The following is a 57,671-nucleotide window of genomic DNA, read 5'->3' on the forward strand; positions in this document are numbered from 1 at the left end:
AGGCCCCGCCGACCGATTGCAAGCGGTCGGCGGGGCCATTGTGGCTCTTGACAGCGGATTGGGTCATATGAGCGAAAGACGCCATGCACCCGGAGCGCGCATCATGCGCAACACGATCATCGTTGCATTGGAGCAAATGGTCAGCGCCACCGCGATGCCGCAGCCCAGCGCCTCCATATGCAACACAGCGACAAAAATGATATCCAGCACCACGTTAACCAGGCAGCCAGAGGCAATGATCACGGCGGGGCCGCGCGTGTCGCCCACGGCACGCAGCAGTGCGGTTCCCATATTAAGCAGCAGTGCCGCAACCATCGCGGCAAAATAACAGCGAGCATAGGCCACGCCCTCGGCCAATAGTTCATGCGGCGTGTTCATAAGCACCAGCATGGGCTCAACGAACACTATGCCAAGAATCGAGAAAGCGATACCGCCCACCAGCGCGAGCGTCATGGCTGTATGGACCGAACGACTCAGTCGCTCATCATCGTGCTGACCAAAATACTGACCGGTAATGACCGCGCAGCCGGCGCCGGCGCCAACGCAAAAGCCAATGCAGAGCTCGGTGAGCACCATCGTAGCTTGAATGCCACCTAGCGCGAGCTTGCCGCCAAACTGACCGACGATATAGGTACCGATAAGCGTGTAGGCCTGCTGAAAAAACGAACTAAAAAAGATGGGAACGCACAGCGAAAGCAGCTGCTGCCAAATAACACCCTGCGTTACATCGATAGCCGTAGATTTCTTAGCCACACGCCCTCCCCAAAAGCGTACGTCAACCGACAAAACAGTAATTAAAGACCTAAGCTAATAGCAGCTTAGCACCGACCGACGTCGACCGAAACACCCCGAGTCAGAGCCCGGTGCAAACTATCTGCCTAGTGATACAGCCCCGGCTGGTAGTGATACTCGTTGCTCACGTGCGGGCACAGCTGCCAAAAGGCGACGGCACTCGCCGCGGCCACGTTGAGCGAATCGACCCCGTGCGCCATCGGAATGCGCACGGCTCGGTCGCAGCCCGCGATAGTCTTGGCGCCCAGGCCGGCACCCTCGGTGCCCATAAAGATCGCCAGGCGATCAACCTCCTGCAGCGCAGGATCGTCCAGCGAAACGGAGTCGTCCGTCAGCGCCATCGCAGCGCACGAAAAACCGGCTTCGTGCAGTGCCGCCAGGCCATCGTGCGGCCACACACGAGCCTCGCTGCCAATACGCGTCCACGGCACCTGAAACACCGTGCCCATGCTCACGCGGGCCGAGCGACGGTACAGCGGGTCGCAGCACGTCGGACTGACCAAAATACCGTCGACATTGAGCGCGGCGGCCGAGCGGAAAATCGCACCCACGTTCGTGTGGTCGACAATACCCTCGAGCACGCACACGCGCACCGGGCGCTCCCCCGCCGCCTCGACGACGCCACCCAAGAACTCATCAACCGGAATCTGCCGCGGGCGACGAAACGCCGCGAGCGCACCGCGCGTCACGTTAAAGCCCGTCAGCTGCTCCATGAGTTCCATGGAAGCCACGAACACAGGAACCGGACCTGCACCCTCGCGCACAACCAGGCGCTCAAACAGCGGCATCATCTGGTCGAGCCAGCGTTCGCCCAAAAGAAAGCTCACCGGCTCGTATCCGGCACGCACCGCGCGCTCAATAACCTTGGCACTCTCGGCGATAAAGATGCCCTTTTGCGGCTCTAGCACGCAGCGCAGCTCACGCTCGGTCAGTCGCACGTAGGCATCGAGCCGCTCGTCCTCGAGCGAATCAATTCGCAGAACCTCAACGGCATCAGTCATAGCAGCCTGCCCGCACCCTTCTTTACAGCACATCTATACCAAACGAGGCGACGCTAAGCGCCGCCCCATACATTCAATCAACCCGATAATACCGTTCACGCCAGACGATTTACGCCTCAACGCGACGATACGTCACGAACTCATAATCGACACCCTCGTCGCCCTCGCCCGAGGCAATCGTGGCAACACCGCCACGCCACGCAATCTCCCACGCGGGATCGGCGTCCAAGTCGGGAAAGTACGTGTCCACGACATGCACGCAGTGGTTATGCGTGACCTCGGCCTCGACGCAATACGGCAAAAACTGCCGATACACATCGCCGCCACCGAGCACCCATGCAACAGGCTCATAGGCAACCGCGGCGAGCGCTTCGTCAATGCTATGCACCACGTCGACGCCCTCGGGCGCAAAATCCTCGTCGCGCGTGAGTACGATATTGCGGCGGTTCTTGAGCGGACGCCCACCGGGAAAACTCAACAGGGTCTTGCGCCCCATAATAACCGGGCAACCTTTGGTGCACGCCACAAAATGGCGCATGTCGGCGCGATTGGACACCACCATGTCGCCCTCGCACCCAATGCCCCAATCCTCACACACGGCGACGATAGCAGATAGCTTACACGTCATGAGCACCACCTACACCGCAATGGGAATGTTCTTGACCTGCGGGCCGTGCTCATAGCCCTCGACGATCAGGTCATCGGTCGTAAACGCATAGAAGTCATGCACATCGGGGTTGAGCGTTACCTTGGGTGCCGCAAACTGCGGACGCTCGATAAGCTCGCGGACGATATCGACATGACGATCATAGATATGGGCGTCGGCGATCACGTGCAGCAGCTCACCGGGAATCATATCGACCGACTGCGCGACCATCATCAGCAAAATGGCGTACTGGCACACGTTCCAGTTGTTCGCGGCCAAAATGTCCTGGCTGCGCTGGTTGAGAATCATGTTGAGCGTCGGCTTGTCGTCCTGAGGACGCTGCGTCACGTTATAGGTCACGCTATAGGCGCACGGATAAAGGTGCATCTCGGACAGATCGCTAAACACGTACGTATTGGTCATAATGCGGCGACTATACGGCGTGTGCTTAAGGTCGTACAGCACACGGTCCATCTGGTCGAAGTCGCCCTCGGCGTAATGGCTCTTCTGACCAATCTGATAGCCGTAGGCTTTACCGATGGAACCGGTCTCATCGGCCCACTCATCCCAGATATGGCTGTTGAGATCATGCACGTTATTGGACTTCTTTTGATAGATCCACAGAATCTCGTCCATGGCAGACTTAAGCGCCGTACGACGCAGGGTGAGCGCGGGGAACTCCTCGCGCAGATCATAGCGCGCCGTGACACCAAAGTTTTTAATGGTATAGGCAGGGGTGCCGTCCTCCCACACCGGACGGACCTTTTGGCCCTCGGTGGTGGTGCCATGATCCAAGATATCGCGGCACATGGTTACAAACTGCTGATCAGCTTTGCTCATTGACCCTCCTGTCAGTCGCCTATAAGCGAGATTTATTGTAGCCCAGGCGCGCGAGTGTCGAATTGGACACTTAGTCCGGCACACGCAATGCACGGCAGCGCGGCTCCGCAAGCGGCAACGAGGCATCTTAGCCTTTTTCTGACATATGCCAGAAATGCCTTGCGCCCAACGACTAACGCGTTATCCTATTGTTGACATATGTCAGATAAGGAGTGTGCATGGCAGGAAGACGCGAAAAACTGCGCCGCGTCGGGATCATCCCCGAATACCGCGGCTTCACCCCCGATGGCCTGGCCAGCGGTGATGCCATCGACATGACCGTCGACGAGCTTGAGGTGCTGCGCCTGTGCGACCTGGAAGGTCTCAACCAAGAGGCGGTCGCCCAGCAGATGGGCATCGCCCGTGCAACGGTGGCGGCCATTTGCAGCCGCGCGCATCGCAAGGTGGCCGATGCGCTGGTCAACGGACGAGCGCTCGTCATCGAGGGCGGCAATATCGCGTACTCCCCCATCGCCTCGACGACGGCCGCATGGCCAGCAAAGGAGGTCGGCACCATGAGGGTGGCAACGACGTACGACAACGGCAACATCTTTATGCACTTTGGCCGCAGCGAGCAGTTCAAGATCTACGACATTCAGGACGGCAAGGTGCTCAACGAGCAGGTCGTGGGCACCGGCGGCACCGGCCACGGCGCCCTGGCGGGCCTGCTCGCCAACGGCGGTGTGGACACGCTCATCTGCGGCGGCATCGGCGGTGGCGCCATCAACGCGCTTGCCCAAGCCGGCATCACGGTATACGCAGGTGCCCAGGGCAGCTGCGACGCTTGCGTCGAAGCCCTTATTGCCGGCACGCTCGCACAGAACGGCGAGGCCACATGCGGCTGCCACGGCCATGACCACGGCCACGCCCACGAACACGGCGAGTCCTGCAGCTGCCACGACCATCACGAGCACGAGGGCCACGAGGGCTGTGGCTGCCACTAACGGCAAGCATCTCAACGTCAACACGCTTCCGCGCGTGCGACAACCTGCGAACGAACGGCGAAGGCCGCCTGGAATACGATCCAGGCGGCCTTCGCCATACACGACTCAATCAGTCGTTATTTCTTATTGCGCATCTGCGCTTCCATCTGGCGCAGCAGGTCCATATCGGACTTGGGGCCGCCCGTACCCAGGCCGCCCATGCCGCCCAGACCCATAGCGTCCAGGCCAGGGATATTGGGCATGCGCATCTTCTTGCCCTTCTTGCCCTTTTTGCCCTTCTTGCCGCCGGCCTGAGCCTGATTGGCCATCGTGCGCATGCGGCCCATCATCTTGTTCATCTCGCCCCACTGCTTCATAAGGCTATTGACCTCTGTGGGAGTCACGCCGGCGCCCTTGGCAATGCGGGCACGGCGCTGGCCGTTAATGATGGAAGGACGCAGACGCTCCTCCTTGGTCATCGACATGATGATGGCCTCGTTCTTGTCGAAGATGCCCTCGTCCAGGTTGCCGCCCATCTGGTTGAGCGCACGCTGGCCGCCGGGGAGCATGCCCAGGATGCCCTTCATGCCGCCCATCTTCTTGACGGCCTTCATCTGGTCGAGCATGTCATTCATGGTGAAGCCCTCGCGCAGCATGCGCTCGGCGGCCTCGAGCTGCTCGGCATCGGCGGCCTCCTGGGCCTTCTCGATAATGCCGACAACGTCGCCCATACCCAGAATGCGCTTGGCCATACGATCGGGGTAGAACGGCTCAAGCGAATCGGGTTTCTCGCCCATGCTCACGAACTTGATGGGCTTGCCGGTCACCTGGCGCACGGAAAGCGCGCCGCCGCCACGAGCGTCGCCATCGAGCTTGGAGATGATCACGCCGTCAAAGTCGGTGCGCTCGGCGAAGGTCGAGACGACGTTGACGATATCCTGGCCGGTCATGGCATCGACGACCATCAGCACCTGATCGGGCTTGACAGCCTTCTTGATATCCACGGCCTCCTGCATCATCTGCTCGTCGATCTGCAGACGACCGGCGGTATCGACGATGACCACATCGCGCAGGTGGTCGACGGCCTCCTGGATGGCACCCTTGGCAATGTCGACCGGGTGCGCGCCGTCACCGCGGAAGACTGGCACGCCGATCTCGCCACCGAGCGTGGCCAGCTGGTCGGCAGCGGCGGGACGATAGACGTCGCACGCGGCGAGCAGCGGCGAGCGGCCCTGCTTCTTGAGCAGGTAGGCCAGCTTTACGGCCGCCGTGGTCTTACCGGAGCCCTGCAGGCCCACGAGCATGATGACATTGGGAATGCGATTGCTAAAGACGAGCTTGCTCTCGGTTGAGCCAAGCATCTCGGTGAGCTCGTCGAGCACGATCTTGACGACGTTTTGCGCCGGCGACAGCGACTCCATGACCTCAGCGGTCATGCAGCGCTCCTTGGTCTTGGCGACGAACTCCTTGACGACCTTAAAGTTAACGTCGGCCTCGAGCAGTGCCATGCGAATATCGCGCATGGCCGAAGTAATATCGGCCTCGGTCAGCTTGCCCTTGCCGCGCAGGCGGTCAAATGTGTCGTTGAGGCGATCGCTCAGGGAATCAAACACTAGTCACTCCTTAATTGGACTCGCCCACCAGGGCGCGGCAGAAATCTTTGGCATTGAACTCCTGCAGGTCATCGACCTGCTCGCCCACGCCCACGCGCAGGATCGGGAGCTTGAGTTTCTCGGCCACGGCCATGGCGATACCGCCCTTAGCCGTGCCGTCGAGCTTAGTCATGATAATACCGTCCAGGCCCAGCGCCTCGTTAAACTCGAGCGCCTGGTTCAGACCGTTTTGACCCGTCGCGGCGTCGATCACAAGCACGACCGAAACCGGCATGGGACCGGCGGCCATATTGGCGGCGCGCTTACGGGTCACATTGACTACCTTGGCAAGCTCGCGCATGAGCTCAGGGCTCGTGTGCAGACGGCCGGCGGTATCGATGAGCACCAGGTCACTGCCGCGCTTATCGGCCTCGTCGAGCACGTCATAGCACACGCTCGCCGGATCGGAGCCGCGGTCACGCTTGATAACCGGTACGCCGGCACGCTGCCCCCACACATCGAGCTGCTCGATGGCGGCGGCGCGGAAGGTGTCGGCCGAACCGATCACCACGTTCTTGCCGCGGGCAGCCATGGCGCTCGCGATCTTACCGACCGTCGTGGTCTTGCCGGCACCGTTAATGCCCACAAACAGCACGCAGCTCGGCGTATCGGAAAACGGATCTCGCTCGATGGGCACAAAGTGCTGCTCAAGCTGCTCGGCCAGGGCACGGCGAAGCTGCGGAGCGGTCTTGAGGTTCTTCTTGGCCGCGGCATCGCGCAGGTCATCGGAGACCTTGATAGCGACCTCGGCGCCCATGTCACCCATGACGAGGGTGTCCTCCAGGTCCTCCCAAAAATCCTCGTCGACCTCGCCGCCAAAGTAGAAGACCTCGTTGAGGGCCTCGCGGCTGCGCTCAAGTCCGCGCGAGAGAGCATCGAAGAATCCCATTATGCATTCACGACCTTTCCGGTTTCGCGATCGAGTTTTTGCGAGACGACGCGACTGACGCCGTCGGCTTGCATCGAGACGCCGTAGAGGACGTCAGCGTCCTCCATAGTACGGCGTTGATGCGAGATAACCAAGAGCTGCGTATCGGAACGCAACACGTCGAGTGCGCCGATGAGCTTGGACAGGTTGGCGTCATCGAGTGCCGCCTCGACCTCGTCCAGCACATAGAACGGCACCGTGCGCGTGCGGTACACAGCAAAGAGCAGGGCGAGCGCCGTCAGGCTCTTCTCGCCGCCCGACATGAGCATCATCTTGGTGATGCGCTTGCCGCGCGGCTGCGCCACGACCTCGATACCCGTCTCGGCAGGATGCTCGGGATCGGTCATCTCCAGATGAGCCTGGCCGCCCGGGAAGAGCATAGCGAAGATCTCGCGGAAGTTCGCGTCGACCTTCTCAAACGTCACCAGGAAGGCCTTCCGCATCTTGCGATCAATGGCCACCGTGATCTTGGTGAGCGCCTTGCGCGCGCTCTCCAGATCGGCCAGCTGCTCCTCGATGTAGTCGGCACGGCGCTTGAGCTGCTCGTACTCCTCCATGGCAACTTGGTTAACGGGACCAAGGTTGTTGATCTGGCGCACAAGCTGGTTGAGTTCGCGCTCGGCGGCATCGCGGTCCGTGGGCGCCGGAAGCATGAGCGCTTCCTCGAGCACCGTCGTGCCATCGGCGGTAATGGCCTTGATGGCAGCCTCGACCTGCACCTCGAGCTTGCCACGCGCGACCTTGAACTCGTTTTGCGTGGCAGAGGCGGTATCGACTCGCTCCTTAGCGCGGGCAACCTCTGCCTTGGCATCCTCGATGGTCTTCTTGAGCGAAGCGGAGTCCGCCTCCTCCAGAGAGGCCTGGTCACGCAGGCGCGCTGCCCAATCCGACGCGCGTTCCAACAGGGCAGAATAGCGTTCGTGCATGGGGTCGACGCGCAGGCGCAGCAGCTCGAGCGAGCGCGAAGCCTGGCGTGTTCCGCGGATACGACGGTCGATGCCCTCAAGACGATGCTCAAGGTCGGGCACGCGGCCCTTCAGCGAACGCAGGCGCTCGCTCGTCTGAGCCAGGCGGACCTTGGCATCGGCGAGCTTACCGGCTGCCTCGGAGTCGTCACGACGCACGCGATCGAGCTCGTCGTTGGCTTCGGCAATCTGAAGAACCAGGTCGCTTGCCTGCGCACGGGCCTCGTCGCGCGAACGGGTGAGCTCGTCAACGCGCGGGCACGCAGCGCGAACAGCCTCGGCGGCCTGCTCGCGGCGCTTGGAGATGCGCACGCGCTCGACCTCGGCATTGTTGGCGCTTTGCTCCAGACGGCCGATCTCGGACAACAGGGAGCGGCGCTCGCCTTCAAGACGGGCGATCTCGCCGGCGGCATCGCCCTCAGCGGCACGCGCCTCTTCGACGGCCGCATTGGCCTCGACGACCTGATCCGACACATGCTCAAACACGGCAGCCAGATCGGGCTCAAGCCCCTCCAGCTCGCGAATGCGACGCTTACGCTCCAGAGCACCCGAGGCCTCGCCAGCATCGAGGCCCACGCGCACCAGGCCGCCACAGCTTACGCGGGCGCCATCGGGAGTCACATAGGTCACACCGTCAACGACCGGCGCCAACAGCGCGGCAGCCAAGTCATCGACCACGTAATAGCCGCCGAGCAGCGCCTCGACGACGGGTCCGTAGCCTGCGCGCACGGACAGACGATCAACCAGGCGGATACCGGCAGAGCCCTCAGCGGCGGTAGAGCCGCTCACGTCGCGCGCCACCAGCAGTGCTTCGCCCGAGGCCTTCTTTTGGTCCAGAGCCGCACGACCGGCACGCTCAAGCGCGGACGTATCGTCGAACAGAAGCGCATCGATATCGCCGGCGAGCAATTGCTCAACCAGGCCCTCAAGCTCGCGCGGGGCTTCGAGCACATCGCCCAGGCGACCCGTTACGTCATCGCCCAGCGCACCCACCAGACGGCTCACGAGCGGCGAGCTGTCGGCCATGCGCGCATCAAGCTTCTTTTGGCTGGCAAGCTCCGAGCGCACCTCGGATAACTTGTTGCGCGCCTCGCTCTCACGATTACGCAAGTCCTTCAGGGCCGCACGGGCGACCTCGGTGGCCTCACGCGCATCGACCTGAGCCTGGCGCGCCTCCTCAAGAGCGCCCTCAAGCTCCTCGGCGCGGTCGCGACGGGTCTCGAGCGAGGCCGTGACCTCCTCGAGCTGTTCATCGATCTGCTCCAGGCGCGAGGCATACATGTTGTCCTCGACCTCGGCATTGGAAAGCGAATCCTTCACCTTGGCGAGCTCGAGCGCAGCATTATCGGCAACGCGCTGCACATCGCGCTGCTCGCGCGTAAGCTGCGAAATCTGATTGTCGAGCGCAACGCGCCGCTCGTGGAGCTCGGCGGCGGCAGGACCAGCGGCGTCAACGTCCTCCTGGACCTGCATATGCGCGCCGGTCACTTCCTCGAGCTGAGCACGTGCGTCCTCGAGCTCCTCGACCACACGACGACGCTGATGCTCGGAGCTCGAAATCTGCCCGCGCATGTCGGACAGGCGCGACACCATGTTATGGCCCTTTTCCTCGAGCAGACGCATGTCTGAGTTAATGCGACCGACCACATCTTGCATATGGCGGCGTTGCTCGCCCAGATCGCCCACAAACAGGCCTTTTTCCTCGAGCATAACTTGGAGCTTCTCGAGCTCGCGCTCCTTTTCGCCCAAGCGGTACTGCGCAAGCTCAAGTTCGGCGGCGCCCTCCTTAGAGCGGCTCTCCAGGTCGTTCCACTGCGACTGCAGCGAACGAAGCTCGTCGACGGCCAGCATCTGCGTAAGTTCGTTCGCGCGCGAGGACAGCTCTTTGTACTTGCGCGCGCGATCGACCTGACGCTCCAGTGGCCGCAGCTGACGGGCGATTTCCTTATTGATGTCGCGGGCACGCGTCAGATGCTCGTCCATCGACTTAATCTTTTTGAGCGCACGCTCCTTGCGGCGCTTGTGCTTGGAGATGCCGGCGGCCTCCTCGATGAGGGCGCGGCGCTCCTCGGGGCGGCTCTGCAAAATGGCGTCGAGCTTGCCCTGGCTGATGATGGAATGCGTATCCTTGCCCAGGCCCGAATCGTGCAGGATGTCCTGAATGTCCATCAGGCGGCACGGACTCGAGTTGATGAGGTACTCGCTTTCGCCCGAGCGATACATGCGACGGGTGATGGCGACCTCGTCAAAGTCGACGGGCAACATATGGTCCGAGTTATCGAGCACCAGCGTGACCTCGGCGACACCCACCGGCTTGCGCGCCGACGAGCCCGAGAAGATGACATCCTCCATGGCCTGGCCGCGCAACTGCTTGGCGCTCTGCTCGCCCAGGACCCACAGGATGGAGTCGGAGATGTTCGATTTTCCCGAGCCGTTGGGACCGACGATGACGGTCAGGCCCGGCTCAAACGTCATATGGGCGCGGTCGGCAAACGACTTGAACCCTTTGAGCGTGAGGGACTTGAGATACACGGTTCCTCGCTTACACGTGCTTCTTATTCAGAATCACGCCGTTGGTGGTGTAACCCATGCGGTCGAGCGCTTCGAGCGCGGCGGCTCCCTCGGCTTCCTTCTTTGAGGAGCCGGAGCCGCGACCCTGACGAATACCATCGATCAACACCACGGCGGTAAAGGTGGGCGCATGCGCCGGGCCCTCGGAGCCAACGAGCTTATACGCCGGGGGCTCGTGACCGTCGGCTTGCACGCACTCCTGCAAAAACGACTTGGGGTTCGCGGGATGCTCGGCGCGCTCGGAAGCCAAATGCGGCTTAAGCGTACGATGGATAAACTCCGCTGCGGCATCCCAGCCGGCATCCAGGTACAGTGCGCCCACGAGCGACTCGTAGACGTTCTCGAGGGCCGAATGCAGGCCGCGCGCACCGGTACCGGTCTCGGAGGCACCAAAGATGATGATGTCGTCGATGCCCAGCTCGTGAGAAACCTCGGACAGCGTAGCGCCCGAGACAAGCGACACCTTCAGGCGTGTGAGCTTGCCCTCGTCAAACTCCGGATAGGACTCAAACAGGGAGCGTGCGACCACAGCGCCCAAAATGGAATCGCCCAAGAACTCAAGGCGCTCATAGCTGGCAGAAACCGGCTGGCCCTCGACTGCCGAGGGATGCGTAAGCGCCGCGCGCAGCAGCACCTTATTGTTGAACTCGTGGCCCAAGATTTCCTGGGCGCGCGTAAGTCGGTCGGATAAAGCCAAGACTTAGGCCTCCTTGGCAGCTTCGATAGCGTCGACGGCGTCGGCGACAGAGTTGAGCGAGAGAAGGGTCTCGTCATCGATCTCGAGGTTGAACTCGTCCTCGATAGCCGTAACCAGCTGCAGGCGCTCGAGCGAGTTGGCATCGAGGTCGTCAAAGGTGGTCTCATCGCTAATTTCGGCAACATCGACGCCCAGAACGTCAGCAGCGACCTCGGCGATCTTGTCGAAGATTTCGGAGCGGTCCATAGCGCTTCCTCTCATAGTGCATGAATACCAAAAGAATGGTACCGCCCGGGCGGTACCAAGACACGGTTCTGATTCTACCCCACGACGTGCGCCGCGAAGCACATAACAGCACTCTAACTCGCTCTTATAAAACGATACCGTCCATAGAGTTGGCGACATTCTCGACCAGCCCGGCGCGCACGGCTTCGGCCGCCGCAAGCGTACCGTTTTTAACAGCCTCGACCGAGGTGGCACCATGGCCGATCAGGACCACGCCGCGCAGGCCCAAAAGAATCGCGCCGCCCTTGGCGTCGCCCGAAAGCTTGGCTTTAATCTCGCGCATCTGCTTTTTAATGAGCAGCGCGGCGATCTTGGTGCCGAGCGAGGCCATAAAGGCACCCTTGAGTTCCTGCAGCAAAAACTTGGCAGCGCCCTCGGTGGCCTTGAGCGCGATGTTGCCCGACATGCCGTCGGCGACCACGACGTCAAAATTGCCCGACGTAAGATCGGTGCCCTCGCAGTTACCAACAAAGCCGGGAACGGCGGCTTTCATGGCCGGGAAGCAGGCCTTGGTAAAGTTGGAGCCCTTCTCGTCCTCGGTGCCGTTGGCAAGCAGGCCCACGCGGGGATGCTCGATGCCCAGGACGACGCGGGCATAGGCGCTACCCATCTGAGCAAAACGCACCATGTCATCGACCTCCACATCGGGGTTGGCACCCATGTCGCACAGCACCGTCAGACCGCCGGCGCGATTGGGCAACGCATTGGTGAGGCACGGACGCACCGGCTGCTTCTTGCCTTCGGCCTGATACCTAAACGGCGTCACGTAGGCGGTGGCAGCGGCGGTCATGGCACCGGTCGAGCCGGCGGAGAAGAACGCATCCGCGTTGCCCTTCTTAATGGCGCGGCAAGAAAGCACGATCGACGACTTACGCTTGGTCATCACGGCGCGAATGGGATTGTCATCCATGGCGATAACGTCAGGTGCCTCAAGGGCCTCAACACGTGCATGGGAAGCTGCAAAGGGATTGACGATTTCGGCGGGGCCAGCTGCCAAGACCTCGATATCGGAATCGGCGGCAAGCGCAGCCTCGATACCATCAAGAACAACCTGAGGTTTCTCGTCTCCGCCCACAACGTCTACACAAACGCGAACGTTACTCATATACAAGCTCCTTATACAAAAATGGCCGACTCATTGAGCCGGCCATTGTGGTTCCAGTTGGAACGGCATCGCATCCAGAGTATACAGTTACTCGGTAACGATAACCTCGCGGTCCTTGTAGAAACCGCAGCTGGGGCACACGTGGTGCGGGAGCTTAACAGCGCCGCAACGGGGGCACGTGGACTGAGCCGCAGCCGAGATCTTCATGTTGGCGGAACGACGGGTATGGGTGCGGATACGACCCTGCTTTTGTTTAGGTACGGGCATAGTGACCTTCCTTATGAACTATCCAGTGTGGCGATTACGCGCAAGTAGCGATACTACCACAGTTTTACTCGTCAAGCTTGAGATTCTTCAATGCTGCAAATGGATTTTCCGTGGCAGCGGCCCATTCGGCCTCTGCCTGGGCGGCGCAATCGCATTGCTCGACGTTGAGATTGATGCCGCAGGTGGGGCAAAGGCCGCGGCAATCGGGCTTGCACAGGACAACGAACGGCGTGTCCATGACGACCGCGTCGTTGATGGGCTCACCCAGATCGACGATGCGATCCTCGCCCAGCAACTCGTAGCCGTCTTCGTAGGCCTCGGGGTCCTCGGGCTCCTCAAAGAGGTAGAACTCCTCGATCTCGCCTGCGATATCAAACGAGGCGGGCTCTAGGCAGCGATCGCACTCGCCGGTGGCGTGGGCGCGGACCATGCCCGAGAGCAGAACGCCGGTACCGGCGTTGGTAAAGACAACGTCGTAGGCAATGCCGTCCTGCAGCTGGTACTCCTTCTCGCTAACCGTGAAGGCGGCGACATCGACCTTGCCGGTCAGCGGATAAGAGTCTCCGGGAAACTCGAGTTGCTCGGAAAGATCGACGGTTACGCTCGGGAACTCAGCCATTACCACTGACCGTTCTGCTGGGCGGCACCCTCGTTGAGCTGCTGACGGCAACGGGTGACGGTGCCGGTCAGGCTCTTAAGGTTCTCCTCAAGGTGCGTAAAGACCTGCTCTGCGTAATCCTCGGCGGCATAACGCGTCTCGCGCTCGTACTGCTGGGCACGGTCGCGAATGTCGTCGGCCTGCTGCTGGGCTAGGCGAACGATCTCCTGCTCACCGGCAATGGTGAGGGCCTGCTGCTGAGCGTCGGCAATGATGGAATCGGCCTGAGCGGCGGCGGAAGCCATAAGCTCCTCACGCTCTTTGAGGATACGGCGGGACTTCTGCCACTCCTCGGGATAGCTCATGCGGATCTCATCGAGGATGTTAAAGAAGACGTCGGCGTCGATAACCTTCATCTGGGCGTTCTTGCCGAACGGCGTCTTAGCCTCTTCGATGAGCCCCTCGAGCTCGTCGACAAGACTCACGATCCTGTCGCCAGGAAAATTCTCGCCCGGCATCCGGTCTCCTTTCATAGGTAACATATCATCGAGTTAGTTTACCACATGCCACCAGGCAATAAAAAATGTCACGAAAAGCGATGTTTGAGCGCTTCGACCACGTTGGGCGGCACAAACGTCGACACGTCGCTGCCAAGCGACGCGATCTGGCGCACCACCGAGCTCGAGATATAGCCGTACTGCGGAGCACTCATGACAAAGATAGACTCCAGCTCGTTATCCAGGCGGTAGTTGAGGTCGGCCTGCTGCAGCTCGTACTCAAAGTCGGTCATGGCGCGCAGGCCCTTAACGACGGCACCTGCCCCCTGTTCACGTGCAAAGTCGACCAGCAGGCCGGTGAAAGGCAGTACCTCGATGCCGTCCAAATCGCCGAGGGCCTCGCGGGCCAGCGCCACGCGCTCGTCGAGCATAAAGGTGGTACCCACGCCGTTTTTACCCTGCGACTCGGCCACGGCGACAATCACGCTGGGAAAGATGCGGCGGGCACGGCGAATCACATCGATATGGCCAAAGGTGATGGGGTCGAAGGTGCCCGGGACGATCACGCGGTTGATGGTGTCATTCATGGGCGTCCTCCGAAGGCGCATCCTCGTCATTTTCGTTCTCGTCACCATGGTCCTTCACGTCCTCGGCCACCCAGCGCAGCAAGTCAACCGAGGTAATGCCGTAGCGCTTCTCTCGCACGGTCTCAAAACCAGCTGGATGAGCGCCCGCATCGGTTGCGGCATGCTCAAACAGGGCAAAGGCCCCGGGCGTCAGCAGCTCCTGCTGGGAAAGATTTTGCAGCAGCTCCTCGACCGGCTCGGCGCCAAAGGCATACGGCGGATCGAGCAGGACCAGATCAAAAGGACCGCCCGGCACGCGACCGCGCGAGGCACTCGCCAGCACATCGCCGGTAACGACACGCCAACGCGAACGGTCGCGGCACAGCGACTCGACGTTCTTGGTGATCAGACGGGCGGCGTTGCGATCGATCTCGAACGTGGTGAGCGTGCGGGCGCCACGCGAGAGCATCTCGATTCCCAGGGCGCCGGAGCCGCCAAAAGCGTCCAGCACGCGGACCTCGTCCAAATCGAAGTCGAACGCCGACATGACCATGGATGCACATGCCTCGCGCACGCGATCGGTCGTGGGACGGGTGACATCGCGCCCGCGCGGCTCTTCGATCTTACGGCCGCGCCATTCACCGCCGATGATTCTCATCCTCCGCTGACCTCCTTAAAGATATGTCGATAGCGCGTGGCGACCGCGTCGCGCAAGGGACGCGTCGCCACGGAGTCAAGGTTGCAAGCATACCGCAAGAGCTCGACCGCGTCCAAATGGGCCCATTCGATAAGATCCTCGTCGGCGTCCAGGTCCACAAAGCGCAGGGTCACGCCGCCATGCTGACGGTAGCCCAGGATTTCGCCCTCATGGCGCAAGCGCAGGTCCATCTGGGCGAGCGTAAAGCCGTCTGAGGTCTTTTCGAGCGACTGGAGGCGGTCTTGTGCCGCCGACGCGCCGCCGTTGCCCTTGGAGTGCGTCATGACCAGGCAGGTGCCCGACACGCTGCCGCGGCCCACACGGCCGCGCAACTGGTGCAGGGCCGCCAAGCCAAAGCGCTCACCGTTCTCGATGACCATGACGGTGGCGTTGGGCACGTCGACGCCCACCTCGACCACCGTGGTCGAAACGAGCACGTCGATCTCACCGCGCTTGAAGGCATCGATCACGCGGTCCTTCTCCCCCGCCGGCATGCGGCCATGAAGGCGCTCGATAGTAAGCCCCGGCAACGCCAGGCGCAGCCGGTCGAGCTCGGTTGCCGTATCGTACAGCGGCACGGGGACGGTCACGCGGCCCTCATCGTCGCGGGCGATACCGGGGACATCCTCAAGCTCATCGGCCGAGTCGCTCGGCTCCACAAGCGGGCAGATCACGTAAGCCTGCTGGCCCTTTTCATGCGCCTCGCGAATGGCGCCGTAGGCCAGGTCGCGGCTCGACTCGGTGAGCACACGCGTCGTAACGCCCGCCCCCGGAACAGGCCGATGGCGGATGATGCTCGTGTCCAGATCGCCGTAGACCGAAAGCGCCAGCGTACGCGGGATGGGCGTTGCCGTCATAACGAGCAGGTCCGCACCGGGACCCTTGGCACGCAGGGCGTTACGCTGGCCTACGCCAAAGCGGTGCTGCTCGTCGATGACCACGAGCGACAGATGCTTGAACGCAACGTTATCTGAAAGCACCGCGTGGGTTCCAAAGAGGACATCGAGCTCGCCCGATTTCAGCTGCGCATGGATCTGCTCGCGCTCGGCTGCCGGCGTGGCACCCGTCAGGAGCGCCCAGGACATGCCGGCCTGCGAGAGCAAGGGGCCGGTCTTATCGGCATATTGGCGCGCCAGCACACCCGTTGGCGCCATAACGCAGGACTGGGTGCCGCTATCGGCCGCAACGGCCAGCGCGCAGGCGGCGACGGCGGTCTTGCCGGTTCCGACGTCGCCCAGCAGCAGGCGGTTCATAACGCGCCCGCCATCGCACATGTCGTGCAGGATGTCTTGGAACGCGGCCTCTTGCTCGTCGCTCAGCGAAAACGGGAGGGCCTGCTTAAGCGCGGCCAGATGCTCGCCCGCGGTGTGGGCGTAGGGAACGACGCCGACCATGCCACCGTCGTTGCGCAGACGCAGCGCCAGCTGAAGGTAGAGGCACTCCTCGTAGGCAAGCCGTGCGCGCGCGATATCGCGCTCGGCCATGCTCGATGGAAAGTGAATTGAGCGCAGCGCACGAGCATTGCTCATCAGCTGGCGCTTGACGCGTAAGCGTGCGGGAATCGGGTCGAAGGGATTGCCGACAACCTCGAGCGCGCCGCTTACGATGCGGCGCATCCACGCCTGGCTCACGCCATCGCTCACATAATGGACCGGCAGTATGGTGCCCGCGGCACGCCCATCCTCGAGCTTTTCGAAATGCGGCGAGGCCATCTGCTTAAAGCCGTAGGCAAACTCGACCTTACCCATCACGGCCAGGCGGTCTCCCTGCTTAAACTGCTGGGCGATCCAGGGCTGACGGAAAAAGGCGACCTGCAGCACGCCCGTCTCGTCCACCAGCGAGACCTCGGTCACCTGCATACGCGGGCGGGGCTGCTTTTGAACGATACGATCGACCGTGGCGACAATCGTGCACACGGTACCGATGGGAGCCATCTCGATGGACCAGGAGCGCGTAAAGTCGAGATATCGGTGAGGGATATGGAGAAGGAGGTCCCCCGCCGTCCGAATTCCCAGACGGCGAAGGGCCTCCTCACGTTTACCCGAAACATATTTGAGTCGCGCGATATCCTCGTCGAGCGCATTGCTCTGGGCAAAGCGCTCCGAGGCGCGCGGCACGGAGCACAGCTCGGACATGGGTAGATGCCTACTCGATCGAGAAGATCACGGGATAGAGCGGCTGCTCGCCACGATGAGCATCGATCTCCAGGTCGGGCTGAGCCTCCTCGATGGCGTCGACGATCTCCTGGAAGGCCTCATCGGACAGCTCCTCGCCGGCCAGAATCGTCAGTGCGTCGCCCTCCTCTTCCTCCTGCATGCGGTTGATGCAATCGAGCGTGACCTGCTTCACATCGGAGCCGACCACGTCGATGGAGCCGGCAATGATACCCATGACATCACCGGAGTGAATCGGAGAGCCGTCAGAGGCGCTGGAATCGCGCACGGCACGGGTGACCTCGCCATCGCGGACCTCGCTGATGGCGTCGACCATAGCGGCGACGGCGTCCTCGAGCTCGGAATCGGGCAGGACCGCGAACAGCGCGGAGAAGGCCTGCGGAACGGTCTTAGTGGGAACGACGGCGACTTTCTTGTCGGTGCAGGCAGAGGCAGCGGCCTCGGCAGCCATGCGGATGTTGCCGTTATTGGGCAGGATGATGACCGAGGTCGCGTTGACCTGGTCGACGGCGCCCAGCAGGTCGGCGGTCGAGGGGTTCATGGTCTGACCACCCGAGACGATCACGTCAACGCCGAGGGACTTGAGGATGTCGGCCTCGCCGGAACCGGCGGCAACGGCGACAAAGCCCAAAGCCTTGACAGGTTCGGCAGCCTTTTCCTGGTCCTCATGAATCTTGGCGGTACGGTCGTGGGCCTCCATCTCCATGTTGTGGATAAAGACCTCGTAGATCTGACCAAGCTGCAGCATGTGCTCGAGCACCAGGTTAGGCGTGTTGGAGTGCACATGGATCTTGTAGTCGGGGTAGGCACCCACGAGAAGCTCACAGTCGCCCATGGAGCCCAGGAACTTAAGGCACTCGTCCTCGTCAAACGGGGCGTCGGCCTTAAAGAGGAACTCGTTGCAGTAGCGGAACTCCGAGCCCTCCCAGTCGTCGTTGGCCTCGATCTCAACGCGACCAAGGGCCGCGTCGCGGGCAGAGCCAGCGGAATCAAACGTGGCGGAGAAATCCTCGACAACGGTGCTGCGGCCAAGAGCGGCGGCAACAAAGTTCTCCAGGAAGATGGCAAAGCCAAAGGCGCCAGAGTCGACCACGCCGTTCTCCTTCAGAACGGGCAGCAGGTCGGGCGTGCGGGCGACGGACTGGTAGGCCTCGACGACGATAGCATCGAGCGCGTCCTCGGCCGAGAACTTCTTCTTTTCGCACTCGTCGGCCTTGGTCGAAACATCTCGCAGGACCGTGAGGATCGTGCCTTCGATGGGCTTGCGGACGGCCTGGAAGGCGACCTTGACGGCGCGACGGAAGGCGAAGGCGATGTTGGCGGACGTGATGGGCTCATCGGCAGAAACGAGACCCTCGGCAACACCGCGCAGGATCTGCGAGGTGATGACGCCGGAGTTGCCGCGGGCACCCATCAGGGAGCCGTGCGTGATGGCGCCTGCGATGGCCTCCATGTCGGCATCGGCGGGAAGGGCGGAAAGCTCCTTGGTCACCGAGGCGAGCGTGAGCGACATGTTGGTACCGGTGTCGCCGTCGGGCACGGGGAAGACGTTGAGCTTGTTGATCTCCTCGGCCTTGTCGGAAACGGCAGCCGCAGCGATCGGAAAACAGGTGCGAATGGTCTTTGCAATCATGGGTATTTGAATCTCCGTTTTCGGATGCTAGTTCAGACGGCTCTTGAGCGCGTCGATGTGGATGCCGATCTTAAGGCTGGCGGGATCGATCTGGGCGATCTCCTGCAGGGTGAAGGCAACGGAGCTCGAAAGATTGTGGCAGACGGACTTCATGTTGACGCCGTTCTCGAGCACGACGTGAAGATCGACCGTAAGGCCGTTCTCGTCGGCGGAGACAAGCACGCCCTTGCGGAGGCGCTGACCGGCAAGCAGGCGCACGCTCTCGGCGCCCTGGAGCTGTTCGGCCATACCGACGACGCCATAGCACGTCATCGCGGCATAACCGGCAATATCGGCAATAACGTCGTTCGAGACGCTCAGGCTGCCGTTAATGGTCTCAGACACAAGAATCTCCTTATCTGGTGCTCGCGGCACCATGTCGTGGGAGCAATCATTGCAATATTCTACAACGAGCGCGCCGTGTTGAGGTGGTGGGTCGCGGGATTACATCCTCGACACGAAATGTTGATATGGTAACGTTCGCGAACGGCGACCGCGACATGAAAAAACCCGCCGCATAAGCGACGGGTTTTACAACCTGGCTCCCCGGGTAGGACTCGAACCTACAACAGCGCGGTTAACAGCCGCGTGCTCTACCATTGAGCTACCGAGGAATTTAAAGCCCAACGGAAAGGGCTGATAAATTCTGGCTCCCCGGGTAGGACTCGAACCTACAACAGCGCGGTTAACAGCCGCGTGCTCTACCATTGAGCTACCGAGGAATAGGTGCGTGCTCTCAAGCAACGAAGTTTATTATACGGACGAATCAGCTTAGGGCAAGAACTTTTTTGAGATTTTTTCCGACCTAGTCATTGGGGACGTCCCCAATGACCACATGAAAGCGCCCCCAAGCGGATGTGCTTGAGGGCGCTTCTTGCTTGACTAGCTTTCGATATAGTCTTTGAGCTTGCTGCTGCGGCTCGGGTGGCGGAGCTTGGCCAAGGTCTTGGACTCGATCTGACGGATGCGCTCACGCGTGACGCCAAACTCGCGGCCGACTTCCTCGAGCGTACGGGGATGTCCGTCAACAAGGCCAAAGCGCAGCTCGATAACCTTGCGCTCACGATCGGCAAGCGAGTCGAGCACCTGGGTGAGCTGCTCCTGCAGCATGGAGAAGCTGGCGGCATCGGGCGGAACGATAGCCTGGGAGTCCTCGATGAAGTCGCCCAGCTGGGAATCCTCTTCCTCGCCGATAGGGGTCTCGAGCGACACGGGCTCCTGCGAAATCTTCTGGATCTCGCGGACGCGGTCGGCACTCATGTCCATCTCGGCACCGATCTCCTCGGGGGTCGGATCGCGACCCAGGTCCTGGAGAAGCTGGCGCTGCACGCGAACGAGTTTGTTGATGGTCTCGACCATGTGCACGGGAATACGGATGGTACGGGCCTGGTCGGCGATAGCGCGCGTGATGGCCTGACGGATCCACCACGTGGCGTACGTGGAGAACTTAAAGCCCTTCTGGTAGTCGAACTTCTCGACGGCGCGGATCAGACCGAGGTTGCCCTCCTGGATCAGGTCCAAGAACAGCATGCCGCGACCGACGTAGCGCTTGGCGATGGAGACGACCAGACGCAGGTTGGCGCTGATGAGCGCCTGCTTGGCCTCGAGACCCACGTTCTCGATACGGGTCAGGCGACGTATCTCGGCGCGGGTAAGCTCGATCTCGCCCGCCTCGGCGGCCTCGAGCTTCTCGGTGGCATCGAGACCGGCCTCGATCTTCATGGCCAGATCGACCTCTTCGGAGGCGGTCAGCAGGTCGACCTTACCGATCTCCTTAAGGTACATACGAACCGGGTCACCGGTCAGCATCACCGTGGAGGCATCGATGCCGCGCACGCGCGAGCGCGAACGGGACGTACGCACGGTGCGCTTCTTCTTGCTCTTGGAAGAACCCATCTCGGCGTCGGCCTGACGGGCCATCTTAAGCTCGTGATCGTCGAGTGAACCGGAATCGTGCTCGTCGTCATCGAAATCATCGGTATCGCTATCGCTATCGTCATCTTCGACGCCCATGGGAGCGTCGTCGTTTCCGCTCGCGGAGATAATCTGGATGCCGCTGTTGCGCAGCGCGGAATACACCGCGTTGAGTTGCTCGTCAGATACATCGATATCCTTCAGGGCGACCTGAATCTCGTCCTCGGTTACCGAAGTCCTGTTTGAGCCGTTGCCCATGAGCTTTGCAACGTAGGATTCCAGCCCAGTACCCGTGCTCTCACTCTTATTTGGCACAGATTCTCCCTTCATAGTCCACAGGACTCATTACTTTAGCACACACTTACACGTCTATACCCAAAATTCAGACTGGATATAGGCGCAAATACGCTGGTTGACCACAACATCTAGGCCTGCTCGGCGCCCGCAGTCTCCAAACCGATCAAACGGAACGGATCCGCCACGCCGCCGATCGACTTTTGGAGCTCACGCTGGCGCTGAGAATCTTGCATCGCCTGCATCGTCAGCACACGGCGTGCCTCATCGTCGAGCGACCGGTCCTGGCGAAGCTTGGCCTGTGCGGCGCGCATGCGGCGCTTGATGGTGTAGAGCTCGAGGGTGTCGAGCATAAACACGATGTTCGTCTCGGTGGGGTGCTTACTCGTCGACGAAATGCGCCCGGCACTAACAAGCGACGCTGCCTCGGGACACACGGCGCGCGCCGCATCCATGCACGCCGTGGGGTCGGTGCCCGGCGGCGTCGCGAGCACGGCCCACGCGATGGACTCGTGACGCGGATCCACCCACTCGATCGAGCAGATGCGATCGGCATACGTGCGGAACAGGTCGGGGTAGCTCGTGAGCATCGTCAGCAACTCGCGCTCCCCCGCCAAAGACTTTCGCTCTAGGTCGGTCAGCACGATCGGCATCGTCGGCGACGCGGGCGCGCCCATTATATCGGCGACCGGTGCCGCGCCATCCATACCAACCGGCACATCAATCGGCGGCATATCGTCGACAGCCTCGACCGGCGCGGCCCCGTAGGCCTCGAGCGGCACATAGTCGTACGGTTCTTCCTCGACCGGTGCGGACACCGGCGGCGTCGCACCCGCGGCCCAGGCACCGCGAGACGTCCCCAGCAAACCAGACGCCCGACCGCCCGCGCTGCCCGCGCGCTCAGCTTGCGCGCGTTGACGCTCGTAGTTCTGCTCACGGCGGCGCTCGGCGTCCTCGCGCTTGGCAACATCGCGAAACACACGGCCCGAGCTCGAGCGCACCGTCTCCAGATCCAAACCCAGCAGGTCGGCAATCTGGATAAAGTACGTATCGATCATGTAGCTATCGCGCAGCGGATAGATGAGCGTCAGTGCATCCTCGAGCGCCTTGGCACGACCGCCCGGCGTGGTAATGTCGCTCGACTCCTGCAGTGAGCGGTACACAAAGTCCATGAGGGGCTCGGCGGCATCGATGCGCGCCTGCAGAGCCTCGCCACCATGCGCGGTGATGAACTCCATGGGGTCGTTGCCGTCGGGAAGCACCACGCAGCGCAGGTCCATCGAATCCTGCTCGATAAACTGAATCGCGCGGCGTGCGGCCTTTTGACCGGCGGCGTCGCCATCGAACATATATACAATGCGCTTGGCAAAGCGGGTGAGCGTCTTTACATGATGTTCCGTCAGCGCCGTGCCCAGCGTGGCGACGACGTTTTTAATCCCCGCCTCCCAGCAGGCGATACAGTCGGTATATCCCTCCACCACGATGGCGGTATCCTGCGCGACGATAAACTCCTTGGCCCAGTTAAAGCCATAGAGGTTTCGCTTTTTATGGAACACGCTCGTCTCGGCGGTGTTGAGGTACTTAGGCTGGCCGTCGCCCATAATGCGCCCGCCAAAGGCGATGTTATGACCCTGCTCGTCAAAAATGGGAAACATCACGCGGTCGTAAAAACGGTCGGCAAGCTGCCCGCGACCACGGCTCACGGCCACATTGGCGTCGATCATCTCCTGCGGGGTAAAGCCCGCCTGCGACAGATGCGACACCAGCGCATTGCGACCCGGTGCAAAGCCCAGGCAGTAGCGGCGGCAGACATCGCTGCCCATACCGCGACTGGCGAAGTACTCGCGCGGACGGCTGTCCTTACCGCGCATAAGCATGGTGTGATAGAACTGGGCGGTTTCCGCACATAGGTCGTAGATGCGGACGCGCTTGGTGCCGCGCTCGCGATAAGCGCCGGTATCGTGCAGCTCAATGCCGGCACGGTCGGCCAGGTAGCGAATCGACTCGGGAAAGCTCAGGTTCTCGCGCTTCATGATGTAGGTGAAGACGTCGCCGCCCTCGCCACAGCCAAAGCAGTGCCACACCTGCGTGGCAGGGATAATGTGAAACGACGGGGTCTTTTCGCCATGGAAGGGGCAGCAACCCCAAAACTCATGGCCGCGGGGCTTGAGCTCAACCGTTTCCTGCACGATGGCAACCAGATCGGACGCAGCGCGTACCTGGTCTTTTTCCTCATCGCTAATCACGGATGCTCACCCCCTGCTCGCCCAAATGATGACGGATATCGTCAATGTTACCCTCGACGGTCGCGATAAGCTCGTCCAACGAATCGAACAGGCGCGACGGGCGCAGCCAGCGCGTAAACGCCAGCGAAACCGAGGCGCCGTACAGGTCGCCCGCATACCCGATTAAGTTGGCCTCGAGATGAGCCGAGGCGGCATCGTCGGCATACGTCGGCGGCAAGCCCACATTGACGGCAGCAGGCCACACGGTATCATCGACCAGCACCAGACCCTCATACACGCCATCGGCTGGCACCTGAATGCCGTCGGGAACCTGCAAGTTTGCCGTGGGAAAGCCCATGCCAGAACCCTCGTGACGGCCACGAATAACACCGCCACGCACCATATACGGACGGCCGAGCAACTCAGCAGCAAGCTCCACATGGCCCTGTCCCAGCTCATAACGAATGCGGGTGGCACAAATGGCCTCACCGCCCTCGCAAAGCAGGTCGTGAGCATACACGTCAACGCCGCGCTCGGCACCCCAGGTGCGCATCTCGGCAACACCAGAAGCACCGCCACGACCCAGCCTAAAGTCACTGCCAACGCGAATCGAGCGAATGTCGACTACGCGTGACAGCAGTGCGAGAAAACCGACATGGTCGAGTGCCGCAACCTCAGGCGTAAAGGGAACGGCCACCACCGCATCGACCCCGGTTTGAGCCAAGGCATGCAGACGGTCGGCCGTCGTCATCAATTTTTGAGCGGGCGAAGGGCTCACCACAACGTCCGGGTCGGGATCGAAGGTAACCACGACCGCCTTACAGCCATGGGCACGGGCATCACGGACAAGCGCTTCGATGAGATCCTGGTGTCCACGGTGAACGCCGTCGAACACGCCAATGGCGATTGAAGCGGCACCCAAGTGCTCACACTCATCAAACGTATCGGCAGCAACGATGCGAGCCTCGTCCGACTCGCCCGCGAAAAAGACACGCGCGAGCTCGCGAGCGGACAACATCATCGAACACCGCCGATTGCCTGCGGAAACACGTGCTCCATGACAAAGCGGCCGCCCTCAATGCGGGCGATCGCCTTGAGTCCCCCATCGAGCACCAACGCAAACGGCGCCTTCAAGGAATCGAAATCGGCAAGCGCACGCTCAACGGGAATGCGTCGGCCGCAGAGCAGGTCGTCGGCAAGATTGCCCGGCAAGTCAACACGTGTGGCGCCCAGGGCCGCAATGGGATCCAGGGCAAAGCCAGCGGCGGACTCGGGAGAAAGCTCCTCCACCGCATGACAGGCGCCAATGGAAACAGCACCGGAGGCCGTGCGGCGCAGCGCGGAAATATGCGCGGCGCTCTCACAGGCACGGCCCAGGTCGCGAGCGAGCGCACGGATATAGGTGCCCTTGCTCACCGAGAACGCCACGGTCCACACACACGTATCATCCTCGCCGCCCACGGCGATCAGGTCGGCGGCATAGACCTCGACGGGGCGCGGAGGTAGGTCCACCGCATTGCCCTCGCGAGCAGACTTGTAGGCGCGAACGCCATTGACCGAGATAGCCGAAAACGCCGGCGGCACCTGCATCTGCGGGCCCAGCATAGCGGCCAAGTGCTCACGGGCATAGGCAGGATCGCGGAGCTCGTTGGTAACAGCCACTGTGCGGACCGCCTCGCCCTCCGCATCATCGGTATTGGTCTCGGCACCAAACGAGATGTCGGCGACATAGCTTTTGGTATCGAGGGTTAGCATGCCCAGCAGACGAGTAGCCTGGCCCACGCCCACCACCATGACGCCGGACGCCATGGGGTCGAGCGTACCGGCATGGCCGACGCGCCGCTCATGGAGGGCGCGTCGGCATTGCGAGACCACATCGTGGGACGTGCAGCCCACCGGCTTATCGACGGCGAGCAGCATATTCAGTTGAGAAGGCGTACGACGAGCCATGTACCATCCAAAAAGTTAAAGCTCGACGGTCACCGAAGCGGGATCCTCCCCTACCAGCTCGGCCAGCATGGGAAGTGCCACGGCGAGCGTCTCGCGAATTGTTCCGTTGTTGGAAAAGCCGGCGGCGGCATGATGCCCGCCACCGCCAAAGTTGGCAGCAATCTCGGACACATCGAGGTCGCCCTTGGAGCGCAGGTTGCCGCGCACCTTGGTATCGCCCTCAATGCCCTTTAAGAACATGCAAACCTCGACGCCCATCACCGAACGCACCACATCGACCAGGCCGTCGCACTCGTCCGAGGTGACACCGCAGGCCTCAAGGTCGCTCTGGTAGGCATAACTATACGCCACGCGCCCATGCGCGACCGTCTTGATGCGGCCCATAACGATGGACTTGAGGTGCAAAAACTCAACGCGCATGCTCTGATATACCTCGAGTGCTACACGCGCCGGATCGGCACCGTGGGCAACCAGACGCGAGGCCGCATGGAACGCGGCGGCATCGGCGTTTTGGTACTGAAAACGGCCGGTATCGGTAACCAAGCCACACAGCAGGCAGGTCGCAACGCCATCACGTGCAACAATGCCACAATTGTCCAAGAAGCGGTCGATGATCATAGCGCAGGCTGCAGCTTCAACGCGCCTCAGGCTGAGCTCGGCAAACTCCTCGCGCGCCGGATGGTGATCGAAGCACACCACATGCTTGGAGCGGCGAAGCACCTCGGCGGAATTATTGAGGCGCTCGACGACCGGCACATCCACCGAGATGAACAGGTCTGGATTGCCGGTGTACGTAGATGCCGACACCAGGCGATCGGAGCCTTCCATAAAGCGGTAGATGCGCGGAACCGGGTCATCGTCTGCCAGCAGCAGGGCAATGTCCTTATTGGGGAAAAACTTCATGAGCGAAAGGCCCAGACCCAACACGGAGCCCAAGGCATCGCCATCGGGAGAAGTATGTCCCGAAATCGCAATGGAGGACGCACCCTCGATGAGCTCGAGGATGCGTCGCTGAATATCTGCAGACTCGCACGAGGCGAGGTCGGCGGAATTAGTCATCTAAAGCTGCCTCCTGGGCGGCATCCGCTATCGGATAGCCGTCCTCGTCCTTTTCGATCGCAAGCGTGGCGGGAACGTTTTCCAGCGCACGCGTGATGCGCTCGGCCTCATCGGTCGAGCGATCGATGCGAAAATCGAGCTCGGGCGTAACACGCCAATCGAGCGAGCGAGCCAACAGGCTGCGGATACGGCCCTTAGCGCTAGCGAGCGCCTCCATGACCTCGTCGTATCGGCTCGCATCGCACGACACGTACACACGCGCGAACGAACGGTCCACCGCGACCTCGACCGCAGTCAAAGTAACCAGGTCGAGACGCGGATCGGAAACCTCAAAGAGCAGGATATAACCGAGCTTCTCGCGAAGCTGCTCGCCCAGACGGCGGGTTGCCTGCGTTTGCTTCATAGCGCTACCCCCTACTCGGTGCGGGCAACCTGGTCGATGCGGTAACCCTCGATCTGGTCGCCGGGCTTGATGTCCTGGAAGTTCTCCAGGCCAATGCCGCCCTCGGAACCGCTCTTGAGGCTCTTGGCCTCGTCCTTGTAGTGGCGCATCGAGGCGATCTTGCCGTTGAAGACCACGATACCGTCGCGCACCAGACGCACGGAATCGGTCGCGGCGATCTCGCCCTCTTCGACGCGGACACCGGCGGCGATACCGACTTTGGGCACCTTGAAGGTGTCCAGGACGGTCGCGGTACCCGTGGCGACCTCGACCTCGGTGGGCTTGAGCATGCCGATACGGGCGGCGTCGAGCTCCTCGAGGCACTTATAGATGACGTCGTAGCAACGGATCTCGACGCCCTCGCGCTCGGCAGCGGAGCGGGCCTTACCGTCGGGACGGACGCCAAAGCCGATGATGATGGCGTTAGAGGCGTCGGCCAGGACGACGTCGGTCTCGTTGATGGCGCCAACGGCGGAGTGGATCGTGTTGATGCGAACCTCGGACTGATCCATCTTGTCGAGCGAGTCCTGAAGGGCCTCGATGGAACCCTGGACGTCGGCCTTGATGATCAGGTTGAGCTCCTTGACCTCGGCGTCGGCAATGGTCTCGAAGAGGTTCTCGAGCGTGACGTGCTTGACGCGGCTCTGCTCCTCGATACGGGCCTTGAGCGAACGCTCGTCGGCAAGGGCGCGAGCCTCGCGCTCGTCCTCGAACACGCGGAACTCGTCGCCGGCGTTGGGCACGGACTGCAGGCCCAAAATCTCGACGGCGTCGGAGGGACCGGCCTCGGTGACGGCGCGACCCTTGGGGTCGAGCATAGCACGGACGCGGCCGTAGGTAAGGCCGGCGACCAGCGTATCGCCCACGTGCAGGGTACCGCGGGTTACGAGTACGGTAGCGACCGAACCGCGGCCCTTGTCAAGCTTGGCCTCGAGGACGTTGCCGGAGGCAAAGGTGTCCGGGTTGGCCTTGAGCTCGAGCACATCTGCCTGGAGCAGCACGGTCTCCAGAAGGTCGTCGATACCGATCTTCTGCTTGGCCGAGATGTTGACGAACATGTTCTGTCCGCCCCACTCCTCGGGGATGACGCCGTACTCGGTGAGCTCCTGGCGCACGCGGTCGGGGTTGGCGCCGGGCTTATCGATCTTGTTGACGGCGACGACGATGGGAACGCCGGCGGCCTTGGCGTGGTTGATCGACTCGACCGTCTGGGGCATGACGCCGTCGTCGGCGGCGACGATCAGGATGACGATGTCGGTCACCTTGGCGCCACGGGCACGCATGGCCGTAAAGGTAGCGTGACCCGGGGTATCGATGAAGGTGATCTTGCGGTCGTTGATCATGACCTGCGAAGCGCCGATGGCCTGCGTAATGCCGCCAGCCTCGCCGGCAGCAACGCCGGTGTGACGGATGGCGTCGAGCAGCGACGTCTTGCCGTGGTCGACGTGGCCCATGACGGTGACGACCGGGGCGCGCGGCTTAAGGTCGGCGGGATCGTCATAGAACGAGAAGGTGTTCTCCTCCTCGGGGGTGATGATCTTGATCTGACGGCCCAGGTCGTCGGCAACGAGCTCGACAAGGTCGTCGGACATGGACTGCGTCATGGTGAGCGGCGTACCAAGCAGGAACAGGCGCTTGATGATGTCGTTGGCCGGAACGTCGAGCGCCTCGGCAAGCTCCTGGACGGTAACGCCCTGGGAGACCTTGATGGCGTCGAGGTCCTCGGGGTTCACGCCCTGGGCCAGCGCCTCCTCTATCTTGCGCTCCTCCTGCGCCTTGGCAGCCTCGCGCTCGCGCTTCTCCTTGCGCTTCTTGCGGCGACCGGTGGACTCGCGAGAGGCCTCCTCGACGGCAGCACGAGCCTCCTCGAGCACCTTCTCGCGGCTGTACTCCTCGGCCTCGCGAGCCATGCGGCTGTAGTGGTCCTCTTCGTTGTTATGACCGCCCTTGCGCTTCTTGCCCTTGCCCTGCTTATCGGGGTTGGGGAAGTCCATGCCGGCAGCGACGTTGTTGCTGGCGTTGGTGCGATGGCTGTGCGGACGGCCCTCGGAAGCGTTGCGCTCGGAGTTGTTGTCGGAGGCGTTGCGATCGTTACGACGGCCACCGCGGCGGTCGTTGTTGCCGCCACGACGGTTACCGCGCTCGGCGGCGCGCTCGGCCTTGGCCTTGTCCTCGGCGTCCTTCTTCTCCTTGAGCACGGTCTCCTGTGCGGCAATCTGGTCGAGCAGCGAACGGAAGCGCGAACCGGAGTCGGAAGCGGGAACGGCGCGGCGCTGGGCCTCGCGGGCAGCCTCCTCCTTCTCGCGGGCAAGGCGCTCCTGCTCGGCCTTCTTCTTGGCCTCGGCCTCGGCGCGGGCAGCCTCCTCGGCTGCCTGGGCTGCGGCAAACTGGCGGCGCTCCTCCTCGCGTGCCTTCTCGGCGGCGATGCGCTCGCGCTCGGCCTCGGCGGCGCGTGCGGCCTCCTCGGCGGCAGCTGCCTGCTCCTCGGCCTGCTTGGCGGCCTCGACTTCCTGAGCGCGGGCCTCGATCACCGAGGCGAGCTGCTTGCGGACCATAGCGACATAGGCGTCCTCCAAGGTGGAGGAAGCGGACTTAGCGGGAATCTTCATATCGGCGAGATGACCCATCAGTTCCTTGGAGGTCATGCCGAACTCTTTGGCCAGGGTGGACACACGGACTTTTGCCATATGACTTCACCTACCCTTTCTGGCACCTTGGGTGCCTAGAGACTGAACGAGCGTGGGAGACGCGCCGGGACCCGCCCGGCGCAACCGCGCGCTAGATCAGGTCCTCCGCATCATCGAAGGCGTCGGTGTCGTGGACACCGCAGAAACGGGAGCCGGGACGAGCCTGGTTGCGGCACTGGATGCCGTCCTCGGACACATACTCGCAGCGGCGGACGTCCTCGTCCTCCTCGTCACCAATCAGGTCGGCGGCGGGCTCCTCGTGAACGGGAACGTTCTTAAGGATGTCGGCGGCAAGCGTCTCGGACTTGATATCGATGTGCCAGCCGGTCAGGCGCGCGGCGAGGCGGGCGTTCTGGCCCTCCTTGCCGATGGCGAGGGACAGCTGGTCGTCGGGCACGATGACGCCGGCGTAGGCCTTCTCCTCGTCGATGAGGACGCGGGTGACCTTGGCGGGCGACAGGGCGTTGGCGACGTAGACGGCAGGATCGGCATCCCACAGGATGACGTCGACGCGCTCGCCACGGAGCTCGCCCACGACAGCGCGAACACGGCTGCCCTTGGGGCCGACGCAGGCGCCCACGGGATCCAGACGGTCGTCGAGCGAGTGGACGGCAACCTTGGAGCGCTGGCCGGGCTCGCGGGCGATCGACTTGATCTGGACGGTGCCCTCATAGATCTCGGGCACCTCCTGCTCAAACAGACGACGCATGAGCTCGGGGTGGGTACGGGAGATGACAATCGGCGGACGGCTGTGCTCGCCACGAACCGGCTGCAGGTTGGAGTTGGGGTCGCGAACGTCGATGATCACGGCCTTGATGTGCTGGTTGTGCAGGTAGCGCTCGCCCATCGGACGCTCGTTGCGCTCGTTCTCGTAACGACGCTGGTCGAAGTGCGGAAGCTCGGCCTCGACGCCCTCGCGGATCTTGACGATCGTGAAGTCGGGCGTGGACTGCAGCACGGTACCGCTGATGAGGTCACCGATGCGGCCGGAGAACTCCTCGTAGATCTGCTCGCGGGCGGAGTTACGCACGATGGCGTTGATCTCGGCCTTGGCGTGCTGGGCGGCGATGCGGCTCGTGTTCTTGGGGGTGACGTCGATCTCCTCAAACTCGGTGAAGTTGCCTTCCTCGTCCATGGAATCGTCGATCGGCTCCAGGCGGTAGACGTAGATCTTGCCGGTGGTGCGGTCGATGGTCACCTTGGCACCCCACTCAAGATGCAGGATCTCGGCATAGCTCTTGGCGAGCGACTGCTCCAGGCGGTCGATCAGGTAGAGCTGGTCGATGTGCTTCTCCTGGCAAAGCTCCATCAGGGCGGACATCATGTCGGATGCTGCCATCTTACTTTCCTTCCTTCGCGGGCTTGAAGTCGTAGGTGGGCTTCAACTTGCACTTTTTAACATTAGAGAAATCGAGGGTGACTGACTCGCCGTCCTCGAGCTCGAGGGTCACGTTCGTCTCGGTGGCGGCGGCAATCTTGCCGGCGTACTTGCGACGGCCCTCGGTGGCGGTGGAGGTGAGCTCGCAGTTCTCGCCCACAAAGCGGGCAAAGTCGCACGGGCGGCGCAGCGGGCGCGCCATACCCGGGCTCGACACCTCGAGCGTATAGCTCGAAGAGATGGGATCGAGCTCCTCAATCACATCGCCGACCCACTTGGTGTTGGCCGTGACGTCGTTGAGCGAAAGGCTCTGACCCTCGGCACCCTCGATACGCACGCGCACGCAGGGGGCCTTGGTGGCACCCACGAGCTCGACGTCGACGATGTCGACATCGTGCTGGGGAGCGACGGCCTCGAGCGCGTCGATGATCGCCTGCTCGGTCTTGGTCTTGACCATTGCGGCACCTCCATCCATACAAAAAAGAAGCGGGGCCGAAACCCCACTTCTTTCAATTACAACTTCATTTGCAAGCAAACTATACCAATAGCTGCGGAAACGTGCAAGCACAGTACGAATCTGCAGGTCAGCGTGCGCACAGCTTCTCCACAAGAATAGGACAATTGGCCGAAGGCACCTAGGCAGGTACATGCAAAACGAGGGACGACCCAACCGGATCGCCCCTCGTCTTTTATGCGTCAGCTAAGCGCGCAGCGCTTACTTGACCACCAAGTTGACCAGCTTGCCGGGCACGCAGATGGCCTTGACGACCGTCTTGCCCTCGAGCCACTTGGCGACGGCGGCCTCGGCGGCAGCCTGCATCTCCTCATTAGAGGCATCGCGGGCAACGTCGACGCGGCCGCGGACCTTACCGAGCACCTGGACCACGATCTGCACCGTGTCCTCAACGGACTCGGCCAGGTCGAACTCGGGCCAGGCGGCGGTGTAGGCGTTGCCCTCGCAGCCGAGCGCCTCGTGCCACAGCTCATCGGCCCAGAACGGGCAAATGGGGGCAAGGACGCTCACGATATCCTTAGCCACGCCGTAGCACAGCGCCTTGTCGCGGGCGGTACCCTCGGTGGCGTTGAGGTAGGCGCTCGCCGCGTTGACGAGCTCCATGACGGCCGAGATGGCGGTGTTGAACTGGCCGCGATCGAAGTCCTCGGTGCACTTGGCGATGGTGCGGTGACGCTCGCGATAGAGTTTCATCGCAACCTCGTCGAGCGCGGACTTGTCGAAGGCCACGTTGGCGTCGCCAGACTGAACGAGCTGCCAAACGATACGCCAGGCGCGCTTGATGAAGCGGTTGGCGCCCTCAACGGCCTTGGGATCCCAGTCGAAGTCCTTCTCGGGCGGGGCGATAAACAGGATCGCCAAACGCATGGTGTCGGCGCCGTAAGGTTCGATGACCGAGCTCGGGGGCACGACATTGCCCTTGGACTTGGACATGGTGTCGCCGTTCTCGTCCTTGACCATGCCCTGGCACAGCAGGTTAGTGAAGGGCTCGTCCACACTCAGTAGGCCCAGGTCGCGCAGAGCCTTGGTAAAGAAGCGGCTGTAGAGCAGGTGCAGAATGGCGTGCTCGATGCCGCCGATGTAGTTATCGACGGGCATCCAACGGTCGGCGGCCTCACGGGAGAAGGGCAGCTCGGTGTTGTGCGGGTCGGTATAGCGCAGGTAGTACCAGCTGGAGCAGGTGAAGGTGTCCATGGTATCGGTCTCGCGTTTGGCCGGGCGGCCGCAGACCGGGCAGGTGGTCTCGTAGAACTCCTTGCACTCGGCGAGGGTCTCGCCGGCGCCCAGGTCCAGGTTCTCGGGCAGCGTCACCGGCAGCTGATCCTCGGGCACGGGCACGATGCCGCAGTGCTCGCAGTGGATGGCCGGGATGGGGTTGCCCCAATAGCGCTGACGGGAAATGAGCCAGTCGCGCAGACGGAACTCGACCTTGCGACGACCACAGCCCATGGCCTCGAGGTCGGCCACGATCGCAGCCTCGCCCTCGGAGTGCTTGCCGCCGCGCATTCCGGTGTACTTGCCGGACTGGACGAGCGTGCCCTCGGCAGCGTGAGCGCAATCCCAGTCGACGGTCTCGGCATGGAAGGTATCGATGGTCTCGCCGCTGGCCTCGACGGCAGCGCGATCGTCATCGTCCAGGATGATCGGCACGATCGGCAGGTCGTACTTACGGGCAAACTCAAAGTCGCGCTGGTCGCCACAGGGAACGGCCATGACGGCACCGGTACCGTAGTCGGCAACGACATAATCGGCAACCCACACGGGGACCTTCTCGCCGTTGACCGGGTTCACCACGTAGCAGCCGGTAAAGGCACCGTGCTTCTCGAGGGTGCCCTGGGCACGCTCGACGGCAGAGATATGCTTGGAGTCCTCGACGATCTTGGTGACGGCCTCCTCGTACTCCGTGCCCTCGACGAGCTCATGCAGGCCGGCGTACTCGGGAGCCAGGACAAAGAAGGAGACGCCAAAGAGCGTATCGGCACGCGTGGTGAAGACGGTGATCTTGCCCTCGTCGCCCTCGATGGGCTCGCCATCCTTGTCGCACAGGGTAAAGTCGACCTCGGCGCCCTCGGAGCGACCGATCCAGTTAGCCTGCATCTGCTTGACGCGCTCGGGCCAGCCGGGGAGCTTCTCCAGATCGTCGAGCAACTCCTGGGAGTACTCGGTGATCTTGAAGTACCACTGCTCCAGGTCGCGCTTCTCGGGCTCGGTGCCGCAGCGCCAGCACTTACCCTCGGTAACCTGCTCGTTGGCCAGAACGGTCTTGCAAGTGGGGCACCAGTTGACCGGGTTCTTCTTGCGGTAGACCAGGCCCTTTTCCCACAGCTTCTCAAAGATCCACTGACCCCAGCGGTAGTAGTCGGGGCTGCAGGTCTTGACCATGCGATCCAGATCGTAGGAGAAGCCCATGCGCTTCATCGTGGCGAGCGCCTGATCCATGTTCTTATACGTCCAGGCGGCAGCCTGCGTGTTGTGCTTGATGGCGGCGTTCTCGGCAGGAAGGCCAAAGGCGTCAAAGCCGATGGGGTGCAGGACGTCATAGCCGCGCATGCGGGCCTGACGGGCCATAGCATCGCCGATGGTATAGTTGCGCGCGTGGCCCATGTGCAGGTCGCCCGACGGATACGGGAACATCTCGAGCACATACTTCTTGGGCTTGCTGTCATCGGTGTCGACGGCAAAGAGGTTGGAGTCCTCCCAGGCCTTCATCCACTTGGACTCAATGGCCTGTGCGTCGTAGGCAGGGATCTCGTCCTTATGATCTGTGCAATCGCACATATCAGCTCCTTTGTTATCTCGGTTGGGGCGGGGCGTTCTTACCTTTGCTCGCTGCTGCGGACAGTCCTGCTCGCACGAAGAGCACATTAAGTGCTCTTCGGCTCGTGCGGAACTTGCAGCGAGCAAAGGTAAGAACGCCCCGCCACATCGTTAACTCGCATGATGATAGCAAATACGACAAGCGAGATGCCTGCGACTTGCAGGCATCTCGCTTTATCTAAATAACGTGGCTGAGAATCAACCTTTGTCTGAAACTCGTTCTAGCACGAACGGGTTTTCCAGGTGCCGCAGATTGCCGTGAAAGAGGAGCGCCGCGTACTTAGGTACGCAAGCGACGGTTTGAACGGCAAGGTGCGGTGCCTGGGAAAGCCGCTTATCGATAAGACACAGACTGCTGGGAGTCCTTCACGACTACGTCGTGGGCGCCGCCTTCGACGATGGAGGTGGAGCTGACCAGCGTTAGGCGTGCCTTTTCCTGGAGCTCGGGGATCGAGAGGGCGCCGCAGTTGCACATCGTAGACTTGACCTTGTAGAGCGTGCCGCCCACGCCGTCCTTGAGGGAACCTGCATAGGGAACGTAGGAGTCAACGCCCTCGACGAAGCTGAGCTTCGCGGCGCCGCCCAGGTCGTAGCGCTGCCAGTTACGGGCACGCGCAGAACCCTCGCCCCAGTACTCCTTCATATACTGGCCGTTCACGTTGACGCGCTCGGTCGGGCTCTCATCAAAGCGAGCGAAGTAGCGGCCCAGCATCATAAAGTCGGCACCCATGGCAAGGGCGAGCGTCATGTGGTAGTCGTAGACGATACCGCCGTCGGAGCACACGGGCACGTAGACACCGGTCTCCTCGTAGTACTCGTCGCGAGCGCGGCAGACGTCGATCAGCGCGGTGGCCTGGCCACGGCCGATACCCTTGGTCTCGCGGGTAATGCAGATGGAACCGCCGCCGATACCGACCTTGATGAAGTCGGCACCGCAGTCTGCCAGGAAGCGGAAGCCCTCGGCATCGACGACGTTACCGGCACCGACCTTAACGTCCTCGCCGTAGTTGGCGCGGATCCACTCGATGGTGCGCTTCTGCCACTCGCTGAAGCCCTCGGAGGAGTCGATGCACAGGACATCGGCGCCGGCCTCGATGAGCAGCGGCACGCGCTCGGCATAGTCGCGGGTGTTGATACCGGCGCCGACCATGTAGCGCTTGTCGCCATCGAGCAGCTCATTGGGGTTGGTCTTGTGGCTGTCGTAGTCCTTGCGGAAGACAATACCCATCAGGTGATCGTTGTCGTCGACGATCGGCAGGGCGTTGAGCTTGTTGTCCCAGATGACGTCGTTGGCAACCTTGAGGCTGATGTTCTTGTCGCCCACGATGAGCTGCTCACGCGGGGTCATGAACTCGGAGACCTTCGTCTGGTGGTCATCGCGGCTGGGGCGATAGTCACGGCTGGTGACGATGCCCAGGAGCTTACCCTTGGGAGTGCCGTCGTCGGTGACCGGCATAGTGGAGTGACCGGTCTTCTCCTTGAGCTCGATGACCTGCTCCATGGTCATGTCGGGGGTCAGCGTGGAATCGGACTGAACGAAGCCGGCCTTGTGATCCTTGACGGCCTTGACCATAGCGGCCTCGGACTCGGCGCTCTGGGAACCGTAAATGAAGGACAGGCCACCCTCGGTAGCGAGCGCGACACCCATATCGACGCCCGAGACGGACTGCATGATGGCGGAAACCATGGGGATGTTCAGGGTGATTGCCGGCTTCTCACCGCGCTTAAAGCGGGTTAGCGGCGTCTTAAGAGAGACGTTGTTGGGGATGCACTGCGAGGACGAGTAACCAGGAACCAGCAGATACTCCGAAAACGTGTGGGACTCACCGGGAAAGAACGTAGCCATGTTTCTCCTTTTTCCATGCGACCGGTCGGCTGCAGGCCTCGTAGGACCCAGCCCAACCTTGGGCGCCCAATACTGGGGAAGTATCTTAACGCACTTTGACTGCTACAATGCATGATTTAAGAAGAGCACACGAGGGTTTGACGCAGGCTTTGCGTTTGCCCAGCAAACACTTTAGCGGGGAGACGTGGAGCGTATGGAGTACAAGACGACGGCAAAGTTGGTCATTCAAGCGTGCGACAAGGATTTGCCGGGCGTGTTCGGCCACGGCTGCGTCTTGTTGCTGCAGGGCATCGCCCGCGAGCATTCGCTCAACCGCGCCGCCAAGAGCATGGGCATGGCGTATTCCAAGGCCTGGCGCATCGTGAACGAGGCCGAAGGCCAGCTGGGCTGCAAACTCATCGAGCGCGACGGAGCCCGCGGATCCACGCTCACGCCCGCCGGCAAGCGAGCCATAGCGGTCTACGAGGAACTACAGGCCGACATCAACAACGTCATCGCCAACAAAGCAAACGACCTCATCGCCAGCATCAAAGAGTAGCTAATTTGGGACGGGGCCTTTTTAGCTGGTCGGTCACCATAGATGATTATTCTGGGACGGGGATTAAAAAATCATTGTGTACCTAATGATTTTTTAATCCCCGTCCCAGAATAATCATCGAAGGGCGTTGTCTAGGGTGGCCGCTACAACCAGGGGGTTGTCGGTGCCGGCGAAGAGGCGGATAGTGTTCCCCTGTTTGCCGCTTGGGGCCGAAAGGCGCGTCGTTGCGCCGCCGGCGGGCGATGTGCGAAACTCCCCCGGCAAAGCGTCGAACAGCTCGCCCGCGCTACGCTCGATAAGGTCAAATTCAACTGCCGGACTAAAGCCGTGCTCGAGGATTCCCGTTGCAACCGCATGGTCGGGATGCGAGCTCAGTCCGGGATAGCGCACGTTGCGCACCATCTCGTTGGCGGCCAGATACTCGGCCAGCGCACGGGCGCGGTCGAAATGCGCCTGCATGCGGGCGTTAAGCGAGGAAAGCCCACGCTCCAGCACGTCGGTCTCCTCGGTAGAAAGGTCGAGTGCCAAAGCACCGCAGCCTGCAAACAATACGTGCGCGCACTCGGCAGCAGCATCCACACGATGGCGCTTGAGCTGCGAGCGCGCCACCGAAGCGGCAACCAACTTGCGCGGAGCCTTACCAGCGCACACACGGTCGAGCGCCTCAAGTGACAGCACGGCACCCAAGCGCAACGGATCGCACCCAAAGACACCAGCCACGGTGTTATCCACCACGAGCAGCGCATGAGCCTCACGCGCTGCGCGGCCTAACGCACGAAGATCGGGAACGCGCAGACCAAACCCGCCGATAGAGTTCACAAACCACCACAGGTGCGGCCCCTCGGCATCAAACGAAGCATCAAAATCCTCGGACGCGGCAGTAAACGCCGCAACCGACGGCGGGTCCACAAGCACAACATCACAGCCTTCAAAGCCGTGCGCAAACGCATCGGCAAAGTCATCGGCAAACGCAACCAAGCGGTCACCAGGACGCACAATCCCCAGCTGCGACAGCGCTGCCGGCACATGCGGGGCCGCAAGCAACCGCACCTCACGCGCACTGGCCCTCAAAGCCCAGACCTCTTCAAGCTGCTGCACGCCCATACGGCACCGTCCCTTCATAAGCAAAAACCCACGATGCGGGTGTTCCCCGCATCGTGGGCAACGGCTGCAGTATAGCGCCGATATGCGACGAAACGCCTAGATGTTGAGCGCGTGATAGTTCACGCTCGCACCCGGAGCGTCAACGGTCACGCCATAGGCCTCGGGATAGATGCGCGTCGAAAACACGAGCGCGCCATCATTCACAAACACCTCGACCGACGAGACATCGCCGACAATGCGCACGTTACGGACCTCGTCGATGGGCTCCCAGCGCACGGTACGGCCGCAGCCGGCAGAAGCGCGACCCTCATCGGTAAATCGCATCTCAAAGCGCGCGGGCAGCTCGCCATTGGCGGGCACAAACGCCAGCTTCAGCTCGCCATCAACGGTCGCGGTAAACGCGCCGTCGACACCGTCAACAACAACGTCAAAACAGGTATCGCCAGCAACCTCCAACGAGCCCTCCCCCACACGCACCGAGGCATAATGGTGCTCAATCTCGCGCGCCGGCCGCTGCAGCACCACGCCGTCGGCACCGGCTGAAAGCTCACGCGGCACCGTCATGCAGTGCTGCCAGCCGCACACCACAGTGGGGTCGTTGCCATAGGTCGGCTCATCGGGCATGCCCATCCAGCCGATCAAAATGTGGCGACCATCCTCGGACGTAAACTCCTGCGGAGCATAGAAGTCAAAACCGGCGTCCCACAGACGGAACTCGCCCAGCTCATAGGCGCCGTCACCACCGGTAATGTCGCCCGTTACAGGCATGTAGCCAGCAGCGTATACGTTGCCGCGGTCCCAACGGCCGCCCTCAAGCCCCTGGGGAGAGAAGGACAGCCACTTCGCCGGTACACCGCCATCCGCCTCAAGCTCAAGGTATCCCGGGCACTCCCACATAAAGCCAAAACGCTCGAGCGTTGACACACGGCTCTCGAGCTCCCAGCTCATCATGTCCGCCGAACCATACACCAGGATCTCGCCCACATCGCGCCCGGCACCTTCGCCGTGCATGGCGCAAAATCGACTATCGACATGCGGCCCATCCACGCGACGACGCGCGCCCAGCACCATGTGATAGCGCCCGTCCGCGTCACGCCACACCTTGGGATCGCGCACATGGCAGGTCAAATCCTCGGGATAATCCTCGGAAGCCAGCACCACACGCTTTTGGCTGAACTCCCGACCGGCAAGGCCATCAACACTCTCCACATAGACAGTATCAGCGCGGCGGCCGGTATTGACGTAGTCGTACGTCCCGTTCGAATCGGAAAGTTTAACGTTGCCCGTATAAAGTACGCGAATGCGACCGTCCTCGGCAAGCGCGGAGCCCGAATACACGCCGTGGCAATCGAACGGCTCGTCGGGCAGCAGCGGGGCGCCAACGTAGTCCCACGTCATAAGATCGCGACTCGTCGCATGGCCCCAGGCCTTAACGCCGCCCTCGACATCAAACGGCGCATACTGAAAATAGGCATGGAACACGCCACCCGCCTGGCAAAGACCGTTGGGGTCGTTGAGCCAACCCGCCGGCGGCATAATATGGAAGCGTTGGCCATACGCGCCATGACCGCACTCAGAGGCGGCGGCGTCAACAGCGGCGACCAGCTTTGCAAGGTCGCGACCAAGTGCATTAGACATATCAAAGTCCTAACGGATCGAAAGTTACAAGGCACCAGAGATCGGCACCAGATACGGGAAACGCCCGCGGGCATACAACCCGCGGGCATCCCCTCAATCAAAAGCTCTTAGGCCTGCTCGGAAGCCTTGGGCTCGTCCTTGTACAGGACAAACGAGATAGCAATGGAAACCAGCGCGGCGACCGCAAACATGATCGCGTACTGCACGGGTTGGGCCAGGCACAGCAGGATACCGAAGATACCGGTAACGCCCGTGCCGGAGGCAGCCAGCGAAGTGAGCGCGCAGACCAGGGCACCGCAACCGCCGCCGATGCAGCCGGCGATGAAGGGCTTAAAGAAGCGCAGGTTCACGCCAAAGATGGCGGGCTCGGTAATGCCCATGAAGGCGGACAGAGCCGAAGGAAGCGCCAGACCCTTGATCTTGGCATCGCGGGTCTTAAAGGCAACGGCGAGCGCGGCACCGCCCTGGGCGATGTTGGCGGCACTGGCGATGGGCAGCCAATAGGTCACGCCATACTGAGCGAGCTGGCCCAGGTCGATGGCGGTGTACATCTGGTGGATACCGGTAACGACCGTGGGGGCATAGAACAGGCCGACGATAAAGGAACCGATGCCGAAGGGCAGGGTCAGCAGGGTCTGAATCAGACCGAGGATGGCGTTCTCAGCCCAGACAAAGATGGGACCGACGGCAACGAGCGTCACGAGCACGGTCACGAACACGGAGACGAGCGGGGTCACAAAGAGGTCGAACATCTCGGGGACAACCTTGTGGAGACGCTTCTCCAAGAAAGCGAGGATGGCGCAGGCGATAACGATGGGGATCACATGGCCCTGATAGCCGACCCACTCAAAGCTGTACACACCGGGAATGACGGTGACCATGGTCTGCACGCCCTCGGAGGCAACCGTGTAGGCGCTCTGCAGCGAGGAGTTGATGAATGCACCGCCGACGACGGCGCCCAGGTACGGGTTGGCGCCAAAGGCCTTAGCCGCGGAGTAACCGATCAGGATCTGCAGAATGCCAAAGGACGTGCCCGAGACCAGGTCGGCAATCTTATAAATAAAGTTATTGGTGTCGAGAGCGATAAATCCGTTGGAGGCCATAAAGTTGAGGGCGCTCATGATGCCCAGTAGCAGGCCCGAAGCCACGATGGCGGGGATGATGGGGACAAAGACGTCGCCGAGCACCTTAATGGCACGCATAAAGATGTTCTGCTGCTGCGCCGCGGCCTCCTTGACCTCGGCCTTGGTGGCAGCCTCGACGCCACTGAGCGCAATGGACTCGTCGTAGACCTTGTTGACGGTGCCGGTGCCAAAAATAATCTGGAGCTGGCCCTGGGCCTCAAAGACGCCCTTGGCGCCGTCGACCTCCTCGATGGCCTCCTTGTTAACCTTGGAATTATCGGCGATCACCAGACGCAGACGTGTGGCGCAGTGTGCGGCCGAAACAACGTTGCCGGCGCCTCCGACGTTGTCGAGCACCTCTTGGGCTGATTTACGGTAGTCCATGACTTCCCTTTCCTCCAACGGGCGCATGTACACCCGGCCATCTTTGATACTTACACTGTAAACGATTTCAGTTTCATATGTCTGTAATCGTTTTCACTTTAGGGTGAACGGTAGGAATAGGCCGGCGAATGGTAGTTTTAAGGCAAAAACAGACGACTCAGAGGCAGGCAGACGTCCAAGGCCTAGACATTCATAAGCTGATGGCCGAGCTTGAGCGTCTTTAGACCGCTCTCCCCCTCCACGCCATCGAGCGTGTTGATCAGCATATTGGTCGCCTCGACGCCACTGGTCAGGTAGCCATAATGCACGGTGGGAATGCCGCCCGTCAGCGCGCGCAAAAACGCGTTGTCGCCAAAACCGCTTACGCGATGCATGCCCTCGCCCACGCCGCGAACCTCATCGATGGCACGAAGCGCGCCCGCCGCCATGGTATCGGTCGCGCACGCGATAAACGAAACATCGGGAGCGGCAGAAAGCAGTTCACGCGCCGCACCATAGCCCGAGTCGAGCGTAAACGAGCCCAGACGAATCAAGGCGGCATCGAGCGGGTTACCCGCGGCGCGCAAGCCGGCCTCAAAACCGCGACGGCGGTCATAACCAGCCGCGCGGTCCTCCTCGGTAACCCCAATGTAAGCGATCTTGCCGTCCACGCGACCCGCAAGCGCATGGCCCAGCTCAAAAGCGGCCTCGTAATCGTCGTGATACACGCACGCCGCGCCCTCGACATGTTGACCGATCAGCACAATGGGCACACGGCACGAGTCAATCGCGCGACGGTGTTCGTCGGTGATCATGGTTGCCACCAGCACAATGCCGTCAACCGGATGGTTTTGGAATAAATCGAGGTATTCGAGCTCGCGATCGGCCGCATTATCGGTATTGGCAAGCAGCATCTGGTAGCCACGGCGACCGAGCACCTGGCCAATGCCGGCGGTAATGCGGCTCACGGATTCCGAGTTGATCTTGGGCACGATGACGCCGATGAGCTTGGTGGAGCCGGTGCGCAGCGCGCGAGCCTGACTGGACCGCACGTATCCGGTCAGTTCAATCGCCTGCTTAATGCGCTGGGCCTTGTCCGCCGAGATATATCCGCCGTTGAGGTAGCGCGAGACGGCGGCGCTCGAAACGCCGGCCAACTCGGCCACATCTTTCATCTTTACCACGAGCACCCCTGTCATTGAAATCGCTTTCACCATAATACCCGTGAAGACGGCATCCGAACAAAATCGGCCCACCCAGGTCGAGCAAACGTCAGCGAGCGGGCAACTGCCGTGGCGAGGTGCCGCGAAAGAGGAGCGAAGCGTACTTTATGTACGCGAGCGACGGTTTGAGCGGCAGATCGCCCGGCAGATGCCCGCGCAGCGTCGAGCGGTCCGGCGTTTGTTAAAACGCCGGAACATAATTAGCCGTGGTATTCGCCGTTGTACTGGATGAGTGTGAGGTCCTCCACGCCGTCAAGCGCGCGAATAGCGTCCGCATAGGGCATGTCAACGCCGTCCGAGAAGAGCTCGACGGCCATCTCGACTTTGTCGCCGCGCATCGTCTTAGACTTGACGGTGAACTTGGTGCGCCCAAACGCGCGCACGATATCGTCGCCGGTGGTCTGGCCCGTGTAGTGGATGACCATCATGTACACGCGCGCCTTGTCCTGGTGGCTCGCAAAGCCGGCGATCATCACCACGATCACCACTGCCGTAAGCCCCACGAGCGCATACATGCCGGCGCCTGCCGTAATGCCCGTGGTAATGGCCCAAAACAGATACAGCAGGTCGAGCGGGTCCTTGACCGCCGTACGGTAGCGGACGATGGACAGAGCACCGACCATACCGAGCGAGATGACCACGTTGGTCGAGATCGCGAGCGTGACCATGCAGGTGAGCACGCACATGCCCACGAGCGTCACGGCAAAGCTACGCGAATACACCACGCCGGTAAAAAAGCGCTTGTACACGTAATAGATCAGGATGCCCATGGCGAGCGCCACGAGCAGCGAAAGGCCAATCTTGGCAGGGTCGACCTGACCGAACGCCTCCAAGACGGAGTTCTTAAAAAAGTCCCTGGTGCTCATGGTCTAAATATCCCCTCGGTTCCCAAAATCCGATTCCCAGTAATTAAATCCGCGCAGGTAGGCGGTCTTGTCATAACACAGGCAGTACTTAGAGACCGCCGTGAGTTCGGCCTCGCCCGGCGGCACCATATCGCGCACCAGCTGCGGGCAAAACTCCGTAAACTTGACCTCCATCACCAGCTTACCGAGCTCCAGGACCGGCAACGCGGGCAGCGTCACGTCAAAGATATCGAAGCTTCCCACCGCGGCACGCACATTCATGTCAAACGTAATGCGCACGGTGCCCTCGTCCATCACCCACGGCTCGCGCTCGTAGTCCACAATGGTCCGTGGGCGCATCATGTTGCAGATGCACTCGATGTAGAACTCGCGACAGAGCGGATAAGGGCTCCTCAGCAAAAAGCCGTAGTCGCCAGCCAGAATCTGCTCAAACTCGCCACGTGTGAGCGGCGCGTCCTCCTTATAGATCCAGCTACCGTACTTCTTTTTGCGCTCGAGCTTAATCACCTTGTCGCTGCCGTTATAGATGCGTACGCGATACTTTTTGCGCATGAGAATGCCGGCGTCTTTTTCCTCGTAGGCCGAGTTGCAGTAGTCGTCAAAATACAGGCTGCGAATGGTGTAACCGCCCGCCCGCGCATGTTTGTCTAGCTTAAATACAGGCGCCATGCGACAGGCAAGCGCGGCGTGCTCGCCCTCGTTAATGAGATATTTGAGCTCGTGGCGGTAACGCTCCTGCGTGGCACGCACAGGCGGTGCCGCCAGGCGCTCAAGCAGCGCGCTAGCCCTCCTCATACGTATCCTCCACGACCTTACCGCCGTCTTGCACGTAAAAACACTTCATGCCATAGTGCTTGCCGTCGTCGGTCACATAGTAGTCAAACGCATCTTGCGTAAAGCCGTCGGAGTTGGTGGCACGCACGCGCACAAAATACTGGCCGGTATCGGGCGCATCGCAGGTCACCTCGGAAAGCAGCACGTCCTCGGCCTTAAAGACCACATCGCTTATGGCATAGTCGCGCGCAAGCTCTACGGTGTAGCGAATATCGCGCGCCTCAAAGTCGTAGGACGCATCCCAGTTAATGCGCAGCTTACCGTTATCGATCTGCGGCACGCCGATGTAGAACGGCATGGGCTTTTTAAAACTCTCGCGAAAGCTCTTGTAGTTCTCCTCGATCTCGGAGGGAATCGCCGCGGCGATCTGCTCGTATTGGTCCTTGGTGACAGGCAGATTGTCGATATCGGGCGAAGCAAAGACCAGGGATTCAGTCACCTCGCGGTAGTGCTTGATCATCTTGGTCAGGCGAGTCTCGGTCAAATACGAGCGCAAGTCCTTGACGGCACGGTCGAGTTCGCTGCGGAACGACTTGCTGCGCAACGCGCGGTTAAACAGCACGTTACCCCAGTAGTTGCTTGCGCCGCGCTCCCAGCTCGCGTAGTCCGAAAACCCGGTAAGAGAAAGCTCCAGCTTACGCAGCATGCCGTCGTTATCCCAATCCAGGATATACCAGACCTTGGAGTTAAGCGGGCTGTACAGATAGCAGTTACGGTTCTGCGTATCGCAGTTGCCCGTCAGGATCTGAAACGCCAACCAATAGACCAGGTTCTCGGTATCAAAGTAGGTGTCGAGCACGTCATCGATCTTTTGCGATTCGTCGTTGAGCGCATCGAGCATCTCGATGAGCTTGGTGTGGTCCGTATCGCCCTTAATCTCGAGCATGCCTTCAAAGCTTGCCTGGTTGTAGTCGGGATCATCGGCAAGCTTAATGGTGTCCTCGTAGCGATGGAAATCAAAGCTGTTCACCTTGTACAGGTGCCCGCTCTTATCTAGGCCATGTGCCTTAAGCGCCGTCTTGTTGAGCTGCTCCACCTGCGTAAACAGGCCGTAGTCCTCAAAGGTATCGTTGGACTTTTCGGTCTGGTCGCACACCCACAGATGCACAAACTGCGTGCGCAGGCCCATCATCTGGGGAATCCCGCGGATAAGGTCATAGGCCATCTTGTTGCGAAAACGCATACCCTCGCCCATGTGCTTGTTGAGCGCAATCGCACGCTGCTGGCGCCAGGTACCTTTTCCTTTTTTGAGCTCCACCTTGTAGTTCTTCTGCGTATAACCGCTCGACGTCTGGCCACGCACCTGCACGGTGGCATTGGGCGCTTCCTCGCCATAGCCAACCTCGCCGGCAACTGGGCCCTCTTCGTCGCCCGGCTGCAGCAGGCCCATAACCTGATAGCGCGTCACACCCATGTCGGCATAGTCATACACCGAGTACGTGTTGATCTCTGCCCAGCTATGATCGGTGTTCTCGGAGCTGTTGCCGCGCGAGACCGTCAGGTACATGGTCACAATGCCCGAGTCGTCGTAGACCTCGTAAAGCTCGTCCTTATCGCGCAGGTGCTTGGTGCCGTCCGAGGACTCGGCCTTTTTAATCTTGTCCTGCTTTTTGACCTTTTTAGTCGAGGATTCGTCCTGAGACGAGCAGCCCGAAAGCAACAGCGCGCCGGCAGCCGCCTCGATCAGGCAGCGGCGAGACATCAACTTATCGATCATCAGAACCTCCCCAATGTTTTTGGAACAGGCGAACCACCATACGTTCAAACGCACTGCGCGGATCACCGCCCACGCGCTTGTCCTCGTAGCGTTGCTCAACACGGTCGAGCACCCGGTCAAGTTCGGTAAACCAGCCCGTCTTGTCAGTAGCCACAATGGGCTGCTGGCTCAGGATACGATACGGCAAGTTGGCGGTATAGGTATCGAGCCGCAGCAGCGCCACGATAAAAAACACCGCTGCACCCAACAAAAAGCCAAAGCCGTAAAACTGCTGCGGTAAGAGCAGAGAAACGGCAGTCGCCAGCCCGGCCACACCGGCAAACAGCCCCGAGGCCAGCACAGCCCCCTTGTAGTCGGTAAAGTACAGCAAGATGAGCAACACCGTATTGCCCACGGCATACAGGCCATAGCCCACGCATAACGTGCGGAAATACCCGTGCATCAGGTTGTTAAAGCCCAACGGTAGGGCCGACAGCACCGTGGTCTCGAGCGAGATGACCGCCGCCGTCACAAACAGTTGCTTGAGCGCACAAAAACGCAGTTCTCGGTTGAGCGTGGCAAGCATTTCCTCCTCGGCCACCACAATGTCGCCCACCACGCCACCGTCGTTGAACAGGCTGTAGTAGTCGCGGTAGCGCGGATAAAAGTTGACCTCGACCGAGACCACAAAGTTGACGGACGTGACCAGGATCGTCAAAAACGCGATGAGCGCCGGCACATCGTGGTAGGGCGCACCATAAAACAAGCCCTTGACCTGCACACCAATGGGACCGGCCCATATTATCACCAAGTGCGCAAAGAGGCCCAGGTTGGTAAACAAGCCCGTGAGCGCCAACGGCATAAACTGATCAAGCCACCGTAAATAGAGCCAGGGGCTGCGATCGCTCTGCGGAAAATACCGGTACAGCAGCACCACGTCCCAGGCGAGCATGACGCCGTAGCCCAGAGCAATTGATGCCAACAGGCCCTCGACCGGCGGCAGTCCCAGCGCCAGCGCGGCCAGGGCGCACAGGCACGCCACGCCAATGGCAGCCGCAAAGCTGCACAGGATACCGCGGTAATCCTTGATGGCCGTGAGGTAACTCATGCCGTTCCAGTTGACGATCATAATGTTGAACAGCCACAGGCACAGCAGCCCCTGCAGCAGCGTGGCGCCCGAGAACAGCAAAAAGACGCCGTAGAACACCGTGCCCGCAACGAGCATAATGGCGTTGGAGCCCCAAAACGAAGGTAGGATCTCATCCTCGCGCTCGGCAAAAAGCATATCGGCCAAAAAGCGCGTGACCGGCATAGAGAAAAAACTCGCGAGCGTGAGCGACGCCAGCAGCGTATAGGTCACCATGCACACCAGCAGATCTTGGTTGGCACGGCCCACACCCCACAGACCGCACAGCACCAAGATACCCACCTGGAGCAGCACGCCCAGCAGCATGGGGCCCGTACACACAATGCCGGCGTAGCCATAGGCGCGCATCGTGGCAAACAGACCCTTGCGCCTAAACAGGCGCTTGAGCTCAAAACCGATTCCGGCCACCGGCTACTCCCCCTCTCTGGACAGGTCAAACGCTTGCGCCGTCTCGTCGTACAGCGCGCGATAGTTGGCGAGCATCTGCTCGTGCAAGAAGTACGTGGCAACGCGACGCTGGCCGCGCTCCCCCATCTCAATGCGACGAGCGCGGCTTGTGCACATGCGTTCCATGGCATCGGCCAAGCCCTTGCGATACATAGGCGGCGTCACAAAACCCGCCACGCCAAAGTCGTCGCCCGGGGCGCCTTCGAGAAGCTCGCGACAGCAGCCCACCTCAGTCGTCACGCAGGGACGGCGCGCTGCAAGCGACTCCAGCACGCTGAGCGGCTGGCCCTCGGAGATACTCGTCAAAATGGTAAAGTCGAGCTTTTCCATGTACTCGACAACGTTGACGCGGCCGGTAAAAATCAGGTCGCGCACGCCCAGGGTTTCGACCAGCGCGTGGCACTCGGCGCCGTACTCCTCGTCGTCCACGCCGCCCATGATGTGCAGGCGCACCTTGGGCAGGCGCTCGTGCAGCTCAAAGAAGGCATAAATCATGGTCTTAACATCCTTTATGGGCGCCAGGCGCACCACCGCGCCAATGTCCACCCAGCCGTCATCGGGCTTTAAGGGAATGCCCTTAAAGCGATCGAACTGGATGCCGTTGGGGATGACCAGGCATTTGTCCGCATCGCAGCCCATATCAATCTGCGTCTTGCGGGCATTATGGAACAAACTCGTCACGCGGAAGGCGCGGCGGTAGATCTCCTCCGAAAGCAGGTAGAAAAAGCGAATCCAGCGGTCCTTAAACGACGGCACCACCCAATCGGCGCGAATGATCTCTTCCTCGCGCTCGCGGGTATAGATGCCATGCTCGGTCAGCAGCACCGGCGCATGGTGAACGCTTGAGCCCAGGCAGGCGAGCAGGCCACCGTAGCCGGTCGAGATGGCATGGTACACATCGGCCACCGGCACCTCACTTCCCAACAGGTAGAGCACGGGCAGCAACATGGAGCGCATGGTGTGGAATGCATCGGCAAAGGGCGTGTAGGGATACTCGGCCAGGCACACGTCGCGAAAGATATCCATAAACGTGCGGCTCTGCAAAAACGAGAGCGGATGCACGCGACGGCGGTGGAAGATATCGAACAGAACATCCCAATCCGGATTGGAGAGCGACACCAGACGGCGTAGCGCCTCGCGCTCACGGTCGTTAAAACTGGCTTCATGTTGCTCGCCCGAAAGCCGCAGGGCATCGTCCAGGAACACCTCGTGCACCTCGACCACGTTGCCGGGCAGCTCGTAGACAAACTTGCCACGGTCGGCAGCATGCGCGCCGATCACCCACAGCACAAACTCGTGCTCGGGCATGGCCGTAATGTAGCCATGCATCCAGGTAGATACGCCGCCGTGCACATAGGGGTAGCAACCCTCGAGTACCAAGCAGATTCTCATTTATCGCCACCCTCCTTGCGCTCGATCGTCACGGTCTTATCATTTGCCTTGAGCAGATACAGATTGCCCGTAAGGTGCGTCAGTTCGCCACCCGTCACCGCACCCGGCTCGCCATTATTGGCGCGGAACATGAGCCACGCCTCGTCGTGGAAATTGCCCAGGCTGAGCGTCCAGGCATCTGCACTTGTATCCACGTTCACCGTAACCGACGAAAAGCGCTGGATGGCACCGGAGCACTCCGACGCCGTCTGGTGCCGCAGATCGGGCGCCGACTTGGTAAGCCAGTCCAGGTAGTCGGTCAGGCCGCCCTTGTAGACCTCCCAGCCCTCCTTGGCTCCGCGATCGGGGTCCAAAAGGTCGTCCGGGTGCATAAAGTGCGTACTCACGTAGTGCATGTTGAGCTCGGACACGGCGGCTAGGCGCATATAGGAATCGTCGACCATGCCGCCCGAGACAATGCGCGGCTGCTCCACAATGCCATCGCTCGCCACGCCAAACTCCTGCACGTACGGCAGGTCGGTGCCATCCTCAAAATACGTACTGGCAATAGTCTTAATACGCGGAACGTCGGTGCCGATAAGCTGGCGCGCGCGGGCCGAAAGGATATTTGACGGCGGCACGTAGACCGAGCCGTGCGCGTTGGGCAGGACCTCGTCCTGAAACGCGATAAGTTCGTTGAGTGAAGCGACAAGCGTCTCTTTGTTCTTCCAGGTCTTGTAGACGTACAGCGTGCCGTAGTCGGTGTCCCAGAGCGCCAGAGGCTGATGGTTGTAGCCGTGAAAGCCCAGCTCTCCGCCCATCTGCAGCAGCATGCCGCCAAAGTAGCGGAACTGCGTGGTATCGACCTGTCGCGCGGGCTCGGTCTGGTTGACCGCGTCCTCGTAGTTTTCGATCATCACGCCGGTATAGCGAATGCCGTATTTTTGCGCGAGCTTTTGAAGATCGGGCCACCAGACCTTGGTGTAAAAATCGGCAACGGAAAGGCCGTAGTCACGCTTGATATAAGTTCCATCGCCCGAGGGCACGGGGCTAGGAAAGTCGTCCAAATAGAACACGGCGCTGTTGATGACCGGATAGGCCGTGGCATCACCCAGCAGGCTTATGGCCGAAGCATAGAACCCACGCATGACCTTGTCGTAGATGCCAATGTTGCACACCACGGTGTGACCACTGCCGCAATCGTTAGACCAAATGAGCGGCGTGCCCGTGTCACCGGTCTTTACCCATACGTGCGCCGTCTCGCGCAATGAAACCGAGAGCGAAGAATCGAAGGGGTCCGAGAGCTCGTAGCGCTCTCCTCCACCCAGCATAAAGTCCTCACTCGGCACAATGCTTTCGGCTTTTACATAGTCATATCCGGCCGATTCAATGCCAAGCTTGGAGGCAATCACTTGCAGATAGCTCGAGTTATCCGGCGGCATGGCGAGCATAAGCGAACCGCCGGCACTCACCCAACTCATAATGTCGCTCAGGTGCGTACCGAGCCCATCGAGCGACGGCATGAGCAAAATCACGCGATCGAAGGAGGTCAGCGAGGGAATGGCATCCGCACCATCCAGGGCAAGGTCCACGTCGCGGTGCGCGATCTTCATGTCGAGCAGGATCTGGTCGAACTGTTCCTTTACGTCCTCGACGCCAGCTTGATCGGAATCGGTAATGACCAGGCACGTGGGCTTTTGGCCAAAGATTGCCAAGGAGGCCGGCACCGCATCGTTGGCGGCAAGCATCCCCAGCTTATGCTGGCCCGCACTGTACTGCACGCCGGCACGCTCCACCAGCAGCACGGCGGCCATGACGATAAAAACAGCCCACACCACGAGGAGTCCCATCCAACGAAAGCGGCCTGCTCGGTCGCGGATATGTTGCGCCACACTCATCTGGCCTCCTCCCCGTCACGCCAAAACGCCAACTGTTCGCGGTTGTCGGCGCTCAAATAGACATGCTGCCTGTCAATCGCATCGATCACGCGGTGAACCTCGTCACCATCGCGGCGCATCACGGCCAGGCGCAGGCAAAGCATCCAAACCTCCTGCTCCTCGGGCACGTCGAACACCAGCTGGTCGGTCACGGCCTGCGCCTCGTCGATCTGTCCGACATCGGCCAGCGCCGTCGCGTATCGAATGCGCAGCTCAAGGGTATCCTCGCGCTCGCAGCGACGCGCAAGCAGGCGCGCGTACTGTTGGCGCTGAATCTGAGCCACGCGCCCCTCGGCCAAGCCCGAGCCCAAGTATTCACCAAGAAAATCACAGTATTCGATGAGGTTTTGCGCGCTCGGGTCCGTCTTAAAGGCGCGCTCCAGCTGCTGCAGTTTAAGGTCGGACTCCTTGGAGATCTGCGCCACCGCCGTCGCGGCATAGTGCGCCACCTCAACGTCGTCGTTAAGCTTAGCCGCCTGCAGCTGCGCCAGGTACGCGTCGGGCTCCTCGGTGAGCATGGAGAGCATAAGGCGGCGCCGGTATGCCGGGTCATTGACGATGAGCGCCTCCTCGAGCGGCACTACGCCTGCATCGTCCTCACCACTCGGTACCGACATGCTACGATGCAGGTCGTCGTTGAAGCGCAGCGACTCCAGCGCAGACTCTTTCAGCCCCTCGCCAAACACCGCGCTGCGGACCGATAGCAGAACCACCAGCAACGGGCCCCACAGCGGCACCAGCACTATCACAGCCAGCATGTGCCCGCGCACCGGCAGCAGGCCCAGTTTCATGAGCGTCCACAGCATCAGGCAAACCAGTGCATGAATCAGCAGCAAGACGGCAGCAACGACAAGCGAGATCAAGCGGCACCCCCCTCACCGTCACCGGTGCAAGAGATGTGCTGCAACAGCGCCACGATGTCCTCGCCGTCGACGGGCTCCACCGCAATATGCTTTGCGCTCAGGCGCTCGCGGATAATGGGCAGATCGCACGCCTTTGCCTGGCGCATAAGCAGGTAGAGCACGTCGCCGTCGACCAAGCCCGCCGCGTCGCTCTCGCGGATTGCCGACCCAATTGCGCCCGCAAGCTCGCCGACAGGCTCCATGCCCGGTACCACGCGCAGGAGCAAAAAACTTCCCATCTTGCTATCTGCCAGCGCCTGCGCCGCCGCAAGCTCTTGGCCAAAGGCAGCCTGCTTGAGCACGCACGTGCCGTCAACGCAGCGTTTATCCTGCGCCACCGCCTCATAGTCAAAGGCACGGCCCAACGCGCTTTCGACCAGGCCGCACAAGATGCGGAACAGGTTTTGATAATAGAGGGTCATTTGGTTTTCGGCCGCACGACGCACAAAGATCAACACGGCGGGTGCCCCGTCGCGCTCGATCGCGTATCCAAACATGGGAAGCCCCGGCGTCAGCTCGCGGTTCACCCACAGGTTCGAACGACCCCCGTCGCCCAAAAGAGGGGCAAGCTGCTCAAGCGTGAGCGAACGTGCGGCATCTTCGGCAATCGCGGGACTTGCTGCCACCAGGCGTGCAAATGCCCCGCCCGAAACATGGTAGATCGCCACCGAATCGTTCTCGAGGATCTCGCCCAAAAGCTCGCAGCACTTGCGATAGATGTCGCGTGGGTTGAGCACGTCGAGCTCCTGCGTCACGGCAAAGATCTTGCCAAAGCTGTCGTGGCGACCCACAATCTGGCGCCTGTACGCGCGCTTGTCCTCGATCGCGTCGTGGTAAAGCTGTGTGAGGAACGTATTGCGATTACGCACGAGCTCGTTTTGATCGCGCTCCGCCCTAATGGCTTCGCTGTTGCGCAGCTGCACATAGCCGCACACGGCGCCCACAACAAAGTACGCAATAAACGGCAGCCAGTTGGACGGCTCGTAAAAGAGACCCTGGAAGGTATAACCGTACTGAGTAAAGTAGCTCGCGGCCAAACCCACCGACGCCAGCAGCGCCGCAACCAGGCCAAAATCGAGCCCATACAGCGTGCCGATCAGTACCACGTACAGCAGGCGGTAGTCGAGCACGTTAAGCTGAGCAGACTGCGAAAACACCAGCTCCAGGCCCTCAAAGAGCACCCAGGCCAGCGCGGTCTCCAGGCATTTGATGGGCAGTGTCCGCCCGCGCATGCGGTCGATGGCGGCACGCAGCGGATGGCGCTTGCCCGCGAGGGTCTGCTCCCAGCGGGCGTGTATGGTCGAAAGATCGCGCAGCACGTCATAGCGCTGGAACCACCCGTAGCGCGTGCGGACGGTATCGCTCGGAGCAATGGAGACGACGGCGTCCCCGTCGTAGGTAATGTCGAGCCCCGGGAACAAGCCCTTGAGCGCCTCGCCCAGGTCTCCCACGGTGTGGGCAAAGCTATCCGGAACCTCGAGTTCCTCGAATGTGGCATCCCAGCTGTCGAAGATGCGACGCACCAGAACGGCCAGCTCCTCGGCGCAGAGGGCACCGAGCGGTGAGTCCGCCCCAGCCCTCATGACAGCAGAGCCTTGCGAGCACGCCTCGAACAGCGGGGTCAAAATCGGGTCTTCCAGCGTGGGCGAGGCGGTGTACAGATACGGCACGCGCAAGATCTTGGCCTGAATGCCGTCGCGGACCGCATAGTAGCGGCACAGGTCGTTGGCCGCACGGGCAATGATGCCCTTGCCGTTTTGCCCCGCAACGTCCACCGCACCGTCCGCTCCCATGGGACCAGTCACAAACAGCAGCTGAATCTGGCGACCCATGCAAGCTCGAAAGACGGAGCGCAGCAGCTCGATGTCGCCAACGGCCTCGGTATGCGGCGTGAGATAGGTAGAGAGGTAGACCACACGGTCGAATTCGTAAGCCTGGTCCAGGTGCTGCAGCAGCTCTTTCCAAGACGCATGGAGCGACGACCCGTCGCGGCGCGCCTCGTTGGCCGCCACGACCTGAACATGGTCACCGGGAAACGCCTTGGCACAAAAGTCGTCATCGACATACGCGGTATTGCCAACAACCAGCACTTCCACCGTGCGCTCCCCCTCCCCAAATTTAGCTTTTGCCATGGTAAACATGCGTATTGTACGCTGTCAATGTAGGCCAAAGGCAACTTTAAAGCTGTTTTAAGAACTTTTTCAGACGGGAAGCGACTCGCGCCTGAGCCAGAGAGCCCTACACGTGCCGCTGCACGGCGGAGAAAGGCGAATCCACTACCCCTCAGGCATAATTCCTGAGCAAAATCAAGCAGAGCACACGGCTTTTTGCGCCACTTTAAGACGTAATCGGGATGTGGCGAGAGGCCAAATTCGGAAGTGCGGGGAAAACCAAAGGAATGCTGACCAGACCCCCGTTTTAGGCTTCCGCGACCTGCGGTTTTGATACAAAAAAACCGCGTTGTGCTCGAAGGTTTTCGATTTTTCCCCGCACTTCTGTAATTACATCTCTGGATCGAGGGCGCAGGCAATGGTGACGACATCCACGATAGCGCCCCCCTATGCCTGATACCAAAATCGTTCCATAGGGACCCGTTTCCCAATGGGATGATTCTTCACAAAGGGCATTAAGGCGCATGAGAACATGGTAGAGGCAAGCAAGCGCGCTTCCACGTTTTCGCCCATGGTGACCACGGTATAATCCAACGAGACAAGCAACGAACGGGAAAGGCAGCGCGGATGAACCTGGGCAGCGAGAGCGAGACCGTCGAGTTCAAGAAGTCCACTGGCGAGCATAAAGAAGCACTGCAAGCCATCAGCGCCATGCTGAACAAGCACGGCCGCGGCGAGCTCTACTTCGGCGTGAAGGACAACGGCGATGTCATCGGCCAGGATGTCAGCGACGCAACGCTGCGCCAGGTGACGTCGTGGGTGTCCGACAAGATCGAGCCCGCGGTGTTCCCGACGGTCGAGTGCCTCGACGCCGATGATGGGCTGCGATACATCAAAATTGCCTTCTCAGGTGCCGACGCCCCCTACTCCGCCGACGGACGCTACTTCACCCGCGTGGGGACTTCGAACAAAGCGCTGTCGGCCTCGGAGCTGAGCGCCATGGTCGTCAAGCGTGAGCGCGCCCGTAGCCCGTGGGACTCGCTGCCGTCCGGCAGGCCCGTCTCCGACGCCGACGAGCAGGCGGTGCGTGACTTCGTCGCGCGCGGCGGCAGGGCCGGACGCGTGGGCGGCGGGTTCGCCGGCGTGGAGGACACCTTGGCAAGGCTCGACCTCGTCGCGCCCGACGGCAGCCTAAGAAACGCCGCGGTGGAGCTGTTCTGCGAGGGATCCGACACCTACCCCAGGATGAAGCTGGGGCTTCTGGGCGGCAACACCAAGGCCAAGATCCTCGACCTGCGCCGCGAGTGCGGCACCATGCTCAAGCTGCTCGACTTCGCCGAGTACTTCGTGACGTCGAACATCAGGCGCGAGTTCGTCATCGGCGAGACGGGCATGTACCGCAAGGAGATCCCCGAGATCCCGGCCGAGGCCATCCGCGAGGCGGTTGCCAACGCGCTGTGCCACCGCGACTACACCACCGGCACCGCCGTCGAGGTCAACGTGTTCATGGACACCGTCCAGATCGTGAGCCCGGGCCTGTTCCCCGAGGGCGACTCGCCGCAAGAGCACCTAGACGGTACCGCGAGCGAGTTCGGCCTCCGAAACCCCGCGATCGCGCGCACCCTGTTCCGCGCCGGCGTCATCGAGCAGTACGGCACGGGCATACCGCGCATCAAGGAGGCCTGCGAGGCAGCCGGCGTGAGGTTCCGCTTCGAGCAGACCGTCAACAGCACCGTCGTCGTCTTCGAGCGTCCTGGGTTACAGAAAGCGGCCTTCAGGAGAACCGCGGCCGACAACCGACCGCTCCTCAGCGAGCGCGAACGAGCAGCGATGGCAATTGCCGCCGCTCAGGGGAAAATCACGACCTCCGACCTCGCGCGGGAGTCCAATGTCGGTAGGAAAACGGCCTCGAAGACTCTGAAAGACCTTGCCGGGCGAGGCCTGTTGGAATGGGTAGGGAAAAGCCCGAAAGACCCGCACCAGTTCTACAGGATGCCAAGCGAAGTTTGAGGCTGCAGGTCCTAGCCGGGAAACAGGCCCATTGCGTTTGCTGCCCTCCCCCTGCTGGGCACTACTGAGTAATCTACTGGGCACTGCTGAGTAATCTACTGAGTAGTGCCCAAGCGCGAGTTGGCAAGTCCGCCGAAGCCCAGAGAAACGGCTCCGAAGAATATACTGACCGCTACTGACCGCTACTGATCGCGGCATTCGGCAGGCCCGCCGAATGCCGCGGTCTCCCGAGACTAGCAGAGCCGCCCTTATTGTTAGCGCTGCCGAAGCAAGCCCTACTTCAGCAGCAACTTGAATTTTCGTGCGATGAGCCTCCCCGGAGCCAAGAGCCTTTTGCCCTAATCACAACACCGCAATTCAAGCACCGCAGAAAACTCCATTAGCGATGAACCAGCCACTTGAAGACGTGATCAAGGTGCGGCAAGGGGTCAAATTCGGAAGTGCGGGGAAAATCGAAGAAATGCTAACCAGGCCCCAGTTTTCGCTTCCGCGAACTGCGGTTTTGGTGCTAAAAATCGCGTTGTGCTCGAAGGTTCTCGATTTTCCCCGCACTTCCGTAATTACATCCTTGGATCGAGAGTGCAGGCAACAATGACGTCATCCGCGATAGCACCCAACAGTCACGGACGTACAAAAGGCCGTTGCCGGAAGCCTCCATACAACGACTCTTCTTTGCGCGCGCCACGCTCGCAATGCTCCATTAAATGTAACTAATTGATTTGCTATATACCATTCATAATGGCACATAGCAAATCAATTAGTTACATGTGGAGGCAGAACATGAGGGAGTACGTCGAGAAGCAGCTGCACACTAGAGTCGATTGCGAGCCCAACGACGCCTCGGAAATAACGACGCAAAACTCTTTCCGAAAGTGTAGGTGAGCGAAATGGCGACTCATGCATACGATGACCTTTATTCTTATCTAGCCGCATTCAAGAACAGCTCTCTTGCCGAAATAATTGCGTACCTAGAAGAACTGGGGCAAAGGAGGTTCGACGCCTTTATTAGGGGCCTTGCACCCCTTATCCCAATCGAAAAAATCGAAAATCAATCGCTGTTCAATTTTTCTGTTGACTCCACCCTTGAAGGAGGCAAATTCCCCTGCACTGACTATGCCTGTCGAGAGCAAAACATTTACCATTTGGCAAAGTTCTCAGCATTGTATGCAGATAAAACACTGATTCATTGCCCTATAGAATCGGCATTCGAAATGGGGCACGATGATTATGTCTCAGTCGATGAACTTGCATTCGTGATCTATTTGACCATGCGAGTCGAAGACATAGTCAAAGCTGGAATACTCGGATTTTCGAGCAATTACATTCCTCTTTGCAAAGATTGCCTAGCGCGACAAATCGAAAGAGAATCAAAAGCAAAAGGATTGATATCGAGTTATTGGGATGAACTCGTACGACAATTCTGTTCCTCTACCTCGTGCACTTTAAAACAAGCACCAGATGGGAATCTGTATGTAGCGATTGAGGGAATGGATGCATATGGGTCCCATGATGAGATGGATGTCGATTTCCTGGTAATCCCGTCTGAATACGAATCGCTCTATGCAAGCCAAGGCGAAACGCGATTGGATAGAGACATGCTGGAGAAAGGCGGCATCTTGACTATCCTACTGCCATTGTTGGACGATTGCTTTCAAGCCCTCGTCAATCCCTATTTTTCGAATAGCTCGTATTTAACCACTCGTCCAGCTCAGATTGAGTTCCTCGAGTCCGCAACTTCCACCCTTTATCCTCGAAAAGATCAGACCATACCCATTCGCCGGTTATCTTGCCCCCTCCCCATTGCTGAAAATGCAACGTTGCGTAGCATCCTTGATTGCCGCATTAGAAACGAAGAGTCGTTTCTTGTGTTTAGGGATACCTTGTCCAAAGGCCTGAGCGAAAGGCCCATCGACACCTCGACATTAGCTGACCTGAAGAACGACCTAATTGAGCCCGAGCTTCACAAGATATCTTTAGTGATGAAAAACGAGCGATCCCGATTAGTCACCTCCGCAGGCATTGAAGCCGCTATCGGAATTGCGAGCTTTACATTGGGGCAATACGGAATCGCATCACCTTCTGATGCCATGGCCTTCCTCGGGGCTGCCGGCATAGGGGCCGTTGCATCTCAATCCGCAGATTTCTTGCGAGAAGCCAAGGCAAAAGAGAACCCCATGTATTTCCTCTGGAAGCTCAATAGAAACAACCGTCTGTAACCTAAGGGGCAGAACACCGCAGTCGCCGAGCATATCTCGATCATTAAATAAAGGCAGCACTAGAAAGGATGCGAATCGTGAAGAACCGATTCCCTTTACGAAT

The 57,671-nt window shown here is 60.8% G+C and carries 45 protein-coding genes and 2 tRNA genes; 4 read left to right on the forward strand and 43 right to left on the reverse strand.

Annotated features, from left to right (window positions below; genetic code table 11):
- Nucleotides 1-63: 63 nt before the first annotated feature.
- From AAA069_RS07535 to thyA, 4 genes are all read right to left on the reverse strand, one after another.
- Nucleotides 64-753: an MATE family efflux transporter gene (locus AAA069_RS07535; protein ID WP_349128002.1), complete on the reverse strand. Its 690-nt coding sequence runs from the start codon at nucleotides 751-753 to the stop codon at nucleotides 64-66.
- A gap of 125 nt (nucleotides 754-878) precedes the next feature.
- The gene (locus AAA069_RS07540) at nucleotides 879-1,793 is read right to left on the reverse strand and encodes an RNA methyltransferase (protein WP_195503179.1); all 915 of its coding nucleotides are present in this window, start codon (nucleotides 1,791-1,793) and stop codon (nucleotides 879-881) included.
- Between the two features lie 109 nt (nucleotides 1,794-1,902).
- Nucleotides 1,903-2,421 carry a dihydrofolate reductase gene (locus tag AAA069_RS07545; RefSeq protein ID WP_349128003.1) on the reverse strand — a complete coding sequence of 173 codons (519 nt, stop codon included), beginning with the start codon at nucleotides 2,419-2,421 and terminating at the stop codon, nucleotides 1,903-1,905.
- 9 nt (nucleotides 2,422-2,430) lie between these two features.
- Nucleotides 2,431-3,279, reverse strand: a complete 849-nt coding sequence (gene thyA / locus AAA069_RS07550; RefSeq protein ID WP_055309513.1) for a thymidylate synthase — start codon at nucleotides 3,277-3,279, stop codon at nucleotides 2,431-2,433.
- 218 nt (nucleotides 3,280-3,497) lie between these two features.
- On the opposite strand from thyA, the gene AAA069_RS07555 reads away from it, so the two are divergent.
- The gene (locus tag AAA069_RS07555) at nucleotides 3,498-4,262 is read left to right on the forward strand and encodes a NifB/NifX family molybdenum-iron cluster-binding protein (protein ID WP_225093514.1); all 765 of its coding nucleotides are present in this window, start codon (nucleotides 3,498-3,500) and stop codon (nucleotides 4,260-4,262) included.
- A gap of 116 nt (nucleotides 4,263-4,378) precedes the next feature.
- On the opposite strand, the gene ffh is transcribed toward AAA069_RS07555, so the two are convergent.
- The 27 genes from ffh to AAA069_RS07690 form a co-directional block, all read right to left on the reverse strand.
- On the reverse strand, nucleotides 4,379-5,854 hold the full coding sequence (ffh, locus tag AAA069_RS07560) for a signal recognition particle protein (protein WP_035138144.1): 1,476 nt from the start codon (nucleotides 5,852-5,854) through the stop codon (nucleotides 4,379-4,381).
- Nucleotides 5,855-5,864: 10 nt separating this feature from the next.
- Nucleotides 5,865-6,782: a signal recognition particle-docking protein FtsY gene (gene ftsY / locus AAA069_RS07565; RefSeq protein ID WP_195544374.1), complete on the reverse strand. Its 918-nt coding sequence runs from the start codon at nucleotides 6,780-6,782 to the stop codon at nucleotides 5,865-5,867.
- Nucleotides 6,782-10,318, reverse strand: coding sequence for a chromosome segregation protein SMC (smc, locus tag AAA069_RS07570; RefSeq protein WP_349128004.1), 3,537 nt, complete (start codon nucleotides 10,316-10,318; stop codon nucleotides 6,782-6,784). Before smc ends, ftsY begins: the two co-directional genes overlap by 1 nt.
- 10 nt (nucleotides 10,319-10,328) lie before the next feature.
- Nucleotides 10,329-11,054: a ribonuclease III gene (gene rnc, locus AAA069_RS07575; RefSeq protein ID WP_195503185.1), complete on the reverse strand. Its 726-nt coding sequence runs from the start codon at nucleotides 11,052-11,054 to the stop codon at nucleotides 10,329-10,331.
- Nucleotides 11,055-11,057: 3 nt separating this feature from the next.
- Nucleotides 11,058-11,300, reverse strand: a complete 243-nt coding sequence (locus AAA069_RS07580) for an acyl carrier protein (protein WP_006234023.1) — start codon at nucleotides 11,298-11,300, stop codon at nucleotides 11,058-11,060.
- Between the two features lie 124 nt (nucleotides 11,301-11,424).
- Complete coding sequence (plsX, locus tag AAA069_RS07585; RefSeq protein WP_238057322.1) at nucleotides 11,425-12,444, reverse strand: phosphate acyltransferase PlsX; 1,020 nt, start codon at nucleotides 12,442-12,444, stop codon at nucleotides 11,425-11,427.
- Between the two features lie 87 nt (nucleotides 12,445-12,531).
- Nucleotides 12,532-12,711 (reverse strand): 50S ribosomal protein L32, encoded by a 180-nt coding sequence (gene rpmF / locus AAA069_RS07590; RefSeq protein WP_022094017.1) that lies wholly within the window; start codon nucleotides 12,709-12,711, stop codon nucleotides 12,532-12,534.
- Nucleotides 12,712-12,775: 64 nt separating this feature from the next.
- Nucleotides 12,776-13,330: a DUF177 domain-containing protein gene (locus tag AAA069_RS07595; protein WP_349128005.1), complete on the reverse strand. Its 555-nt coding sequence runs from the start codon at nucleotides 13,328-13,330 to the stop codon at nucleotides 12,776-12,778.
- Nucleotides 13,330-13,827, reverse strand: coding sequence for a hypothetical protein (locus AAA069_RS07600; RefSeq protein ID WP_022094019.1), 498 nt, complete (start codon nucleotides 13,825-13,827; stop codon nucleotides 13,330-13,332). The genes AAA069_RS07595 and AAA069_RS07600 overlap by 1 nt, the downstream gene beginning before the upstream one ends.
- 68 nt (nucleotides 13,828-13,895) lie before the next feature.
- Complete coding sequence (coaD, locus tag AAA069_RS07605) at nucleotides 13,896-14,393, reverse strand: pantetheine-phosphate adenylyltransferase (RefSeq protein WP_118376690.1); 498 nt, start codon at nucleotides 14,391-14,393, stop codon at nucleotides 13,896-13,898.
- The gene (rsmD, locus tag AAA069_RS07610; protein WP_238057319.1) at nucleotides 14,386-15,030 is read right to left on the reverse strand and encodes a 16S rRNA (guanine(966)-N(2))-methyltransferase RsmD; all 645 of its coding nucleotides are present in this window, start codon (nucleotides 15,028-15,030) and stop codon (nucleotides 14,386-14,388) included. The genes coaD and rsmD overlap by 8 nt, the downstream gene beginning before the upstream one ends.
- Nucleotides 15,027-17,204 (reverse strand): ATP-dependent DNA helicase RecG, encoded by a 2,178-nt coding sequence (locus tag AAA069_RS07615; protein ID WP_349128006.1) that lies wholly within the window; start codon nucleotides 17,202-17,204, stop codon nucleotides 15,027-15,029. The genes rsmD and AAA069_RS07615 overlap by 4 nt, the downstream gene beginning before the upstream one ends.
- Before the next feature lie 10 nt (nucleotides 17,205-17,214).
- Nucleotides 17,215-18,876 (reverse strand): DAK2 domain-containing protein, encoded by a 1,662-nt coding sequence (locus AAA069_RS07620; protein ID WP_320677419.1) that lies wholly within the window; start codon nucleotides 18,874-18,876, stop codon nucleotides 17,215-17,217.
- 27 nt (nucleotides 18,877-18,903) lie between these two features.
- Entirely contained in the window at nucleotides 18,904-19,293 is a 390-nt protein-coding gene (locus AAA069_RS07625) for an Asp23/Gls24 family envelope stress response protein (RefSeq protein WP_187361832.1), read from the reverse strand.
- 161 nt (nucleotides 19,294-19,454) lie between these two features.
- Nucleotides 19,455-19,529 (reverse strand) — tRNA-Asn (locus AAA069_RS07630).
- A 33-nt stretch (nucleotides 19,530-19,562) separates the two neighbouring features.
- Nucleotides 19,563-19,637 (reverse strand) — tRNA-Asn (locus AAA069_RS07635).
- A 160-nt stretch (nucleotides 19,638-19,797) separates the two neighbouring features.
- A complete protein-coding gene (gene rpoD, locus AAA069_RS07640) occupies nucleotides 19,798-21,144 on the reverse strand; it encodes an RNA polymerase sigma factor RpoD (protein WP_271736307.1) in 1,347 nt (448 codons plus the stop codon).
- Between the two features lie 110 nt (nucleotides 21,145-21,254).
- Nucleotides 21,255-23,369: a DNA primase gene (dnaG, locus tag AAA069_RS07645; RefSeq protein WP_271736309.1), complete on the reverse strand. Its 2,115-nt coding sequence runs from the start codon at nucleotides 23,367-23,369 to the stop codon at nucleotides 21,255-21,257.
- Entirely contained in the window at nucleotides 23,362-24,369 is a 1,008-nt protein-coding gene (gene ribF, locus AAA069_RS07650; RefSeq protein WP_349128007.1) for a riboflavin biosynthesis protein RibF, read from the reverse strand. Before ribF ends, dnaG begins: the two co-directional genes overlap by 8 nt.
- The gene (gene truB, locus AAA069_RS07655; protein ID WP_349128008.1) at nucleotides 24,366-25,298 is read right to left on the reverse strand and encodes a tRNA pseudouridine(55) synthase TruB; all 933 of its coding nucleotides are present in this window, start codon (nucleotides 25,296-25,298) and stop codon (nucleotides 24,366-24,368) included. The genes ribF and truB overlap by 4 nt, the downstream gene beginning before the upstream one ends.
- 15 nt (nucleotides 25,299-25,313) lie before the next feature.
- A complete protein-coding gene (locus AAA069_RS07660) occupies nucleotides 25,314-26,357 on the reverse strand; it encodes a DHH family phosphoesterase (RefSeq protein WP_349128009.1) in 1,044 nt (347 codons plus the stop codon).
- On the reverse strand, nucleotides 26,350-26,760 hold the full coding sequence (gene rbfA / locus AAA069_RS07665) for a 30S ribosome-binding factor RbfA (protein WP_006234038.1): 411 nt from the start codon (nucleotides 26,758-26,760) through the stop codon (nucleotides 26,350-26,352). The genes AAA069_RS07660 and rbfA overlap by 8 nt, the downstream gene beginning before the upstream one ends.
- Nucleotides 26,761-26,771: 11 nt before the next feature.
- Nucleotides 26,772-29,486: a translation initiation factor IF-2 gene (gene infB, locus AAA069_RS07670; protein WP_349128010.1), complete on the reverse strand. Its 2,715-nt coding sequence runs from the start codon at nucleotides 29,484-29,486 to the stop codon at nucleotides 26,772-26,774.
- A 91-nt stretch (nucleotides 29,487-29,577) separates the two neighbouring features.
- Nucleotides 29,578-30,825, reverse strand: a complete 1,248-nt coding sequence (gene nusA, locus AAA069_RS07675; protein ID WP_006234042.1) for a transcription termination factor NusA — start codon at nucleotides 30,823-30,825, stop codon at nucleotides 29,578-29,580.
- Nucleotide 30,826: 1 nt separating this feature from the next.
- On the reverse strand, nucleotides 30,827-31,321 hold the full coding sequence (rimP, locus tag AAA069_RS07680) for a ribosome maturation factor RimP (RefSeq protein ID WP_349128011.1): 495 nt from the start codon (nucleotides 31,319-31,321) through the stop codon (nucleotides 30,827-30,829).
- Nucleotides 31,322-31,579: 258 nt separating this feature from the next.
- The gene (gene leuS, locus AAA069_RS07685) at nucleotides 31,580-34,156 is read right to left on the reverse strand and encodes a leucine--tRNA ligase (protein ID WP_349128012.1); all 2,577 of its coding nucleotides are present in this window, start codon (nucleotides 34,154-34,156) and stop codon (nucleotides 31,580-31,582) included.
- A 373-nt stretch (nucleotides 34,157-34,529) separates the two neighbouring features.
- A complete protein-coding gene (locus tag AAA069_RS07690; RefSeq protein ID WP_055251158.1) occupies nucleotides 34,530-36,041 on the reverse strand; it encodes an IMP dehydrogenase in 1,512 nt (503 codons plus the stop codon).
- A 193-nt stretch (nucleotides 36,042-36,234) separates the two neighbouring features.
- Here AAA069_RS07690 and AAA069_RS07695 point away from each other — a divergent pair, with 193 nt between their 5' ends.
- Nucleotides 36,235-36,579, forward strand: coding sequence for a LysR family transcriptional regulator (locus tag AAA069_RS07695; protein ID WP_349128013.1), 345 nt, complete (start codon nucleotides 36,235-36,237; stop codon nucleotides 36,577-36,579).
- A gap of 114 nt (nucleotides 36,580-36,693) precedes the next feature.
- On the opposite strand, the gene AAA069_RS07700 is transcribed toward AAA069_RS07695, so the two are convergent.
- The 12 genes from AAA069_RS07700 to AAA069_RS07755 all read right to left on the reverse strand — a co-directional run bounded on the left by AAA069_RS07700 (nucleotide 36,694) and on the right by AAA069_RS07755 (nucleotide 53,363).
- Entirely contained in the window at nucleotides 36,694-37,683 is a 990-nt protein-coding gene (locus tag AAA069_RS07700; RefSeq protein ID WP_349128014.1) for a PLP-dependent transferase, read from the reverse strand.
- A 96-nt stretch (nucleotides 37,684-37,779) separates the two neighbouring features.
- Complete coding sequence (locus tag AAA069_RS07705; protein WP_349128015.1) at nucleotides 37,780-39,321, reverse strand: glycoside hydrolase family 32 protein; 1,542 nt, start codon at nucleotides 39,319-39,321, stop codon at nucleotides 37,780-37,782.
- Between the two features lie 107 nt (nucleotides 39,322-39,428).
- A complete protein-coding gene (locus AAA069_RS07710; protein ID WP_349128016.1) occupies nucleotides 39,429-40,829 on the reverse strand; it encodes a PTS transporter subunit EIIC in 1,401 nt (466 codons plus the stop codon).
- A gap of 182 nt (nucleotides 40,830-41,011) precedes the next feature.
- Entirely contained in the window at nucleotides 41,012-41,983 is a 972-nt protein-coding gene (locus tag AAA069_RS07715; RefSeq protein WP_343001461.1) for a LacI family DNA-binding transcriptional regulator, read from the reverse strand.
- A 248-nt stretch (nucleotides 41,984-42,231) separates the two neighbouring features.
- Entirely contained in the window at nucleotides 42,232-42,897 is a 666-nt protein-coding gene (locus tag AAA069_RS07720) for a DUF4956 domain-containing protein (RefSeq protein WP_117745996.1), read from the reverse strand.
- A 3-nt stretch (nucleotides 42,898-42,900) separates the two neighbouring features.
- Entirely contained in the window at nucleotides 42,901-43,692 is a 792-nt protein-coding gene (locus AAA069_RS07725) for a polyphosphate polymerase domain-containing protein (RefSeq protein ID WP_349128017.1), read from the reverse strand.
- Entirely contained in the window at nucleotides 43,679-45,448 is a 1,770-nt protein-coding gene (locus AAA069_RS07730; RefSeq protein WP_349128018.1) for a CotH kinase family protein, read from the reverse strand. The genes AAA069_RS07725 and AAA069_RS07730 overlap by 14 nt, the downstream gene beginning before the upstream one ends.
- Nucleotides 45,438-46,982 (reverse strand): exopolysaccharide Pel transporter PelG, encoded by a 1,545-nt coding sequence (gene pelG / locus AAA069_RS07735; RefSeq protein WP_349128019.1) that lies wholly within the window; start codon nucleotides 46,980-46,982, stop codon nucleotides 45,438-45,440. The genes AAA069_RS07730 and pelG overlap by 11 nt, the downstream gene beginning before the upstream one ends.
- Before the next feature lie 3 nt (nucleotides 46,983-46,985).
- On the reverse strand, nucleotides 46,986-48,413 hold the full coding sequence (gene pelF / locus AAA069_RS07740; protein ID WP_349128020.1) for a GT4 family glycosyltransferase PelF: 1,428 nt from the start codon (nucleotides 48,411-48,413) through the stop codon (nucleotides 46,986-46,988).
- Nucleotides 48,410-50,290 (reverse strand): DUF2194 domain-containing protein, encoded by a 1,881-nt coding sequence (locus tag AAA069_RS07745; protein ID WP_349128021.1) that lies wholly within the window; start codon nucleotides 50,288-50,290, stop codon nucleotides 48,410-48,412. Before AAA069_RS07745 ends, pelF begins: the two co-directional genes overlap by 4 nt.
- Complete coding sequence (locus AAA069_RS07750) at nucleotides 50,287-51,192, reverse strand: hypothetical protein (RefSeq protein WP_349128022.1); 906 nt, start codon at nucleotides 51,190-51,192, stop codon at nucleotides 50,287-50,289. Before AAA069_RS07750 ends, AAA069_RS07745 begins: the two co-directional genes overlap by 4 nt.
- On the reverse strand, nucleotides 51,189-53,363 hold the full coding sequence (locus AAA069_RS07755) for a DUF4118 domain-containing protein (protein WP_349128023.1): 2,175 nt from the start codon (nucleotides 53,361-53,363) through the stop codon (nucleotides 51,189-51,191). Before AAA069_RS07755 ends, AAA069_RS07750 begins: the two co-directional genes overlap by 4 nt.
- Before the next feature lie 606 nt (nucleotides 53,364-53,969).
- Between AAA069_RS07755 and AAA069_RS07760 the strand changes: the two genes are divergently transcribed.
- On the forward strand, nucleotides 53,970-55,352 hold the full coding sequence (locus tag AAA069_RS07760) for an RNA-binding domain-containing protein (protein ID WP_117774272.1): 1,383 nt from the start codon (nucleotides 53,970-53,972) through the stop codon (nucleotides 55,350-55,352).
- An 887-nt stretch (nucleotides 55,353-56,239) separates the two neighbouring features.
- The gene (locus AAA069_RS07765; protein WP_349128024.1) at nucleotides 56,240-57,568 is read left to right on the forward strand and encodes a hypothetical protein; all 1,329 of its coding nucleotides are present in this window, start codon (nucleotides 56,240-56,242) and stop codon (nucleotides 57,566-57,568) included.
- The last annotated feature ends 103 nt before the right edge of the window (nucleotides 57,569-57,671 follow it).

It is taken from the genome of Collinsella sp. CLA-SR-H006 (assembly GCF_040097075.1).
GTDB lineage: Bacteria > Actinomycetota > Coriobacteriia > Coriobacteriales > Coriobacteriaceae > Collinsella.

What these genes read in the sequence shown, in the direction of transcription:
- AAA069_RS07540 (WP_195503179.1), bottom strand. Translation starts at nt 1,793, where the DNA reads ATGACTGATGCCGTTGAGGTTCTGCGAATTGATTCGCTCGAGGACGAG.
- AAA069_RS07545 (WP_349128003.1), bottom strand. Translation starts at nt 2,421, where the DNA reads ATGACGTGTAAGCTATCTGCTATCGTCGCCGTGTGTGAGGATTGGGGC.
- thyA (WP_055309513.1), bottom strand. Translation starts at nt 3,279, where the DNA reads ATGAGCAAAGCTGATCAGCAGTTTGTAACCATGTGCCGCGATATCTTG.
- AAA069_RS07555 (WP_225093514.1), top strand. Translation starts at nt 3,498, where the DNA reads ATGGCAGGAAGACGCGAAAAACTGCGCCGCGTCGGGATCATCCCCGAA.
- ftsY (WP_195544374.1), bottom strand. Translation starts at nt 6,782, where the DNA reads ATGGGATTCTTCGATGCTCTCTCGCGCGGACTTGAGCGCAGCCGCGAG.
- AAA069_RS07580 (WP_006234023.1), bottom strand. Translation starts at nt 11,300, where the DNA reads ATGGACCGCTCCGAAATCTTCGACAAGATCGCCGAGGTCGCTGCTGAC.
- plsX (WP_238057322.1), bottom strand. Translation starts at nt 12,444, where the DNA reads ATGAGTAACGTTCGCGTTTGTGTAGACGTTGTGGGCGGAGACGAGAAA.
- rpmF (WP_022094017.1), bottom strand. Translation starts at nt 12,711, where the DNA reads ATGCCCGTACCTAAACAAAAGCAGGGTCGTATCCGCACCCATACCCGT.
- AAA069_RS07595 (WP_349128005.1), bottom strand. Translation starts at nt 13,330, where the DNA reads ATGGCTGAGTTCCCGAGCGTAACCGTCGATCTTTCCGAGCAACTCGAG.
- AAA069_RS07600 (WP_022094019.1), bottom strand. Translation starts at nt 13,827, where the DNA reads ATGCCGGGCGAGAATTTTCCTGGCGACAGGATCGTGAGTCTTGTCGAC.
- coaD (WP_118376690.1), bottom strand. Translation starts at nt 14,393, where the DNA reads ATGAATGACACCATCAACCGCGTGATCGTCCCGGGCACCTTCGACCCC.
- rsmD (WP_238057319.1), bottom strand. Translation starts at nt 15,030, where the DNA reads ATGAGAATCATCGGCGGTGAATGGCGCGGCCGTAAGATCGAAGAGCCG.
- AAA069_RS07615 (WP_349128006.1), bottom strand. Translation starts at nt 17,204, where the DNA reads ATGTCCGAGCTGTGCTCCGTGCCGCGCGCCTCGGAGCGCTTTGCCCAG.
- AAA069_RS07620 (WP_320677419.1), bottom strand. Translation starts at nt 18,876, where the DNA reads ATGATTGCAAAGACCATTCGCACCTGTTTTCCGATCGCTGCGGCTGCC.
- AAA069_RS07625 (WP_187361832.1), bottom strand. Translation starts at nt 19,293, where the DNA reads ATGGTGCCGCGAGCACCAGATAAGGAGATTCTTGTGTCTGAGACCATT.
- ribF (WP_349128007.1), bottom strand. Translation starts at nt 24,369, where the DNA reads ATGATGTTGTCCGCTCGCGAGCTCGCGCGTGTCTTTTTCGCGGGCGAG.
- truB (WP_349128008.1), bottom strand. Translation starts at nt 25,298, where the DNA reads ATGGCTCGTCGTACGCCTTCTCAACTGAATATGCTGCTCGCCGTCGAT.
- AAA069_RS07660 (WP_349128009.1), bottom strand. Translation starts at nt 26,357, where the DNA reads ATGACTAATTCCGCCGACCTCGCCTCGTGCGAGTCTGCAGATATTCAG.
- rbfA (WP_006234038.1), bottom strand. Translation starts at nt 26,760, where the DNA reads ATGAAGCAAACGCAGGCAACCCGCCGTCTGGGCGAGCAGCTTCGCGAG.
- infB (WP_349128010.1), bottom strand. Translation starts at nt 29,486, where the DNA reads ATGGCAAAAGTCCGTGTGTCCACCCTGGCCAAAGAGTTCGGCATGACC.
- nusA (WP_006234042.1), bottom strand. Translation starts at nt 30,825, where the DNA reads ATGGCAGCATCCGACATGATGTCCGCCCTGATGGAGCTTTGCCAGGAG.
- rimP (WP_349128011.1), bottom strand. Translation starts at nt 31,321, where the DNA reads ATGGTCAAGACCAAGACCGAGCAGGCGATCATCGACGCGCTCGAGGCC.
- leuS (WP_349128012.1), bottom strand. Translation starts at nt 34,156, where the DNA reads ATGTGCGATTGCACAGATCATAAGGACGAGATCCCTGCCTACGACGCA.
- AAA069_RS07690 (WP_055251158.1), bottom strand. Translation starts at nt 36,041, where the DNA reads ATGGCTACGTTCTTTCCCGGTGAGTCCCACACGTTTTCGGAGTATCTG.
- AAA069_RS07695 (WP_349128013.1), top strand. Translation starts at nt 36,235, where the DNA reads ATGGAGTACAAGACGACGGCAAAGTTGGTCATTCAAGCGTGCGACAAG.
- AAA069_RS07700 (WP_349128014.1), bottom strand. Translation starts at nt 37,683, where the DNA reads ATGGGCGTGCAGCAGCTTGAAGAGGTCTGGGCTTTGAGGGCCAGTGCG.
- AAA069_RS07705 (WP_349128015.1), bottom strand. Translation starts at nt 39,321, where the DNA reads ATGTCTAATGCACTTGGTCGCGACCTTGCAAAGCTGGTCGCCGCTGTT.
- AAA069_RS07710 (WP_349128016.1), bottom strand. Translation starts at nt 40,829, where the DNA reads ATGGACTACCGTAAATCAGCCCAAGAGGTGCTCGACAACGTCGGAGGC.
- AAA069_RS07715 (WP_343001461.1), bottom strand. Translation starts at nt 41,983, where the DNA reads ATGAAAGATGTGGCCGAGTTGGCCGGCGTTTCGAGCGCCGCCGTCTCG.
- AAA069_RS07720 (WP_117745996.1), bottom strand. Translation starts at nt 42,897, where the DNA reads ATGAGCACCAGGGACTTTTTTAAGAACTCCGTCTTGGAGGCGTTCGGT.
- AAA069_RS07725 (WP_349128017.1), bottom strand. Translation starts at nt 43,692, where the DNA reads ATGAGGAGGGCTAGCGCGCTGCTTGAGCGCCTGGCGGCACCGCCTGTG.
- AAA069_RS07730 (WP_349128018.1), bottom strand. Translation starts at nt 45,448, where the DNA reads ATGATCGATAAGTTGATGTCTCGCCGCTGCCTGATCGAGGCGGCTGCC.
- pelF (WP_349128020.1), bottom strand. Translation starts at nt 48,413, where the DNA reads ATGAGAATCTGCTTGGTACTCGAGGGTTGCTACCCCTATGTGCACGGC.
- AAA069_RS07745 (WP_349128021.1), bottom strand. Translation starts at nt 50,290, where the DNA reads ATGAGTGTGGCGCAACATATCCGCGACCGAGCAGGCCGCTTTCGTTGG.
- AAA069_RS07755 (WP_349128023.1), bottom strand. Translation starts at nt 53,363, where the DNA reads ATGGCAAAAGCTAAATTTGGGGAGGGGGAGCGCACGGTGGAAGTGCTG.
- AAA069_RS07760 (WP_117774272.1), top strand. Translation starts at nt 53,970, where the DNA reads ATGAACCTGGGCAGCGAGAGCGAGACCGTCGAGTTCAAGAAGTCCACT.
- AAA069_RS07765 (WP_349128024.1), top strand. Translation starts at nt 56,240, where the DNA reads ATGGCGACTCATGCATACGATGACCTTTATTCTTATCTAGCCGCATTC.